Annotated in this window: 53 protein-coding genes, 1 tRNA gene and 1 pseudogene (1 of these 55 only partly in view); 27 read left to right on the forward strand and 28 right to left on the reverse strand. The window is 71.3% G+C overall.

The features are described 5' to 3' along the window. Window positions 1-124: 124 nt before the first annotated feature. The 5 genes from fabF to fasR all read right to left on the reverse strand — a co-directional run bounded on the left by fabF (window position 125) and on the right by fasR (window position 5,118). Window positions 125-1,387 carry a beta-ketoacyl-ACP synthase II gene (gene fabF, locus AB0N90_RS07245; protein ID WP_365193634.1) on the reverse strand — a complete coding sequence of 421 codons (1,263 nt, stop codon included), beginning with the start codon at window positions 1,385-1,387 and terminating at the stop codon, window positions 125-127. 113 nt (window positions 1,388-1,500) lie between these two features. After that, a complete protein-coding gene (locus AB0N90_RS07250) occupies window positions 1,501-1,749 on the reverse strand; it encodes an acyl carrier protein (protein WP_037661514.1) in 249 nt (82 codons plus the stop codon). Between the two features lie 81 nt (window positions 1,750-1,830). After that, window positions 1,831-2,862: a ketoacyl-ACP synthase III gene (locus AB0N90_RS07255; protein WP_037661516.1), complete on the reverse strand. Its 1,032-nt coding sequence runs from the start codon at window positions 2,860-2,862 to the stop codon at window positions 1,831-1,833. A gap of 34 nt (window positions 2,863-2,896) precedes the next feature. Beyond that, window positions 2,897-3,823, reverse strand: coding sequence for an ACP S-malonyltransferase (locus AB0N90_RS07260; RefSeq protein ID WP_365193636.1), 927 nt, complete (start codon window positions 3,821-3,823; stop codon window positions 2,897-2,899). 89 nt (window positions 3,824-3,912) lie between these two features. Next, window positions 3,913-5,118, reverse strand: coding sequence for a fatty acid biosynthesis transcriptional regulator FasR (fasR, locus tag AB0N90_RS07265; protein ID WP_145485145.1), 1,206 nt, complete (start codon window positions 5,116-5,118; stop codon window positions 3,913-3,915). A gap of 93 nt (window positions 5,119-5,211) precedes the next feature. On the opposite strand from fasR, the gene AB0N90_RS07270 reads away from it, so the two are divergent. Beyond that, window positions 5,212-5,868 carry a pirin family protein gene (locus AB0N90_RS07270; protein WP_361667696.1) on the forward strand — a complete coding sequence of 219 codons (657 nt, stop codon included), beginning with the start codon at window positions 5,212-5,214 and terminating at the stop codon, window positions 5,866-5,868. Window positions 5,869-6,080: 212 nt separating this feature from the next. Here the strand turns inward: AB0N90_RS07270 and AB0N90_RS07275 are convergent. The 3 genes and pseudogenes from AB0N90_RS07275 to AB0N90_RS07285 all read right to left on the reverse strand — a co-directional run. Continuing rightward, window positions 6,081-6,575, reverse strand: a pseudogene (locus AB0N90_RS07275) (serine/threonine protein kinase); the annotation flags it as partial. 62 nt (window positions 6,576-6,637) lie between these two features. After that, on the reverse strand, window positions 6,638-7,465 hold the full coding sequence (locus AB0N90_RS07280) for a serine hydrolase domain-containing protein (RefSeq protein ID WP_365193639.1): 828 nt from the start codon (window positions 7,463-7,465) through the stop codon (window positions 6,638-6,640). Between the two features lie 19 nt (window positions 7,466-7,484). Further along, window positions 7,485-7,967 carry an N-acetyltransferase gene (locus AB0N90_RS07285; RefSeq protein ID WP_365193641.1) on the reverse strand — a complete coding sequence of 161 codons (483 nt, stop codon included), beginning with the start codon at window positions 7,965-7,967 and terminating at the stop codon, window positions 7,485-7,487. Between the two features lie 96 nt (window positions 7,968-8,063). On the opposite strand from AB0N90_RS07285, the gene AB0N90_RS07290 reads away from it, so the two are divergent. Further along, window positions 8,064-8,528 carry a MerR family transcriptional regulator gene (locus AB0N90_RS07290; RefSeq protein ID WP_085564545.1) on the forward strand — a complete coding sequence of 155 codons (465 nt, stop codon included), beginning with the start codon at window positions 8,064-8,066 and terminating at the stop codon, window positions 8,526-8,528. Continuing rightward, window positions 8,525-9,541 (forward strand): aldo/keto reductase, encoded by a 1,017-nt coding sequence (locus AB0N90_RS07295; protein WP_365193645.1) that lies wholly within the window; start codon window positions 8,525-8,527, stop codon window positions 9,539-9,541. The genes AB0N90_RS07290 and AB0N90_RS07295 overlap by 4 nt, the downstream gene beginning before the upstream one ends. Here AB0N90_RS07295 and AB0N90_RS07300 read toward each other — a convergent pair whose 3' ends face one another. From AB0N90_RS07300 to AB0N90_RS07310, 3 genes are all read right to left on the reverse strand, one after another. Further along, a complete protein-coding gene (locus AB0N90_RS07300) occupies window positions 9,542-10,381 on the reverse strand; it encodes a DUF4429 domain-containing protein (RefSeq protein WP_365193647.1) in 840 nt (279 codons plus the stop codon). Between the two features lie 66 nt (window positions 10,382-10,447). Next, the gene (locus tag AB0N90_RS07305; protein WP_361667684.1) at window positions 10,448-11,668 is read right to left on the reverse strand and encodes an alpha/beta hydrolase; all 1,221 of its coding nucleotides are present in this window, start codon (window positions 11,666-11,668) and stop codon (window positions 10,448-10,450) included. Window positions 11,669-11,852: 184 nt separating this feature from the next. Then, on the reverse strand, window positions 11,853-12,479 hold the full coding sequence (locus tag AB0N90_RS07310; protein WP_361667681.1) for a TetR family transcriptional regulator: 627 nt from the start codon (window positions 12,477-12,479) through the stop codon (window positions 11,853-11,855). Between the two features lie 123 nt (window positions 12,480-12,602). On the opposite strand from AB0N90_RS07310, the gene AB0N90_RS07315 reads away from it, so the two are divergent. Beyond that, on the forward strand, window positions 12,603-14,222 hold the full coding sequence (locus tag AB0N90_RS07315; protein ID WP_365193650.1) for an MFS transporter: 1,620 nt from the start codon (window positions 12,603-12,605) through the stop codon (window positions 14,220-14,222). A 192-nt stretch (window positions 14,223-14,414) separates the two neighbouring features. Here AB0N90_RS07315 and aceE read toward each other — a convergent pair whose 3' ends face one another. Then, window positions 14,415-17,162 carry a pyruvate dehydrogenase (acetyl-transferring), homodimeric type gene (gene aceE, locus AB0N90_RS07320; RefSeq protein WP_365193653.1) on the reverse strand — a complete coding sequence of 916 codons (2,748 nt, stop codon included), beginning with the start codon at window positions 17,160-17,162 and terminating at the stop codon, window positions 14,415-14,417. A gap of 460 nt (window positions 17,163-17,622) precedes the next feature. Here aceE and AB0N90_RS07325 point away from each other — a divergent pair, with 460 nt between their 5' ends. The 6 genes from AB0N90_RS07325 (at window position 17,623) to AB0N90_RS07350 (ending at window position 22,048) form a co-directional block, all read left to right on the forward strand. Further along, window positions 17,623-18,060, forward strand: coding sequence for a DUF3052 domain-containing protein (locus tag AB0N90_RS07325; protein WP_037661542.1), 438 nt, complete (start codon window positions 17,623-17,625; stop codon window positions 18,058-18,060). A gap of 121 nt (window positions 18,061-18,181) precedes the next feature. Next, window positions 18,182-18,640 carry a peroxiredoxin gene (locus tag AB0N90_RS07330; protein WP_037661544.1) on the forward strand — a complete coding sequence of 153 codons (459 nt, stop codon included), beginning with the start codon at window positions 18,182-18,184 and terminating at the stop codon, window positions 18,638-18,640. A 138-nt stretch (window positions 18,641-18,778) separates the two neighbouring features. Further along, window positions 18,779-19,354: a calcium homeostasis/redox stress adaptation protein gene (locus AB0N90_RS07335; RefSeq protein WP_037661546.1), complete on the forward strand. Its 576-nt coding sequence runs from the start codon at window positions 18,779-18,781 to the stop codon at window positions 19,352-19,354. Between the two features lie 97 nt (window positions 19,355-19,451). Further along, a complete protein-coding gene (locus tag AB0N90_RS07340) occupies window positions 19,452-20,030 on the forward strand; it encodes a TerD family protein (RefSeq protein WP_361667674.1) in 579 nt (192 codons plus the stop codon). Window positions 20,031-20,093: 63 nt separating this feature from the next. Continuing rightward, window positions 20,094-21,233, forward strand: coding sequence for a DUF475 domain-containing protein (locus tag AB0N90_RS07345; protein ID WP_361667671.1), 1,140 nt, complete (start codon window positions 20,094-20,096; stop codon window positions 21,231-21,233). Window positions 21,234-21,322: 89 nt separating this feature from the next. Further along, window positions 21,323-22,048, forward strand: coding sequence for a Tellurium resistance (locus tag AB0N90_RS07350; RefSeq protein ID WP_037661551.1), 726 nt, complete (start codon window positions 21,323-21,325; stop codon window positions 22,046-22,048). 16 nt (window positions 22,049-22,064) lie between these two features. Here AB0N90_RS07350 and AB0N90_RS07355 read toward each other — a convergent pair whose 3' ends face one another. Continuing rightward, window positions 22,065-22,835, reverse strand: a complete 771-nt coding sequence (locus AB0N90_RS07355; RefSeq protein ID WP_365193658.1) for a TerD family protein — start codon at window positions 22,833-22,835, stop codon at window positions 22,065-22,067. A 179-nt stretch (window positions 22,836-23,014) separates the two neighbouring features. Here AB0N90_RS07355 and AB0N90_RS07360 point away from each other — a divergent pair, with 179 nt between their 5' ends. From AB0N90_RS07360 to AB0N90_RS07370, 3 genes are read left to right on the forward strand one after another with little or no spacing between them, the layout of a single operon-like run. Beyond that, the gene (locus tag AB0N90_RS07360; RefSeq protein ID WP_361667667.1) at window positions 23,015-24,181 is read left to right on the forward strand and encodes an HpcH/HpaI aldolase/citrate lyase family protein; all 1,167 of its coding nucleotides are present in this window, start codon (window positions 23,015-23,017) and stop codon (window positions 24,179-24,181) included. A gap of 35 nt (window positions 24,182-24,216) precedes the next feature. Then, the gene (locus AB0N90_RS07365; protein WP_365193661.1) at window positions 24,217-26,694 is read left to right on the forward strand and encodes a phosphoribosyltransferase; all 2,478 of its coding nucleotides are present in this window, start codon (window positions 24,217-24,219) and stop codon (window positions 26,692-26,694) included. Further along, window positions 26,694-27,500 carry an HAD family hydrolase gene (locus tag AB0N90_RS07370; protein WP_365193664.1) on the forward strand — a complete coding sequence of 269 codons (807 nt, stop codon included), beginning with the start codon at window positions 26,694-26,696 and terminating at the stop codon, window positions 27,498-27,500. The genes AB0N90_RS07365 and AB0N90_RS07370 overlap by 1 nt, the downstream gene beginning before the upstream one ends. A 61-nt stretch (window positions 27,501-27,561) precedes the next feature. On the opposite strand, the gene AB0N90_RS07375 is transcribed toward AB0N90_RS07370, so the two are convergent. Continuing rightward, complete coding sequence (locus tag AB0N90_RS07375) at window positions 27,562-27,768, reverse strand: zinc ribbon domain-containing protein (protein WP_361667658.1); 207 nt, start codon at window positions 27,766-27,768, stop codon at window positions 27,562-27,564. A gap of 281 nt (window positions 27,769-28,049) precedes the next feature. On the opposite strand from AB0N90_RS07375, the gene AB0N90_RS07380 reads away from it, so the two are divergent. The 3 genes from AB0N90_RS07380 to AB0N90_RS07390 all read left to right on the forward strand — a co-directional run bounded on the left by AB0N90_RS07380 (window position 28,050) and on the right by AB0N90_RS07390 (window position 32,849). After that, the gene (locus AB0N90_RS07380) at window positions 28,050-30,185 is read left to right on the forward strand and encodes a transglycosylase domain-containing protein (protein ID WP_365194716.1); all 2,136 of its coding nucleotides are present in this window, start codon (window positions 28,050-28,052) and stop codon (window positions 30,183-30,185) included. 45 nt (window positions 30,186-30,230) lie between these two features. Then, the gene (locus AB0N90_RS07385) at window positions 30,231-31,532 is read left to right on the forward strand and encodes a hypothetical protein (RefSeq protein ID WP_361667656.1); all 1,302 of its coding nucleotides are present in this window, start codon (window positions 30,231-30,233) and stop codon (window positions 31,530-31,532) included. Window positions 31,533-31,706: 174 nt separating this feature from the next. After that, window positions 31,707-32,849, forward strand: a complete 1,143-nt coding sequence (locus AB0N90_RS07390; protein WP_361668866.1) for an amidase domain-containing protein — start codon at window positions 31,707-31,709, stop codon at window positions 32,847-32,849. On the opposite strand, the gene AB0N90_RS07395 is transcribed toward AB0N90_RS07390, so the two are convergent. Beyond that, complete coding sequence (locus tag AB0N90_RS07395; protein ID WP_365193667.1) at window positions 32,837-33,433, reverse strand: DUF4383 domain-containing protein; 597 nt, start codon at window positions 33,431-33,433, stop codon at window positions 32,837-32,839. The two genes, AB0N90_RS07390 and AB0N90_RS07395, sit on opposite strands and share 13 nt — an antisense overlap. Window positions 33,434-33,536: 103 nt before the next feature. Then, window positions 33,537-34,940, reverse strand: coding sequence for a hypothetical protein (locus tag AB0N90_RS07400; protein ID WP_365193670.1), 1,404 nt, complete (start codon window positions 34,938-34,940; stop codon window positions 33,537-33,539). A gap of 361 nt (window positions 34,941-35,301) precedes the next feature. Between AB0N90_RS07400 and AB0N90_RS07405 the strand changes: the two genes are divergently transcribed. Beyond that, window positions 35,302-35,373: transfer RNA gene (locus tag AB0N90_RS07405), tRNA-Val, on the forward strand. A gap of 52 nt (window positions 35,374-35,425) precedes the next feature. Here the strand turns inward: AB0N90_RS07405 and AB0N90_RS07410 are convergent. From AB0N90_RS07410 to helR, 3 genes are read right to left on the reverse strand one after another with little or no spacing between them, the layout of a single operon-like run. Then, window positions 35,426-36,136, reverse strand: coding sequence for a lysoplasmalogenase family protein (locus AB0N90_RS07410; RefSeq protein WP_365193673.1), 711 nt, complete (start codon window positions 36,134-36,136; stop codon window positions 35,426-35,428). A 57-nt stretch (window positions 36,137-36,193) separates the two neighbouring features. Next, window positions 36,194-36,547 (reverse strand): hypothetical protein, encoded by a 354-nt coding sequence (locus AB0N90_RS07415; RefSeq protein WP_361667649.1) that lies wholly within the window; start codon window positions 36,545-36,547, stop codon window positions 36,194-36,196. Between the two features lie 51 nt (window positions 36,548-36,598). After that, on the reverse strand, window positions 36,599-38,785 hold the full coding sequence (gene helR / locus AB0N90_RS07420) for an RNA polymerase recycling motor ATPase HelR (RefSeq protein WP_365193676.1): 2,187 nt from the start codon (window positions 38,783-38,785) through the stop codon (window positions 36,599-36,601). 325 nt (window positions 38,786-39,110) lie between these two features. Between helR and AB0N90_RS07425 the strand changes: the two genes are divergently transcribed. From AB0N90_RS07425 to AB0N90_RS07435, 3 genes are all read left to right on the forward strand, one after another. Beyond that, window positions 39,111-39,359, forward strand: a complete 249-nt coding sequence (locus tag AB0N90_RS07425; RefSeq protein WP_365193677.1) for a DUF2277 domain-containing protein — start codon at window positions 39,111-39,113, stop codon at window positions 39,357-39,359. A gap of 282 nt (window positions 39,360-39,641) precedes the next feature. Continuing rightward, window positions 39,642-40,100 carry a DoxX family protein gene (locus AB0N90_RS07430; RefSeq protein ID WP_361667643.1) on the forward strand — a complete coding sequence of 153 codons (459 nt, stop codon included), beginning with the start codon at window positions 39,642-39,644 and terminating at the stop codon, window positions 40,098-40,100. A gap of 157 nt (window positions 40,101-40,257) precedes the next feature. Further along, window positions 40,258-40,881, forward strand: a complete 624-nt coding sequence (locus AB0N90_RS07435; protein ID WP_093677005.1) for a VTT domain-containing protein — start codon at window positions 40,258-40,260, stop codon at window positions 40,879-40,881. Window positions 40,882-41,003: 122 nt separating this feature from the next. On the opposite strand, the gene AB0N90_RS07440 is transcribed toward AB0N90_RS07435, so the two are convergent. Continuing rightward, window positions 41,004-41,648 (reverse strand): HNH endonuclease family protein, encoded by a 645-nt coding sequence (locus tag AB0N90_RS07440; protein WP_361667640.1) that lies wholly within the window; start codon window positions 41,646-41,648, stop codon window positions 41,004-41,006. Window positions 41,649-42,025: 377 nt separating this feature from the next. Here AB0N90_RS07440 and AB0N90_RS07445 point away from each other — a divergent pair, with 377 nt between their 5' ends. After that, window positions 42,026-42,607, forward strand: coding sequence for a TMEM165/GDT1 family protein (locus AB0N90_RS07445; RefSeq protein ID WP_361667638.1), 582 nt, complete (start codon window positions 42,026-42,028; stop codon window positions 42,605-42,607). A gap of 170 nt (window positions 42,608-42,777) precedes the next feature. Next, on the forward strand, window positions 42,778-43,458 hold the full coding sequence (locus tag AB0N90_RS07450; protein ID WP_365193682.1) for an HAD family hydrolase: 681 nt from the start codon (window positions 42,778-42,780) through the stop codon (window positions 43,456-43,458). A gap of 89 nt (window positions 43,459-43,547) precedes the next feature. On the opposite strand, the gene AB0N90_RS07455 is transcribed toward AB0N90_RS07450, so the two are convergent. Further along, complete coding sequence (locus AB0N90_RS07455; RefSeq protein ID WP_365193685.1) at window positions 43,548-44,495, reverse strand: peptidoglycan-binding domain-containing protein; 948 nt, start codon at window positions 44,493-44,495, stop codon at window positions 43,548-43,550. 142 nt (window positions 44,496-44,637) lie between these two features. Here AB0N90_RS07455 and AB0N90_RS07460 point away from each other — a divergent pair, with 142 nt between their 5' ends. After that, entirely contained in the window at window positions 44,638-46,698 is a 2,061-nt protein-coding gene (locus AB0N90_RS07460) for an MDR family MFS transporter (protein WP_365193687.1), read from the forward strand. Here the strand turns inward: AB0N90_RS07460 and AB0N90_RS07465 are convergent. Then, entirely contained in the window at window positions 46,691-47,203 is a 513-nt protein-coding gene (locus tag AB0N90_RS07465; protein WP_365193689.1) for a GNAT family N-acetyltransferase, read from the reverse strand. The two genes, AB0N90_RS07460 and AB0N90_RS07465, sit on opposite strands and share 8 nt — an antisense overlap. A 150-nt stretch (window positions 47,204-47,353) precedes the next feature. Between AB0N90_RS07465 and AB0N90_RS07470 the strand changes: the two genes are divergently transcribed. Next, window positions 47,354-47,947 (forward strand): hypothetical protein, encoded by a 594-nt coding sequence (locus tag AB0N90_RS07470; protein WP_361667625.1) that lies wholly within the window; start codon window positions 47,354-47,356, stop codon window positions 47,945-47,947. A 277-nt stretch (window positions 47,948-48,224) separates the two neighbouring features. On the opposite strand, the gene AB0N90_RS07475 is transcribed toward AB0N90_RS07470, so the two are convergent. Continuing rightward, window positions 48,225-48,593 carry a hypothetical protein gene (locus tag AB0N90_RS07475; protein WP_365193691.1) on the reverse strand — a complete coding sequence of 123 codons (369 nt, stop codon included), beginning with the start codon at window positions 48,591-48,593 and terminating at the stop codon, window positions 48,225-48,227. On the opposite strand from AB0N90_RS07475, the gene AB0N90_RS07480 reads away from it, so the two are divergent. Beyond that, window positions 48,541-49,023 carry a hypothetical protein gene (locus AB0N90_RS07480; protein WP_365193692.1) on the forward strand — a complete coding sequence of 161 codons (483 nt, stop codon included), beginning with the start codon at window positions 48,541-48,543 and terminating at the stop codon, window positions 49,021-49,023. The genes AB0N90_RS07475 and AB0N90_RS07480 overlap by 53 nt on opposite strands. A 135-nt stretch (window positions 49,024-49,158) precedes the next feature. Here the strand turns inward: AB0N90_RS07480 and AB0N90_RS07485 are convergent, their stop codons facing one another. Further along, window positions 49,159-50,202, reverse strand: coding sequence for a zinc-dependent alcohol dehydrogenase family protein (locus AB0N90_RS07485; protein WP_365193695.1), 1,044 nt, complete (start codon window positions 50,200-50,202; stop codon window positions 49,159-49,161). Window positions 50,203-50,329: 127 nt separating this feature from the next. On the opposite strand from AB0N90_RS07485, the gene AB0N90_RS07490 reads away from it, so the two are divergent. Next, the gene (locus AB0N90_RS07490) at window positions 50,330-51,250 is read left to right on the forward strand and encodes a LysR family transcriptional regulator (RefSeq protein ID WP_365193698.1); all 921 of its coding nucleotides are present in this window, start codon (window positions 50,330-50,332) and stop codon (window positions 51,248-51,250) included. A gap of 52 nt (window positions 51,251-51,302) precedes the next feature. Here AB0N90_RS07490 and AB0N90_RS07495 read toward each other — a convergent pair whose 3' ends face one another. Beyond that, window positions 51,303-51,713, reverse strand: a complete 411-nt coding sequence (locus AB0N90_RS07495; RefSeq protein ID WP_365193700.1) for a DUF1992 domain-containing protein — start codon at window positions 51,711-51,713, stop codon at window positions 51,303-51,305. A gap of 102 nt (window positions 51,714-51,815) precedes the next feature. On the opposite strand from AB0N90_RS07495, the gene AB0N90_RS07500 reads away from it, so the two are divergent. Further along, window positions 51,816-52,208, forward strand: a complete 393-nt coding sequence (locus AB0N90_RS07500) for a hypothetical protein (protein ID WP_365193703.1) — start codon at window positions 51,816-51,818, stop codon at window positions 52,206-52,208. Window positions 52,209-52,218: 10 nt separating this feature from the next. Here AB0N90_RS07500 and AB0N90_RS07505 read toward each other — a convergent pair whose 3' ends face one another. From AB0N90_RS07505 to proP, 3 genes are all read right to left on the reverse strand, one after another. Further along, window positions 52,219-52,890 carry an O-methyltransferase gene (locus AB0N90_RS07505; RefSeq protein ID WP_365193705.1) on the reverse strand — a complete coding sequence of 224 codons (672 nt, stop codon included), beginning with the start codon at window positions 52,888-52,890 and terminating at the stop codon, window positions 52,219-52,221. 115 nt (window positions 52,891-53,005) lie between these two features. Continuing rightward, window positions 53,006-54,118: a DUF2330 domain-containing protein gene (locus AB0N90_RS07510; RefSeq protein ID WP_365193708.1), complete on the reverse strand. Its 1,113-nt coding sequence runs from the start codon at window positions 54,116-54,118 to the stop codon at window positions 53,006-53,008. A gap of 156 nt (window positions 54,119-54,274) precedes the next feature. Next, a protein-coding gene (proP, locus tag AB0N90_RS07515) for a glycine betaine/L-proline transporter ProP (RefSeq protein WP_161219273.1) crosses the window boundary here: on the reverse strand, window positions 54,275-55,611 show its 3' portion. 43 nt of this gene lie beyond the right edge of the window; 1,337 of the gene's 1,380 nt are visible here — the last part of the coding sequence; its start codon lies off the right edge, out of view; it ends in the stop codon at window positions 54,275-54,277.

Raw genomic sequence — 55,611 nt, forward strand, 5'->3', positions numbered from 1 at the left:
AACCCACCCCTGAACACGACAACGGCCTGCACCACCCCAACGGGGTCGTACAGGCCGTAGTCACGAAGGCCCTTGCGGATTTACCAACAGCATCCAGCCGGTGGGGGCCCTTCTCACTGCGTACTCAGATCGTGCGGAACGCCAGCACCACGTTGTGGCCGCCGAAGCCGAACGAGTCGTTCAGCGCGGCGATCCGGCCCTCCGGCAGCTGCCGGGCCTCGCCGACCACGATGTCCGCGTTGACCTCGGCGTCGAGGTCCTTCACGTTGATCGTCGGGGGCGCCGTACGGTTCACCAGCGCCAGGATCGACGCCACCGTCTCGATGCCGCCGGCGCCACCGAGCAGATGACCGGTCATCGACTTGGTGCCGGAGATCGCCATGTGCTCGACATCGTCGCCGAACACCTTCCACAGCGCCTTGATCTCGGCGACATCACCCTGCGGGGTGGACGTGGCGTGCGCGTTGACGTGTACGACCTCGGCCGGCTTCAGATCCGTGCTGTCCAGCAGGTTCTGGAGCGCGTGCGCGATGCCGTTGCCCGAGGGCTCCGGCTGCGTGATGTGGTGGCTGTCGGCGGAGATGCCCTGGCCGACCGCCTCCACATAGATCCGGGCGCCGCGCGCCTTCGCGTGCTCCTCGGACTCCAGGATGATCACACCGGCGCCCTCGCCGAGCACGAAGCCGTCGCGGCCCGTGTCGAAGGGCCGGGACGCGCCCGAGGGGTCGTCGTTGTTCTTGGACATCGCCATCATGTTGCCGAACGCGGCGATGGGCAGCGGGTGGATCGCGGCCTCGGTGCCACCGGCGATGACCACGTCCGCACGCCCGGTGCGGATCATCTCGATCGCGTACCCGATGGCCTCGGCGCCGGAGGCGCAGGCCGACACGGGGGTGTGCACGCCGGCGCGGGCGCCCAGGTCGATACCGACGTTGGCCGCCGGGGAGTTGGGCATGAGCATCGGCACGGTGTGCGGGGAGACGCGGCGTACGCCCTTCTCCTTCAGCACGTCGTACTGGTCCAGAAGCGTCGTCACACCGCCGATGCCGGAGGCGATCACCGTGCCGAGACGGTCCGGGTTGACGGACGTGTCCTCACCGGCACGAGCGGTGAAGCCGGCGTCCTGCCAGGCCTCACGCGCGGCGATCAGCGCGAACTGCGCCGAGCGGTCGAGCTTGCGGGCCTGCGGCCGGGGGATGATCTCACCCGGCTCGACGGCGATACGGGCGGCGATGCGGACCGGCAGGTCCGCCGCCCACTCCTCTTCCAGAAGACGGACACCGGACTCGCCGGCGACCAGGGCCTCCCAGAACGAAGCTACGTCGCCACCCAGCGGTGTGGTTGCGCCGATACCGGTGACGACCACGGTGCGATTGGTCGGGCTCACGGGAATTCTTTCTCCAACGGATGCGGGAATCTACGGCGCCACCGCCGGGTGGCGGGGCCTTGCCGGCCCGGGGCCTCGCGGCCTGACGGGCCGTAAGGGCCTCAGCGAGTGGCTCAGGCCTGGTGCTTGAGGATGTAGTCGGTCGCGTCGCCGACCGTCTTGAGGTTCTTGACGTCCTCGTCCGGGATCTTCACGTCGAAGCGCTCCTCGGCGGCGACGACGACCTCGACCATGGACAGCGAGTCGACGTCCAGGTCGTCGGTGAAGGACTTGTCCACCTGGACGTCCTCAACCGGGATGCCGGCGATCTCGTTGACGATTTCGGCGAGACCTTCGACGATCTCTTCCTGAGTGGCGGCCATGTCAGGCGCTCCTTCTTCGATGTTCCAGACGGTTTGTGGCATTTGTCCCCCCACCGAATCGCATGATCCGGCACGGAGTGCCTAGGGGAGGGTAACGACCGTGGCGGCGTAGACGAGACCCGCCCCGAATCCGATGACGAGCGCGGTGTCACCGCTCTTCGCCTCCCCGGTCGCCAGGAGCCGCTCCATGGCGAGCGGGATCGAGGCGGCCGAGGTGTTGCCGGTGGTGCGGATGTCACGGGCGACCGTGACATGCTCCGGCAGCTTGAGAGTCTTCACCATCGAGTCGATGATCCGCACATTGGCCTGGTGCGGGATGAAGACGTCCAGGTCCTCCGAGGTGATCCCGGCCGCGTCCAGCGCCTGCTGGGCGACCTTCGCCATCTCGAACACGGCCCAGCGGAACACCGCCTGGCCCTCCTGCGTGATCGCGGGGAACTTGATGTTTCCCTCGCGGTCCAGCGGAAGCTCGTTGACGTCGCCGACGTGGAACCGGTCCCACGAGACGGTCTGCTTGATGATCGTGGACTTGTCGCCCTCCGAGCCCCACACGGTCGGGCCGATGGCCGGCTCCTTGGAGGGGCCGACGACGACCGCGCCCGCGCCGTCACCGAACAGGAAGGCCGTGGCCCGGTCCTCCAGGTCGGTCAGGTCGCTGAGCCGCTCCACGCCGATCACCACGACGTACTCGGCGGAGCCCTCCACGACCATGCCCTTGGCCAGGGTGAGGCCGTAGCCGAAGCCCGCGCAGCCGGCCGAGATGTCGAACGCGGCCGCCTTCTCGGTGCCGAGCTGGTCGGCGATCGAGGTGGCGATGGCCGGGGTCTGGGCGAAGTGCGACACCGTCGACACGACGACCGCGCCGACCTGCGAGGCGTCGATACCGGCATCGGCGATCGCCTTGCCGGCCGCCTCGACCGACATCGCGGCCACCGTCTCCTCGGGGCCCGCCCAGTGCCGGGTCTCGATGCCGGAGCGCGAGCGGATCCACTCGTCGGACGAGTCGATCTTCTCCAGGATCACCTCGTTGGGCACCACACGGGTCGGACGGTAGCCGCCGACACCGAGGATGCGCGCGTACGGGGCGCCCTTGCTGGGCTTGATCTTCGCCATCTACGGCTCCTTATGCGTCAGGCGTCGGCATGCGTCAGGCTTCGGCGTGCTCGGCGATGAGCGCACGGGCGGCGTCGAGGTCGTCAGGGGTCTTCAGGGCCAGCGTCTTGACGCCGGGCAGCGCACGCTTGGCCAGTCCGGTGAGCGTGCCGCCGGGGCACACCTCGATGAGCGCGGTGACGCCCAGCTCCTTGAACGTCTCCATGCACAGGTCCCAGCGCACCGGGTTGGCCACCTGGCCGACCAGGCGCTCCAGCACCTCGGCGCCGGACGTGACGGACCTGCCGTCCTTGTTGGAGACGTAGGGGACCTTGGGGTCGGCGGGCGCGAGCTCGGCGGCGGCCTTGGCCAGCGTCTCGACCGCGGGGGCCATGTGCCGGGTGTGGAAGGCGCCGGCCACCTTCAGCGGGACGACCTTGCGCACGCCCTCGGGCTTGTCCTCGCTCAGCGCGGCCAGCTGCTCCAGCGTGCCCGCCGCGACGATCTGCCCCGCGCCGTTGATGTTCGCCGGCGTCAGGCCCAGCTTCTCCAGGTGCGCGAGGGAGGTCTCCGGGTCGCCGCCGAGCAGCGCCGACATGCCGGTCTCGGTGATCGCGGCGGCGTCCGCCATGGCGAGGCCGCGGGTGCGGACCAGCTTGAGGGCCGCGGCGTCCGACAGCACGCCCGCGAAGGCGGCCGCGGTGATCTCGCCGACGCTGTGCCCGGCCACCGCGCCCGGCGCGATCTCCGACATGGCACCGAGTGCCGCGGCGGACAGGATCCCGGCGGCGACCAGCAGCGGCTGGGCCACGGCGGTGTCACGGATCGCGTCGGCGTCGGCCTGGGTTCCGTAGTGCACCAGATCGAGGCCGATGGCGTCCGACCACGCGGCGACACGGTCGGCGGCACCGGGGAGTTCGAGCCAGGGGGTCAGGAAGCCGGGCGTCTGGGCGCCCTGGCCGGGAGCGACGAGTACGAGCACTCTCACACTCTCTCTTGGGTACGGGCACGGCCGCCCGTGGGGACAGGGACGAAGAACACGAAGGGCTTTTGTTGACCTCCGACAAAACGCTATGCCTGGGGGTCACCGTCGGCCAGGCGCCCCAGGATGAGCGCGATCCGCAGCGTGAACGCGGATCGTACATCCGAAGGCGACCACCCGGTGACGTCTGTCACACGTCGGAGCCGGTAGCGCACGGTGTTCGGGTGAACGAAGAGCATCCGTGCCGCGCCCTCCAGGCTGCTCGCCTGCTCCAGGTAGACACTCAGGGTTTCCAGGAGTGCCGAGCCGGCCTCTCCCAGCGGTCTGTAGATCTCCTCCACCAACTGCTCACGGGCGCTCGGATCGCCCGCGATCGCGCGCTCCGGCAGCAGATCGTCCGCCAGCACGGGCCGCGGCGCGTCCTGCCACGCCGTGCACGCCTTCAGTCCGGCCGCGGCGGCCTGCGCGGACCGGGTGGCTGCCAGCAGGTCCGGTACGACGGGACCGGCGACCACCGGACCCGCCGCATAGGGCCCGATCAGCGACTTCGCCACCGCGAGCGGGTTGGGGCTGCCGCCCGCGATCACCACGAGGCGATTGCCCAGCACGCCGGTGAGCACCTGGAGCTTGGCGTGCCGCGCCGCCCGCCGGATCGCCTCCACGGTCAGTTCGCTGTCCCCGTCCGGGGCGGTGCCGAGGACGACACACACATGCTCGGGAGAGTTCCAGCCCAGTGCGGCGGCCCGGCTGACGGCGCCCTCGTCGGCCTCGCCGCTGAGCACGGCGTTGACCACCAGCGACTCCAGGCGCGCGTCCCAGGCACCGCGTGCCTCGGCGGCCTGGGCGTACACCTGGGCGGTCGCGAAGGCGATCTCCCGCGCGTACACCAGCAGCGCCTCGCGCAGCACGCGCTCGTCGCCCGGGGCGGCCACCTCGTCGATGGCGCTCTCCATGACCTCGATGGTGGTGCGCACCATCTCCACGGTCTGCCGCAGTGTGATCGCCCGGGTCAGCTCGCGCGGCGCGGTCCCGAAGACGTCCGTGGAGATCGCCTGGGGGGTGTCCGGGTGCCGGAACCACTCGGTGAACGCCGCGATGCCCGCCTGGGCGACTAGCCCGATCCAGGACCGGTTCTCCGGGGGCATCGCCCGGTACCACGGCAGGGTCTCGTCCATCCGCGCGATCGCCTGGGCGGCGAGACTCCCGGAGGACTTCTCCAGCCGTTTCAGGGTCGCGGCGTGCGTATGGACGAAGGATGCTGCGGGGTCACCAGGGTGGGATTCGGGTTCGGGCACGGGGACAAGAGTGCCTTATCCGGACGGGAACATGCGTCGCCGGGTCGGCAACCCGGGGCCCGCGCGCACCGGGGGCGGGACTACGGTGGGGACGTGATCGACGTACGGCGCGCCGCCGAGCGCTACCCGGGCGGGGACCCGGCGGCCGGGATCGAGACCCGCCACGCCTTCTCCTTCGGCCCGCACTACGACCCCGACAACCTGCGCTTCGGCCCGCTGATCGCCTGCAACGAGGAACGGCTCGCGCCCGGCGCCGGGTTCGACGAACACCCGCACAGCCACACCGAGATCGTCACCTGGGTGATCGAGGGCGAGCTGACCCACCGCGACTCCGCGGGCCATGAACGGACCGTGCGCGCGGGGGACGTCCAGCATCTGAGCGCGGCGGCGGGCGTCCGGCACGTCGAACGCAACGACGGCGCGGGCCCGTTGGCCTTCCTCCAGATGTGGCTGGCCCCGCTGGAGCCGGGCGGCGAACCGTCGTACGCCATCGTCCCGGGCATCGCCGACGCCACCCCCTACGCCGTCCCGGCCGCGGGCGCCATGCTGCATGTGCGCCGCCTGGGCGCGGGGGAGCGGACCGCCGTACCGGACGCGGCGTTCCTGTACGTCCATGTCGTACGCGGCGCGGTCCGGCTGGACGGCGCGGAGCTGGGCGCGGGGGACGCGGCCCGGATCACCGGCGCGCAGGGTGTGGAGGCGGTCGCGGTGGCCCCCGCCGAGCTGCTGGTCTGGGAGCTGTCCGGCTGACGGCTCACTGCTCGTCCACCGGCTTCGGCCTGCCGGCCGTACGGCTGGAGGTACGGGGGGTACGGCTGCGGCGGTGCCGGGTGCTGGTACCCGGGGGCGCGCGGCGGCCGGGCGGGTGTTGCCCCGGCCGGGCCCTGATGGGGCCCTCGCGCGGTCGGCGCGGGGGTGCCGGGTCCGGGCAGCGGCCTGGTGGGCGGCGGGGCGGCCGGTGCGACCGCCTCGGCGGGGGTGGGCCGTTCGGCCGGATCCTTCGCCAGGCACCTTGCCAGGAAGGCCAGTTCGGCGGGCATCCCCGCAAGGTCCGGTTCCTCGTGCACGATCCGGTACAGCACCGCGTGCGAGGGCCCTTCGCCGTACGCGCCCTGGCCGTGCGCCGCGAACACCGCGACCTGGCCGAGCGCGAACACGTCCGAGGCGGGCGTGACCGGCCGGCCCGCCGCCTGCTCGGGCGATACCGAAGTCGATCACCCGGGGCCCGTCGGCGGCCAGCAGCACATCGGACGGCTTCAGATCCCGGTGCACGATGCCCGCGCCATGGATCACCGACAGCGCCTCGGCCATCCCCGCGAGCCCTGCACCCGCTGCGCTGCCCGCACCTCCTGCCGGAACCGGCGCCGGAACTCCGGGTCCTCGCTCGGCTCCGGCCGGATCGTCCTCAGGGCGATCGGATGCCCGCCCGGCGTGTACGACAGATACACCGTGCCCATACCCGCTGCTGCCCGCCGCCGGTGAATCTCCTTGCGCACGGGGGAGGTTATCGGACCGCCGATCAGCGCAGGCCGCGCGTCTCGGCCAGCACCGCGTCGGTGAGGACCGGCCATGCCTCGATCGCCCAGGGGCCGAAGGCGCGGTCGGCGAGGGCGGCGCAGGCGAGGCCCGCGTCCGGGTCGATCCACAGGAAGGTGCCGGCCTGGCCGAAGTGGCCGAAGGTACGGGGCGAGGAGGAACTGCCGGTCCAGTGCGGGGACTTGCCGTCGCGGATCTCGAAGCCGAGGCCCCAGTCATTGGGATTCTGATGGCCGTAGCCCGGCAACACGCCCTTGGTGCCCGGGAATTGGACGGTCATCGCCGCCGCGACCGTGCGCGGGTCCAGCAGCCGGGGCGCCTGCACCTCCGCCGCGAACAGCAGCAGGTCCGCCACCGTCGAGACGCCGTCCTTCGCCGGGGAGCCGGTGAGCGAGGTGGACGTCATGCCCAGCGGCTCCAGCACCGCCTGGCGCGCGTAGTCCGCGAACGGGATGTCCGTCGCCTTGGCGATGTGGTCGCCGAGCTGCTCGAACCCGGCGTTGGAGTACAGCCGCCGCTCCCCGGGCGGCGCCATCACCCGGTGCTCGTCGAAGGCGAGGCCGGAGGTGTGCGCCAGCAGATGCCGCACCGTCGCCCCCGGCGGGCCGGCCGGCTCGTCCAGCTCGATCGCCCCCTCCTCGTACGCCACCAGTGCCGCGTAGGCGGCCAGCGGCTTGGTGACGGAGGCGAGAGGGAAGCGGTGGGCGAGGGGTCCGTGCGTCCCGAGGACGGTCCCGTCGGCTCGTACGACACCCGCGGCCGCGGTGGGCACGGGCCAGTTCTCGATCGACGCCAGGCTGTTCAACGACATGCCGTCGAGCCTATGCGGCTCACAGCATGAGCCGCATCGACGGGTCCGGATCCCGGGTGAAGCCCAGCGACTCGTACAGCGGCTGGGCGTCCGGGGAGGCGGTGAGCAGGACATGTCCGGCGCCCCGCGCCCGGAGCCAGGCCAGCAGCTCGTCCATGCACGCCCGCGCATAGCCCCGGCGCCGGGCGTCCGGGTCGGTGGCCACGCTGAAGACGTAGCCGACCCGGCCGAGCGGATTGTGGGGGGTGCCGACGCGGTAGTCCACGGTGCCCGCCGCCAGCGCGGCCAGCCCGCCGGGCCGCTCCGGGGACTCGACGACGAACGTCCCGAAGTCACTGTCGGCGTCGCGCTCCGCGAGCCGCTCGCGCAGCAGCGGCAGGGACTCGGCGTGCCAGCCCGTCTCCCCGGTGAATCCCGGCCTGCCCAGCGAATCGATCATGACCTGGCGCAGGCGCAGTACTTCGGCGGCGTCCTCGGGCGTGGCCCGGCGTGCGAGACTCATGCCCCGCACGCTATCCAGCCACCCGGCGCCCGGTCCTGCGGTTTTCTTACCGGCCCGGCTTGCTTGGAGTGCACTCTAAGGTCATAGCGTTGAGGCATGACGGTGATGCAGACCACGCCTGCGACCCTTGAGGACTCACACCCCGCCGACATCTGCTCCGCCCGGCCCCCGCGCCACCCGCGCCCGGACGGCCAGGACCGCTACACGATCAGCGAGGTCGTCGCCTGCACCGGCCTGACCGCGCACACGCTGCGCTGGTACGAACGGATCGGCCTGATGCCCCATGTCGACCGCTCGCACACGGGCCAGCGCCGGTACACCAACCGCGACCTGGACTGGCTGGACCTGGTGACCAAGCTGCGGCTGACCGGCATGCCGGTGGCGGACATGGTCAGGTACGCGGAACTGGTGCGCGAGGGCGCCGGGACCTACCGGGAGCGGCAGGAACTGCTGGAGCAGACCCGCCGGGACGTGCTCGGCCGGATCGCGGAGCTGCGGGACACGCTCGCCGTGCTCGACCGCAAGATCGATTTTTACGCTACTGAGGGGAACACGCGATGACCGACACCAGGATTCCGACGGCCCGCCTGGGAACGCAGGGGCCCGAGGTCGGTGTGCAGGGACTCGGCTGCATGGGCATGAGCTTCGGTTACGGCCCCACCGACACCGACCAGGCGCGCGCCGCCCTCGACCGGGCGCTGGAGCTCGGCGTGACCCTCTACGACACCGCCGACGCGTACGGCGCCGGGGAGAACGAGCGGTTCCTCGCCCCGTTCTTCCGGGCCCACCGCGACGAGGTGGTGATCGCCACCAAGTTCGCCCTGTCCATCCCGAAGGACGACCCGACCAGGCGGATCATCCGCAACGACTCCCCGTACATCCGCGAGGCCGTTGAGGGCAGCCTCCAGCGGCTCGGCGTGGAGGTGATCGACCTCTACTACATGCACCGCCGCGATGTGAACGTGCCCATCGAGGAGACCGTCGGCACGATGGCGGAGCTGGTGCGCGAGGGCAAGGTCAAGCACCTGGGCCTCAGCGAGGTCACCGCCGAGGAGCTGCGCGCCGCGCACGCCGTGCACCCGATCGCGGCCGTGCAGTCGGAGTGGTCCCTGTTCAGCCGGGACATCGAGGCGCATGTCGTGCCCGCCGCACGGGAGCTGGGCGTCGCCCTGGTGCCGTACTCGCCGCTCGGCCGGGGCTTCCTCACGGGCGCGTTCGCCAACGCGGACAAGGACCTCTCCGCCGACGACTTCCGCCGTCAGCAGCCCCGCTTCACCGGTGACAACGCCGCCGCCAACGCGGCCCTCCTGAAGCCCCTGCACACCATCGCCGCCGCCCATGACGCGAGCGCCGCCCAGATCGCCCTGGCCTGGGTCCAGCAGCGCGCGACGGTCGACTCCCTGTCGGTGATCCCGATCCCGGGCACCCGCAAGGCGAGCCGGGTGGAGGAGAACGTGGGCGCGACCCGGATCACGCTGACCGAGGACGAGCTGGCACAGCTGGAGCCGATCGCGGACAAGGTGGCGGGCGAGCGGTACGCGGACATGGCGTTCACCTCGGCGGGCCGGGAGTGATCACAGTTCCGCGAGCAGTTCCGCCTTCTTGCCGGTGAACTCCTCGTCGGTCACCAGACCGGCCCGGTGCAGCTCACCGAGGTGCCTGATCCGCTCGGCGATGTCCGCGGGGTCGCGGCGGCACTGCGACACCGCGGGCACCGGCCGGCGCGAACGCACGGCCGCGAGCACCGCGGCGGCGAACGGCAGCGACTCGTGCACAGGGCCGTAGCCCAGCCCGAACACCACCGCCGCCGGGTCCTGGTCGGGTTCCGGTACCGCCGCCGCACCCGGGGCGCGCAGCCGCAGGAACCCCTCCAGGGCCTCCGGTGAGCGCCATTCCACCCCGCTGAGGTCGGCGACCGCGTAACTCTGGTCGCCGGCCTTCCACTTGGCCGTGGAAGCGCCCGTCCAGGACCAGCGGAACTGCACCGACGTCCCGTCGAACGTCGCCTTCCCGTCGTACGCCTTGAACTGGAGCGGCGCCGTGGGCGCGGCCACCAGATACCGGTCCGCGGGGCCCGACTCCGTCAGCCGCGCCGCCAACTCCTCCGCGCAGGACGCCGCCTGGGTCTCCCGCTCGGCCGGCAGCACCAGCCGGTAGGGGTCGGAACCCTCCTTCAGCTGCCCGTCCGCCGCCTCCATGAGCGGATCCGCGCCCGCCCGGGGCACCAGCCGCAGAACGAGGGTGCCACGCCGGCCCGGAGCGAGCGTGACCTCTTCCAGCGCGGACAGCGGGATCCGCCGCTCCCCGAGCGCCTGGAACAACTTCGGTGTTCGAATGCCCCGTTCGTAGCGGATGAGCACGGAGTCGGACTCGAACTCCCAGACGGCATGAAAACCCGCCAGTACGTCACCCATGCGGCTCATCGTATGCGGCACGTCCTTCTCCGTCGCCACCTTCGCGGACCGCACTTCCTGCTGTTTCTACGCGCGTTGGGCCGTCGTCGTCGCGCCCAGACCGGCCCGGCACGCGTCACTTTCACCGGCGCATGTCACCGAGTCGTACGCGCCCGTGCCGATGTCGGCGAGGTTGCGCAGGCTGTCCGTGCCCGGCGTGAAGTACCCGGCGTGGCCCTGTGCGTCCCGCGCGGACAGCACCCGGGCGCCGAAGCCCGAGGCGACCGGATCGGCGCCGTGCCCGAGCCCGCCCAGCTCCAGATACGGGACGTCCTGGATCCAGTCGGTGGCGTCCCGCATGGCCCACACCCGGGCGGTGGTGTCCAGGTCGGCGGCCCTGGAGACCCGCATCCCGGGGCTGGCGGCCACCGCTATGTCGGCGACCCGGCCGGGCATGCCGGGTGCGGCGACCCCGCACAGCACGGAGCCGTAGCTGTGGCAGAACATCGACACCGGGGCCCGGCCGGGCAGGGCCCGCAGCAGCGCGTTCAGCCGCAGGGAGCCCTCCGCCGCGCGCGCCCCGGTGGCCGCGTCCACGCCGAGGCCGTCGGGGGAGGTGTAGTCGGCCCAGGCGATCACGGCCGTACGCGTCTTCGGGGCGGCGGCGCGCTCCGCCGCGTACAGCGCCTTGGCCATGCCGACCGGGGCGGTGTAGGGGCGGTTGGTCTTCTGGAAGGTGAGCAGGTCGGTGTCGACGCCGGGGACGACGACCGAGATCCGCTGCGCCTTCGCCAGATTCCCGAACACCTCGGAGATGCGGCCGGTGCCCGCCGGGTCGAAGGAGAGGATCTGACGGCCGGGGGTCAGCAGCGACTCGTAGCGGTGCATACGACGGCCCGCGTCCTGCTGGCCGGCCGCGCTGAGCCGGCTGTCGTGCATGCGCTCGCGCTCGACCGCGCGCTGCTGCTCCAGGGCGATGTGGTTGGCCTGGTAGCGCAGGGAGACCGGCGCGCCGTTCATGTTGCCCACCGCGAGCGGATAGCGGTGGGCGAGACGGGAGCGGTCCTGCGCGGAGAGCGAGACGAAGAAGCGGGTGAGCCGCGCCGGGTCGGCCTCCGGATCCGGCAGCCGCAGTCCGTGCAGGCTGCCGTGCGTCCACTTGTCGCGGGACGCCTGGAGTTCGCCGGACTCCCGGTGGGTGCGCAGGGCGGTCCAACCGGTGGTGGCGAGCATCACGAACACGACGGCCAGCGCCAGCATCGCGCGCCAGACGTTGAGTTGCGGGGAGGAGGTATCGAAGGAAGTCACTGGGAGGACACACTAGGAGAACGAGACGGTCTCGCGGTAACCAGGTGACCGGGATCACGTTTCGGCGGAGATCGAACACACGGTGAACGATCTTTCGAAGCTGTCTCAGTCGATCTGCTGAACACCACATCGGCGGTCCCCCGGTCGCACTTCCGTCGATCTTTCCGACGTCGTGCCAACGGCCTCAGTTCGTGCGCCAGTTCCCCCGGAGGGCCGAACTCACCTGATCGAGGTAGGAGACGGTGAGCGATCTGACGGCCTCCAGGCTGAAGTCCCGCCCCAGACACCACTGCCGTTCCGTGACCCGGATCACCCCGCCGAACACCGCCACCGCGAGCCTCGGCCGGGGGTCCGTGTCCACGTCCACGCCCTCCCGCTCGGCCAGCAGCCGCGCGAGGCTCTCCTCGACGGCGGTCGAGCGGCGCAGATGGGCGGCGAGCAGCGCGGGCGTCGACTCGATCGTCCGGTACATGCGCAGATACAGCTCCATCGGCACGGCCGACTCGACGGTCTCGCGGATCGAGTCCCAGTCCTGGAGGACGGCCTGCCGCAGCGCCTCCATCGGCGCCTCGTGCGGCGGCCGGGCGCGCAGGGCGGCCAGGAAGTGGGCCTCGGTCATCTCCTGGACCGCGAAGGCGGCGTCCTCCTTGCCCGCGAAGTAGCGGAAGAAGGTGCGCTGCGAGACCTCGCAGGCCGCGGCGATCTCGTCCACCGTCGTGCGCTCGTACCCCTGGGTGGTGAACAGTTCGAGAGCGGCCCGCAGGAGCGACTCCCGGGTACGCCGCTTCTTGCGCTCACGCAGCGTCTCCATGGCCCCTCGACTGCCCCTTCCCGAACGTTCGACCAGCTCAGCCTATGTGGAAGTCTTCCCTGTCAGTTACCGACTTATGAAAATGTTTGTCAACTGTCAGTGGCTGTCACTAGTCTCGAACGCATGACTGGTCAGACCACCATCGACACGACGGGCCCGGGCGACGGAGCCCCGCCGGCCCCGGCGGAGCACGCGCCGGCCACAGGGATGCGCGGCCACCCGTGGCTCACCCTGATCACCGTCGCCGTAGGGGTCATGATGGTGGCCCTGGACGGCACCATCGTGGCCATCGCCAACCCGGCCATCCGCGACCATCTGCACGCGACCTTCGCCGATGTGCAGTGGATCACCAACGCCTACTTCCTCGCCCTCGCGGTCACCCTGATCACCGCGGGCAAGCTCGGTGACCGCTTCGGGCACCGGCAGACCTTCCTCATCGGCGTGACCGGCTTCGCCGTCGCCTCCGGCGCGATCGGGCTGTCGGACAGCATCGCCGCCGTCGTCACCTTCCGCGTCTTCCAGGGCCTGTTCGGCGCGCTGCTGATGCCCGCCGCGCTCGGCCTGCTGCGGGCCACGTTCCCGGCCGAGAAGCTCAACATGGCCATCGGCATCTGGGGCATGGTGATCGGCGCGTCCACCGCGGGCGGCCCGATCCTCGGCGGCGTGCTCGTGCAGCACGTCAACTGGCAGTCGGTGTTCTTCATCAATGTGCCGGTCGGCGCGATCGCCCTGGTCCTGGGCCTGCTGATCCTGCTCGACCACCGCGCGGGCAACGCGCCGCGCTCCTTCGACGTGCTCGGCATCGCCCTGCTGTCCGGCGCGATGTTCTGCCTCGTCTGGGCCCTCATCAAGGCGCCGAGCTGGGGCTGGGGTTCCGGCGAGACCTGGGGCTTCATCGTCGCCTCGGTCCTGCTCTTCGCGTTCTTCGCGTTCTGGGAGACCAGGGTCGCCGAACCGCTCATCCCGCTCGGCCTGTTCCGCTCCGTGCCGCTGTCGGCCGGTGTGGTCCTGATGGTCCTGATGGCCATCGCCTTCATGGGCGGCCTGTTCTTCGTGACCTTCTACCTCCAGAACGTGCACGGGATGTCGCCGGTGAACGCGGGCCTGCACCTGCTGCCGCTCACCGGCATGATGATCGTCGCCTCGCCGCTCGCCGGCGCAGCGATCACCAAGCTCGGCCCGCGGGTCCCGCTGGCCGGCGGCATGGCCGCGACCGCGATCGCCATGTACGGCATGTCCACCCTCAAGGCCGGCACGGGCAGCGGCGTGATGTCCGTCTGGTTCGCCCTCCTCGGCCTCGGCCTCGCACCGGTCATGGTCGGCGCGACGGAGGTCATCGTCGGCAACGCGCCGATGGAGCTGTCCGGCGTGGCCGGTGGTCTCCAGCAGGCCGCCATGCAGATCGGCGGCAGCCTCGGTACGGCGGTGCTGGGCGCGGTGATGGCCTCCAAGGTCGACAGCGCGCTGCCCGGTAACTGGTCCCACGCGGGGCTGCCGCCGCTGACGCCCGCCCAGCTGGACCAGGCGTCGGAGGCCGTGCAGGCGGGGGTGGCGCCGGTGCAGAAGGGGATACCGGCCGAGATCGCCGCCAAGATCACGACCGTGGCGCACGACACGTTCATCTCCGGGATGAGCCTCGCGTGCCTGGTCGCCGCGGGTGTCGCCGTGGTCGCGGTGCTGGTCGCCTTCCTGACCAAGCGGGGCGGGAACGCGGAGGCGGGAGCGGGCGTGGGGCATATCTGACCCCGGTCGCCCGGCCGGGTGATGTGCGGGGCGTTCGCTGGCGCGGCGCGGCCGGTGCGGGACAGAGTCTTGCACCGGCAGCCGGGTTTGCAGACGCGCACGGCAGGAGGGGGGCGGTGCGCGTCTGCGGCTGCGTCGTCACCTGTCGCGCAGTTCCCCGCGCCCCTTACGGGGCTACTCGGCAGACCTGGACTACGCGTCGCCCCCCGCCGCCCCCGGATGCGCCGCCGTCACGTCCAGCACCTGATACCGGTCGATCGCCTGCTTCAGCACCGAGCGGTCCACCCGGCCCGCCCGTGCCAGCTCCGTGAGCACCGCCACCACGATCGACTGCGCGTCGATGTGGAAGAAGCGCCGCGCCGCCCCCCGCGTGTCGGCGAAGCCGAAGCCGTCCGCGCCGAGGGACTGGTAGGGGCCGGGGATCCAGCGCGCGATCTGGTCCGGCACCGAGCGCATCCAGTCGGACACCGCCACGAACGGCCCCTCCGAACCGCTCAGCTTGCGCGTCACGTACGGCACCAGCTGCTCCTCCTCCGGGTGCAGGAGGTTGTGCTGCTCGCAGGCCACCGCCTCGCGCCGCAGCTCGTTCCAGGACGTCGCGGACCACACCGAGGCCCGTACGTTCCAGTCCTCCGCGAGGATCCGCTGCGCCTCCAGCGCCCACGGCACCGCGACGCCCGACGCCATGATCTGCGCCGGGACCGCCCCGCCGGGACCGTCGGAGAGCTTGTGGACGCCCTTGACGATGCCCTCGACGTCCACCCCGGCCGGCTCCGCGGGATGCTGGATGGGCTCGTTGTAGACGGTGAGGTAGTAGAAGACGTCCTCGCCGTGCGGGTGCTCCGCCGAGCTGCCGTACATGCGGCGCAGCCCGTCCTGCACGATGTGCGCGATCTCGTAGGCGTACGCCGGGTCGTACGCGACGCACGCCGGGTTCGTGGAGGCCAGCAACTGCGAGTGCCCGTCGGCGTGTTGCAGACCCTCGCCGGTGAGTGTCGTACGGCCCGCCGTCGCCCCGAGGACGAAGCCGCGCGCCAGCTGGTCGGCCATCTGCCAGAACTGGTCGCCGGTGCGCTGGAACCCGAACATCGAGTAGAAGACGTACACCGGGATCAGCGGCTCGCCGTGCGTCGCGTACGCGGACCCCGCCGCGATCAGCGAGGCCGTGCAGCCCGCCTCGGAGATGCCGTCGTGCAGCATCTGGCCGGTCGGCGACTCCTTGTAGGCGAGGAGCAGTTCCCGGTCCACCGACTCGTACTGCTGACCGAGCGGGTTGTAGATCTTCGCGCTCGGGAAGAAGGAGTCCATGCCGAACGTGCGGTACTCGTCCGGCGCGATCAGTACGAAGCGCCGCCCGATCTCCTTGTCCCGCATGAGGTCCTTGAGCAGCCGTACGAAGGCCATCGTGGTCGCGATGGACTGCTGACCGGTGCCCTTCTTCACGGTCGCGTACGCCTTGTCGTCCGGCAGCGCGAGCGCCTTGGAGCGCACCACGCGCGTGGGGACGTACCCGCCGAGGCCCTTGCGGCGGTCGTGCATGTACTGGATCTCCTCCGAGTTCCGCCCCGGGTGGTAGTACGGCGGCAGGCCGGACTCCAGCTCCCGGTCGGAGATCGGCAGGTGCAGCCGGTCCCGGAAGCGCTTCAGGTCGTCGACCGTCAGCTTCTTCATCTGGTGCGTGGCGTTGCGGCCCTCGAAGTTCGGGCCCAGCGTCCAGCCCTTGATCGTCTTGGCCAGGATGACCGTCGGCTGGCCCTTGTGCTCATCGGCCGCCTTGAACGCCGCGAAGATCTTGCGGTGGTCGTGGCCGCCACGGCCCAGGTGCAGGATCTGGTCGTCGCTCAGGTTCTCGACCATCGCGCGCAGCCGGTGGTCGTCGCCGAAGAAGTGCTGCCGGATGTACGCGCCCGACTCGGTGGCGTACGTCTGGAACTGCCCGTCCGGCGTCATGTTCATCTTGTTGACCAGGACGCCGTCCCGGTCCTGCGCGAGCAGCGGGTCCCAGGAGCGGTCCCAGATCAGCTTGATCACATTCCAGCCGGCGCCCCGGAAGACCGACTCCAGCTCCTGGATGACCTTTCCGTTGCCGCGCACCGGGCCGTCCAGGCGCTGGAGGTTGCAGTTGACCACGAAGGTCAGGTTGTCCAGGCCCTCCCGGGCCGCGAGGGTGAGCTGGCCGAGCGACTCCGGCTCGTCCATCTCGCCGTCGCCGAGGAACGCCCACACATGCGACTTGGAGGTGTCCGCGATGCCGCGCGCCTCCATGTAGCGGTTCATCCGCGCCTGGTAGATCGCGCCCAGCGGGCCGAGGCCCATGGAGACCGTCGGGAACTCCCAGAAGTCCGGCATGGAGCGCGGGTGCGGATAGCTGGACAGCCCGTTCGGGTACGCCGACTTCTCCTGGCGGAAGCCGTCCAGCTGGTTCTCGGTGAGCCGGTCCAGCAGATAGGCGCGGGCGTAGATGCCGGGGGAGGCGTGGCCCTGGAAGAAGACCTGGTCGCCGCCGTCGCCCTCGTCCTTGCCGCGGAAGAAGTGGTTGAAGCCCACGTCGTACAGGGACGCCGAGGAGGCGAAGGTGGCGATGTGGCCGCCCACGCCGATGCCGGGGCGCTGGGCGCGCGAGACCATCACGGCCGCGTTCCAGCGCGTCGCGTTCAGGATCCTGCGCTCGATCTCCTCGTTGCCCGGGAAGAACGGCTCGCTCTTGGTCGGGATCGTGTTGACGTAGTCCGTGCTGCGCATCTCGGGCACGGCCACGCGCTTCTCGCGGGCCCGCTCGATCAGCCGCAGCATGAGATAGCGCGCCCGCTCCCGGCCGCGCTCGTCCACGACGGCGTCCAGGGAGTCGAGCCACTCCTGGGTCTCTTCGGGATCGAAGTCAGGAACCTGACTCGGAAGGCCGCCAATGATGATCGGGGTGCGATCGGATCCGGAAGCCACGCTGTTCCTTACCTGTCGGAGGGCCGGTTGTCGCTGCTCGTGCCTACTGCTCGTAGACACTGCCGCTCATGCCTACTGCCAGTGCCCGCGCCGTTCCCCATCGTGTACCTCGGGGGGACGTCCGTCATCTCCACCTGCGCCACCCCGCGTACCGCCGGAGCACACCGCCGGTCAAAACGCAACGATACGCCCGGGGTGTGACGCGCTTGGCAAAGTTGTTCGATGGTTCCGTCCGCGGATGATTCCGCTGAACGCAAACCGGGCACATGCGGGTGATGTGGGTGGCGAGGAATCGAGATACGGTGCCAGGAGTTGCCACGACACGGCCGGTATCGTCACCGTTTCGGCGGTCGGGACGGCCGGGTACTTGCGCTATCCGCCCCGCCCGTGTGGACTACGGCCAATGCTTCGCGCACGCGCGTGGCTGAGATATTCACCAGACATGATCAGGAGGCAACCCGTGAGCGCGACCGCGGACCACGCGGAGGAGCGGACGAACCCTGCCGCCAGGCTGGGGTTCCAGCCCGGACAGGTGGTCCAGGAGATCGGCTACGACGACGACGTCGACCAGGAACTCCGCCAGGCCATCGAGGAAGCCGTCGAGGGCGACCTGATGGACGAGGAATACGACGACGTGGCCGATGCCGTCGTGCTCTGGTTCCGGGACGACGACGGCGACCTGACGGATGCGCTGGTGGACGCCACCACGTACATCGAAGAGGGCGGCGCGATTCTGCTCCTCACGCCGAAGACCGGCCGTTCGGGATACGTCGAGCCGAGCGACATCTCGGAAGCCGCGACGACGGCCGGCCTGACCGCCGCGAAGAGCGTCAGCGTCGGCAAGGACTGGAGCGGCAGCCGGCTGGCCACGCCGAAGGCGGCCAAGTCGAAGCGGTGACCGCTACCGGACGGGCCGGATCTCGCCCCGGCCCGTCCGGAACCCAGGTGATCGCTGCGTAGGGTGGACCAGAGCGTTTGCTGTGCTCTCACCCGAACAGCCCACCGAAGGGAAGCACGACATGGCGATCCAGGTCGGAGACAAGGCGCCCGACTTCGAGCTCAAGGACAACCACGGCCGCACCGTGCGGCTCGCCGACTTCCGCGGCGAGAAGAACGTGGTCCTGCTCTTCTACCCCTTCGCCTTCACCGGCGTGTGCACCGGCGAGCTGTGCGAGCTGCGCGACAACCTGCCGAAGTTCGCCGACCGCGACACCCAGCTGCTCGCCGTCTCGAACGACTCCATCCACAGCCTGCGCGTCTTCGCCGAGCAGGAGGGTCTGGAGTACCCGCTGCTCAGCGACTTCTGGCCGCATGGCAACGTCTCGCGCGACTACGGCGTCTTCGACGAGGACAAGGGCTGCGCGGTGCGGGGCACCTTCATCATCGACAAGGACGGCGTCGTGCGCTGGACCGTGGTCAACGGGCTGCCGGACGCGCGCGACCTGAACGAGTACGTGAAGGCGCTCGACACCCTCTAGTCGGCCGGTCGGCCGAACCTGGGAACCTTCGGGTCCAGGGTCTGCGGGGGGCGGGAACTCGTCACTAGGATCGGCTCGTTGATCCCATATCCGAAGCACGACGGGGCTCCCCGCCCCTCGACACCACATGGAGGACTCGTGGGAGTCAGCCTCAGCAAGGGCGGCAACGTCTCGCTGACCAAGGAGGCCCCGGGCCTGACCGCCGTCATCGTCGGACTGGGCTGGGACGTGCGCACCACGACCGGCACCGACTTCGACCTCGACGCGAGCGCGCTGCTGCTGAACAACTCCGGCAAGGTCATCAGCGACCAGCACTTCGTCTTCTTCAACAACCTGAAGAGCCCCGACGGCTCCGTGGAGCACACCGGCGACAACATCACCGGTGAGGGCGAGGGCGACGACGAACAGATCAAGATCAACCTCGCCGGCGTGCCCGCCGACGTGGACAAGATCGTCTTCCCGGTGTCGATCTACGACGCCGAGAACCGCCAGCAGTCCTTCGGCCAGGTGCGCAACGCGTTCATCCGCGTCGTCAACCAGGCCGGCGAGGCCGAGATCGCCCGCTACGACCTCAGCGAGGACGCCTCCACCGAGACCGCCATGGTCTTCGGCGAGCTGTACCGCAACGGCGCGGAGTGGAAGTTCCGCGCCATCGGCCAGGGCTACGCGTCCGGACTGCGCGGCATCGCCCAGGACTTCGGCGTCAACGTCTGACGTCCGGGAGCTGGGACACCGTCCGGCGCCGCGCCGTTTACGGCCGGCGCCGGACGCGCAGGAAACAGAAAGCACTGTCAGGGGAGGACCAGCAATCATGGGCGTGACGCTCGCCAAGGGAGGCAATGTCTCCCTCTCCAAGGCCGCACCGAACCTCACCAACGTCCTGATCGGGCTCGGCTGGGACGCGCGCTCCACCACCGGCGCCCCCTTCGACCTGGACGCCAGCGCGCTGCTGTGCGGCGCCAACAACCGGGTGATGGGCGACGAGTGGTTCGTCTTCTACAACCAGCTCAAGAGCCCGGACGGTTCGGTCGAGCACACCGGTGACAACCTCACGGGTGAGGGCGAGGGCGACGACGAGTCGATCCTGGTGGACCTCGGCAAGGTCCCGCCCCAGTGCGAGAAGATCATCTTCCCGGTCTCCATCCATATGGCCGACGAGCGCGGACAGACCTTCGGACAGGTCTCGAACGCGTTCATCCGGGTGGTCAACCAGTCGGACGGTCAAGAACTCGCCCGGTACGACCTCAGCGAGGACGCCTCCACCGAAACCGCCATGATCTTCGGCGAGCTGTACCGCTACCAGGGCGAATGGAAATTCCGGGCGGTTGGCCAGGGGTACGCGTCGGGACTGCGCGGCATCGCTCTAGACTTTGGGGTCAACGTTTCGTAAAGCCGTGCTCGGCGCGGGGGAGACCCTCAGGGGAGGCGCCCCCACAACACGATGGGGTAACCAGTGCTACTGAAAACCTTCGGCTGGTCGTTCGCGGTCACCGCGCTCGGCTTGGTCGCCGCCGTCTTCTACGGGGGGTGGGAGGCCTTCGGGGTGGTGGCGATCCTCGCCGTCCTGGAGATCTCGCTGTCCTTCGACAACGCGGTGGTCAACGCCGGAATCCTGAAGAAGATGAACGCCTTCTGGCAGAAGATCTTCCTCACGGTGGGCGTCCTCATCGCCGTCTTCGGCATGCGGCTGGTCTTCCCCGTCGTCATCGTGGCCATCACCGCCAAGCTCAACCCGATCGACGCGGTGCACCTCGCCTTCGCCGACAAGGACCGCTACCAGCAGCTGGTCACCGACGCCCACCCGGCGATTGCGGCCTTCGGCGGCATGTTCCTGCTGATGATCTTCCTGGACTTCATCTTCGAGGACCGGGACATAAAGTGGCTGCAGTGGATCGAGCGGCCGCTGGCCAAGCTCGGCAAGGTCGACATGCTGTCGGTCTGCATCGCCCTGATCATCCTGCTGGTCACCTCCTTCACCTTCGCCACCCACGCCCACCAGCACGGCGGCGCGCACATCGACAAGGCGCAGACGGTCCTGATCTCCGGCATCGCCGGACTGATCACCTACATGATCGTCGGCGGTCTCTCCGGCTTCTTCGAGGAACGCCTGGAGGAAGAGGAGGAGCGTGAGCACGAGGAGGAGGAAGAGGCCGCCCGCACCGGCAAGAAGAAGTCGGCCGTCCTGCTGGCCGGCCAGGCCGCGTTCTTCATGTTCCTCTACCTGGAGGTCCTGGACGCGTCCTTCTCCTTCGACGGTGTGATCGGCGCCTTCGCCATCACCAACGACATCGTGATGATGGCCCTCGGCCTCGGCATCGGCGCGATGTACGTCCGTTCGCTCACCGTCTACCTGGTCCGCCAGGGCACCCTCGACGACTACGTCTACCTGGAGCACGGCGCCCACTACGCGATCGGCGCCCTGGCCATCATCCTGATGGTCACCATCCAGTACGAGATCAACGAGGTCATCACCGGCCTCGTCGGCGTCGTCCTGATCGCCCTGTCCTTCTGGTCCTCCGTACGCCGCAACCGGGCCCTCGAAGCGGCCGGGGGCGGCGGCGGGGAGAAGGCCGAGGTCTCCTCCGGGGTGTGACACCCTGATCCATGAGGAACGCTCTGTTCGGGGCGGCGGGCACGGCCGGCCGCCCCGAACGCATGCGGACGACGACCTGGGGGCGGGACATGGGCTTCTTCGACGGACTGCTGGGCGCACGCGCGGTCGACTTCGACTCCGGCAACGCCACCAACGCCATCGAGCTCACCAAGCGGCGCCAGTCGGCGTCCCTCACCAAGCAGGGCGCGGCCACCGGGCATCTGCGCGTCAACCTCACCTGGCGGATGCGCACCTCCGACTTCGGCGCACAGCGCCCCAGCCTGCTGCGGCACCCCCTCAAGGCCCTGAAACCGCCGGAGATCCAGGGCCATGGCCAGAGCATGGTCGACGTCGACCTCGACCTGGGCTGCCTGTACGAACTGACCGACGGCACCAAGGGCGTCGTACAGCCGCTGGGCGACTACCTGGGCGACATCAACGCGGTGCCGTACATCAAGATCAGCGGTGACGACCGGTTCGGCTCGGGCTCCGGCGAGACGATGTACATCAACCTCGACCACCGCGAGTCCATCAAACGGATCCTGGTCTTCGTCTACATCTACGACCAGACCCCGGCGTTCGACCGCACCCACGCCATCGTCACCCTGTACCCCAGCAGCGGCCCCCGCCTGGAGATCAGCCTGGACGAACGGCACCCCCAGGCCCGCTCCTGCGCCGTCCTGCTCATCGAGAACGTCAAGGGCGAGCTGATGGTCCGCCGCGAGGTCAAGTTCGTCTACGGCTTCCAGGCCGAACTGGACCGGCTGTACGGATGGGGGCTCCAGTGGGGCCGGGGCTACAAGACGAAGGTCTAGTTCCCGCCACCGGCCGCTACCGCCCGATGAACTGCGGTCCCTGCGGCGGCAGCCGGAAGTTCGGGTCCGGGGCGAAGGGCGCGGGTACGGGCCCCGGATAGCCGTACGACGGTGCCGGGGCCGGCGGGGGGAACGCGTATCCCGGCTGCGGCGGCACCGCCGACGTCGGCTGCTCCGGGGGCAGCGGCTGGGAGACCGTGACGCCCTCGTCCACCGCGGGCTCCGCGGGCGGCGCCTGCTCCTCCGACTCGTCCACCGAGATGCCGAAATCCGTGGCCAGGCCCTTGAGGCCGTTGGAATAGCCCTCGCCCAGCGCCCGGAACTTCCAGCTCTCCCCGCGGCGGTACAGCTCGCCGCAGATCATCGCCGTCTCCGCGCCGGTCTCCGGCTTGATCTCGAACACCGCCCACGGCTCGGCGTCGGCGACGGCGGCGTCGTACAAGGTGATGCTCAGGTTCGGGACCCGGTCGAAGGTGACCCCGTCCGCGGACGCGACCAGCAGGATCCGCCCGATCTCCGGCTCGACCCCCGTCAGCTCCGCCTGGATGGTGTCGGTCAGCCCCTCGGCGACCCGCTTCTTGCCCAGCCGCCACACCTTCCCCGAGGGATGCCGGGGCTGGTTGTAGAAGACGAAGTCCTCGTCCGAGCGCACACGGCCGCCGGGACCCAGCAGCAGCGCCGAGGCGTCCACGTCCGGGACCGACGTCCCCGGCGTCCAGCGCAGCACGGCGCGCACCGTGGTGGCCTCCAGCGGGACGTTCGACCCCTTCAGCATCGCGTGCGTCATGCCGTCATCCTGCCCTCTCGGTCCTGGCCACGACAATGCGGGGGGTGCCGGTGACCGACACAGTGGAGTTACCGGAAATTCACGCCAGGAGGGAACCTCGGACAGGTCACCCTACGTACTATTACCGGCCACCCTTTACCGAATCCTCAATCCCGGGTTGCGACTCTTGGGGGAGTCCTATGCGTCATTTCGGGCACATCGCCCCCGAGGCCCGGCAGCGCCTCTTCCACCGGGAGCCGTGCGAGTTCACCGCCGACTCCCCGGCCCGGCTGCTCGCCGCCGCCCTCGGCGCCACGCTGTACAGCCCGGCCACCCGGCCGCGGCTCGCCGACGACATCCTCCGGCAGGCGGGCAACGGTGTGGTCTCCATGGTGCTGTGCCTGGAGGACTCCATCGGCGACGCGGAGGTGCCGGCCGGTGAGGAGAACCTGGTCCGGCAGTTCGCCGACCTCGACTCCCGGGCGGGCGCCGAGCCGCCGCTGCTGTTCATCCGGGTGCGCACCCCCGAGCAGATCCCCGGCCTCGTACGCCGGCTCGGCCCGTCCGTGCGGCTGCTGTCCGGATTCGTGCTGCCCAAGTTCACCGGGGAGCGCGGCCTGCCCTTCCTGGAGGCCCTGACCGCCACCGAGGCCGAGGCCGGACACCGGCTCTTCGCCATGCCGGTCCTGGAATCCCCGGAGCTGCTCTACCGCGAGTCGCGGGTGGAGACCCTGGAAGGCATCTTCCGCGCCGTCGACAAGTACCGCGACCGTGTCCTCGCGCTGCGCCTCGGCGTCACCGACTTCTGCTCCTCCTACGGCCTGCGCCGCGCCCCCGACATGACCGCGTACGACGTCCAGGTCGTCGCCTCCGTCATCGCCGACGTGGTGAACATGCTGGGCCGCGCCGACGGCACCGGGTTCACGGTCACCGGGCCGGTGTGGGAGTACTTCCGCCTCTCCGAGCGCATGTTCAAGCCCCAGCTGAGGCAGAGCCCCTTCCTTGAGATGCAGGCCGTCGAGCTGCGCGCGAAGCTGCTGGAGCACGCCATGGACGGGCTGCTGCGCGAGATCTCCCTCGACCAGGCCAACGGCCTGCTCGGCAAGACCTGCATCCACCCCTCCCACGTCCTGCCCGTGCACACGCTGTCCGTGGTCAGCCATGAGGAGTACAGCGACGCCCAGGACATCCTGCGGCCGGAACGCGACGGCGGGGGTGTCCTCAGGTCCGCCTACACGAACAAGATGAACGAGGTGAAACCCCACCGCGCCTGGGCCGAGCGGACCCTGCTGCGCGCGGAGGTGTTCGGCGTCGCGCACGAGGACGTCAACTTCGTGGAACTGCTCGCCGCCGGAATACCCGACTGATCTCTCCCGCACCGGGAAACGCATCCAAGGAACGCATGAACAACGCAGTGAACGACGGGGTCTGGTCCGGCAGCTGGGTCGCCGAGCGACTCGGGGTCGGACTCCAGGGCGACGACGGCCGGGGCGGCGAGGAGCTGCGGGCCATGCTGGGCCTCGCCCTGCGCCGCAACCCCAAGCGGGCCCATCTGCTGGTCTCCCAGGTGCTCGGCAAGCACGTACCGCAGACACCTTCGGTGGTGTACGGCCACGGGGTGCGGCTCGGCCACAGGGTGCACGCGCTGCTCGGCCCCGAGGAGACGGCCCGCGCGGTCGTCCTCGGGTACGCGGAGACCGCGACGGGACTCGGGCACGCGGTGGCCGACGGGCTCGGCACCGCGCCGTATCTGCACTCCACGCGCCGGCCGGTCGCCGGGGTGGCCCCCGCGGGCGGGTTCGAGGAGTCGCACTCCCACGCCACCTCGCATCTGCTGCTGCCCGGGGACCCCGCGCTGCTGGCCGGTCGCGGGCCGCTGGTGCTGGTGGACGACGAGTTCTCCACCGGGAACACGGTGCTGAACACGATCCGCGATCTGCACGCCCGCTATCCGCGGGAGCGTTACGTGGTGGTCGCGCTGGTGGACATGCGCTCGGCGGCGGACGTCCGGCGGCTGGAGGAGTTCGCGGCGGAGATCGGGGCGCGGGTGGATCTCGTCGCCGCGGTCTCGGGCACGGTGGTTCTCCCGGCGGACGTGCTGGAGAAGGGGCAGGAGCTGGTGGGCCGCCATGAGGCGGCCGGTCGCGCCCGTGCGGCAAAGCCGCGGCAGGCCGCGCCCCGCGCCCCGGGGACCGTGCACCTCGGCTGGCCCGCCGGCCTCCCCGACGGCGGCCGGCACGGCTTCACCCCCGGCCACCGCGCCCGCCTCGAAGCCGCCCTCCCCGCGATGGCCGGCCGCATATCCGACGCCCTGCCCGCCGACGCCCGCAGCGTCCTGGTCCTCGGCTTCGAGGAGCTGATGTACGCCCCCCTGCGGCTCGCCGGGGAGCTGGAGCGGACGCTGGACGGCGAGGTGCGGTTCTCCACCACCACGCGCTCGCCCGTGCTCGCGGTGGACGACCCGGGGTACGCGATCCGCAGCCGTATCGTCTTCCCGGCGCACGACGACCCGGCCGACGGGCCCGGGGAGCGGTACGCCTACAACGTGGCGGGCGGCGGATTCGACGCCGTCGTCGCCGTGGTCGACTCGGCCGGTGACACCCCCGCGCTGCACGCGCCGGACGGCCTGCTCGCGCGGCTCGCCGAGCAGGTGCCGCACGTACTGCTCGCGGTCGTCCCCTCCTACGTCCCCGCGCCCCCGGGCGCTCCCGAAAGGCCGGCCATGCTGCCCGAGCCCCTCCGCGGCCCCGCATTCTCCTCGTACCCGCCCGAGGAGGTCGGCTGGCTGCTCCAGGACCTCTCCGACGTCACCCTGGAGGCGCCGACCGAGGAGCGGGAGGAGGCCATCCAGAGCGGCGGGGCGCACTACGCCGAGTCGCTGCCCGTGGAGTACCAGCCCAGCGCGCAGTACCAGGAGCTGTTCCACGCGGCCCTCGACACCTCGGCCGCGCGGATCGCCCGCGCCGTCGGCGTGGTCACCGAGACGGTCCTCGCCGAACGGTCGCCGCGCCCGGTGCTGGTCTCACTGGCCCGCGCCGGGACCCCGGTCGGGGTGCTGATGCGCCGCTGGGCGCGCTTCCGGCACGGCCTCGAACTGCCGCACTACGCCGTGTCGATCGTGCGCGGCCGGGGCATCGACGCCAACGCGCTGCGCTGGCTCGCCGCCCATCACGACCCCAGGGACGTCGTGTTCGTGGACGGCTGGACGGGCAAGGGCGCCATCACCCGTGAACTCGCCCGAGCCGTCGAGGAGTTCGAGAAGGCGGAGGGCGTCAGCGGCTTCGACCCGGAGATCGCCGTACTCGCCGACCCGGGCTCCTGCGTGCGCACCTACGGCACCCGCGAGGACTTCCTGATCCCCTCCGCCTGCCTCAACTCGACCGTCTCCGGGCTGATCTCCCGTACGGTCCTGCGCGCCGACCTGGTCGGTCCGGACGACTTCCACGGCGCGAAGTTCTACCGCGAACTCGCCGGCGCCGATGTCTCCGTGGCCTTCCTCGACGCCGTCGAGGCACGCTTTTCCGAGGTCACCGAGGGCGTGGCGGAGTCGGTCAAGGAACTGCTGGCCGAGGACCGCACACCGACCTGGGCGGGCTGGCGGGCCGTCGAGCGGATCAGCGAGGAGTACGGCATCCACGACGTCAACCTCGTCAAGCCGGGCGTCGGCGAGACCACCCGGGTGCTGCTGCGCCGGGTGCCCTGGAAGATCCTCGCGCACAGGGACGCGGGCGCCGACCTGGACCATGTCCGGCTGCTCGCCAGGCAGCGCGGGGTGCCGGTCGAGGAGGTGGACGAACTGCCGTACACCTGCGTCGGATTGATCCACCCCCAGTACACGCGCGGGGCGACCGGCGCCGACGGAAAGGCCGTGAACGTCTGATGCCGGTGCTGGTGGCGAGCGATCTCGACCGTACGCTGATCTACTCCTCGGCGGCCCTCGCGCTGACCATGCCGGACGCCCGCGCGCCCCGGCTGCTGTGCGTGGAGGTGCACGAGAGCAGACCGCTGTCGTACATGACCGAGACGGCGGCGCGGTTGCTGACCGATCTCGGGGACGCGGCCGTGTTCGTGCCGACCACGACCCGGACCCGCAAGCAGTACCAGCGCATCAATCTGCCGGGCCCGCAGCCCGCGTTCGCGATCTGCGCCAACGGCGGCCAGCTGCTGGTCGACGGCGTCACCGACGCCGACTGGCATGCCCGGGTGCTGGCCCGGCTCGCCGACGAGTGCGCGCCGCTGGCCGAGGTGCGGGAGCATCTGACGCGGACGGCCGACCCGGTGTGGCTGCGCAAGCAGCGGGTCGCCGAGGACCTGTTCGCCTATCTCGTGGTCGAGCGCGAGCTGCTGCCCGAGGACTGGGTGAAGGAGCTGACCGCCTGGGCCGAGGGCCGCGGCTGGACCGTCTCCCTCCAGGGCCGCAAGCTCTACGCCGTACCGAAGCCGCTCACCAAGAGCGCCGCCGTCCAGGAGGTGGCCCGGCGCACCGGCGCGGAGCTGACCCTGGCCGCCGGTGACTCGCTGCTGGACGCCGACCTCCTGCTGGCCGCGGACCGGGGCTGGCGGCCGGGCCACGGCGAACTGGCGGACACGGGGTGGCTGGCGCCGGGGATCAGCGCCCTGCCGGAGCGGGGGGTCCTGGCGGGGGAGCGGATCTTGCGGGAGTTCCTGCGAGGGGCCAAGCAGTAGTGCCCCGGAAAGGGGCACGGGGAACCGCGCGATCAGCCACCACGGCGCAGCACCTGGGGGACTACCCGCAGCAGCCTCCGCCGCAGCACCCTCCACCACTACTGGGTGCCGGAGCCGATGAGCTGCCGCCCACCGCGACCGTGGACAGCAGCTTCACCGTGTCCGCGTGCCCGGCGGGACACTGCGCCGGTGCCGCCGACTCCGACATCGGCCGGCTCAGTTCGAACGTGTCGCCGCAGCTCCGGCAGCGGTACTCATAGCGAGGCATGAGCACAGCGTAACCGTGGGGGCAAACGTGGCGTCTCAATGTTTGATGAGTGTTGGGATACACCCGGTACGCGTGCGGAGGAATCGAAAACTTCGCTGATAACTTGTGAACGCCGTTGCGAGGACGCTCAGCTCACCGCGCGAGCAAGAGCGAGTGCGGAGGGGAGACGCATAGTGACCGATGCGTCGCAAGGGGAGGGCCGTTCCGGCCGGGGCGAGCAGCCGCTCGACGCCGACCGGACCCTGCATCTGAGAGTGGACGCTCTCAGGGCCGACGAGACGATGGAGCTGCGCGTGCCCGCGCCGCCCGAGCCGCCGCCCAGCGGCGGACGGGCCGAGCGCAGGCGCAGCGCGCGCCCCTCCACACGGGAGCGTGCGGGGAGCGTGACGGCCCGAATACTGGGCCTGTCGGCGCCACTGACGCGCCGGCTCGCGCCGTATCTGCGCCCGCTCGCGCCCTACGTACGGCGCCTCAAGCCCGCCTATCCCCGCCCCGGCCGCAGCGGCTGGCGGCGCTGGATGCCCTCCTGGCGGCAGTGGCTCGGCGGCACCCTGGCCTCCTTCGGCCTGCTCAGCGCCTTCCTGGTGACCGCCTACGCGCTCACCGACATACCGAGCGACCTGAACTCGTACGCCACCCAGCAGGACAACGTCTACTTCTGGTCCGACGGCACCCCGATGGCCCGTACGGGCTGGGTGCAGCGCCAGGCGATGCCCCTGAAGGACATCCCGCCGGACGTCCGCTGGGCGGTGCTCGCCGCGGAGAACGAGACCTTCTACTCCGACCCCGGAATTTCCGTGAAGGGCATCAGCCGCGCCCTGTTCCGCACCGTGGGAGAGGGGGACACCCAGGGCGGTTCCACTATTACTCAGCAGTATGTGAAGAACGTCTATCTGAACCAGAACCAGACCGTCAGCCGTAAGTTCACCGAGGCGATGATCTCGCTCAAGCTCGACAACAAGATGAGCAAGGACAAGATCCTGGAGGGTTATCTCAACACCAGCTGGTTCGGCCGCGGCACCTACGGCATCCAGCGCGCCTCCCAGGCCTACTACGGCAAGGACGTCAGCAAGCTCAACGTGTCCGAGGCGGCCATGCTCGCCGGACTGCTCAAGGGCGCGGGCCTGTACGACCCCACCCTGAGCAAGGCCAACCACCAGCGGGCCGTGGAACGCTGGTCCTGGATCCTCGACCGCATGGTCAAGATCCACAAGCTGACGCCGGCCCAGCGCGCCCAGTACAAGACGTTTCCCGAGCCGCTGAAGGCCAACCCGCTCTACAACACCGGCGAGCAGAGCGACTACCTGGTGGAGCTGGCCTCCCAGTACGCCAAGAAGTCCGCGCACCTGACCGACCAGCAGTTCGACCTCGGCGGCTACCAGATCTACACCACCTTCGACCGCAAGCGGGAGAAGGCGCTCACCGACGCCGTCACCAAGGCCCGCAAAAAGGCCAAGCAGGACAACCCCGACGCCGCGAAGAACGGCCACTACGGGGCCGCCTCCGTCGCCACCGACGGCCGGATCCTCGCCGTCTACGGCGGCCCCGACCACCGCACCCAGGGCTACAACGAGTCCAACGCGACCACCGTCCCGGCCGGCACCGCCTTCCTGCCCTTCGTCTACGCCGCCGGACTCGAACACGGCGTCCACAAGACCCGCGGCGGGCCCGCCACCCCCGTCACCCCGGACAGCGTCTACGACGGCGACGACGCCGTGCCCGTCACCACCCCCGAGGGCCCCTACTGGGACCGCAGCGGCAAGAAGGTCTCCGCACACAACGACGGCAACAAGTCGTACGGCAAGATCACCCTGCGCGAGGCCCTCGCCAAATCGGTCAACACCCCGTTCATGCAGCTCGGCATGGACACCGGCCTCGGCCAGGTCCGCCAGACCGCCCAGGCCTCCGGACTGCTGTCCACCAGCATCGGCCCCCAGGTGCCCACCCTCTCGCTGGGCAGCTCCACGCCCAGCGCCATCCGGATGGCCAGCGGATACGCCACCTTCGCGGCCGACGGCACCCACACGGAGCCGTACTCGGTGCGCCGTATCACCCGCAACGGCGCCCCCGTCGCCCTCGCCACCCCGCGCCCCACCCGCGCGGTCGGCGCCGACGTCGCGAAGGACGTCGACCAGGCGCTCACCGACTCCTTCCGCGCCGCCCACCCGGGCGTCACCGCCCCGGACGCGGCGGGCAAGGCCGGGACCGCCGACCAGGGCACCACCGACGAGGACGACACGGGCCGCAACACCGCCGCCTGGTACGCCGGCACGGCCGACTCCGTGTCCACGGCGGTCGTCGTCTACCGCATGGACCTGGCCAAGTCCCTGGAACCGCTACCCCTGAAGGGCCTCGCGGGCACCTCGCCGGACACCGTGCCCTACGCCCTCTGGTCGGCCGCCATGGGCCTGGACTGACCGCCCGGGCCCCGAACCCTCGACCACACGGAGATTGAGCCGCGCATGTCTCGCAAGAAGCCACAGACGGGCCGGGGCCGGCGTCGCGCCCCCGGCCGCCGCCGCGTCCCCGCCGCCACCCGCCCGCAGATCTTCACGCTCGCCGCCTTCCTCGTCGTGGCCTCCCTGGTGGCCGGCTACCTCGCCCTGAGCCGCCCCGACGACACCACGCCCACCGCCGCCTCCGGCAAGGGCGGCAAAGCGGGCGGCCCCGCGCCCTCCCCGACCGCCACCTGGGACGGCAAGACCCATGTCCTCGGCGACGGCTCCACCTCCGACACCGGACCGCAGAAGGGCACCCTGAAGCCCGTACCGCTCAAGCCCGGTGAGAAGCCGCCCCAGTTCGTCGTCTTCTCCTGGGACGGCGCCCTGGAGGGCGACGACCATCTCTTCTCGCACTACCGGGAGATGGCCAAGGAGTACAACGCCCATATGACCTTCTTCCTCACCGGCATCTACCTGCTGCCCAAGAGCAAGAAGGACCTCTACCACGGCCCGATGCACGAGGCCGGCGACGCCGCCATCGACTACCCCACCGACGAGCACATCCGCACCACCCTGGAACAGCTCCGCCTCGCCTACGAGCAGGGCAACGACATCGGCACCCACTTCAACGGCCACTTCTGCGGCGCCAAGGGCGGCGGCGACTGGAGCGTCCAGCAGTGGAAGAGCGAGATCGACCAGTTCTACTCCTTCGTGGAGAACTGGAAGACAAACACCGGATACACCGACATCCCGCCCCTGCCCTTCGACTTCAAGCAGGAGGTCACCGGCGGCCGCGCGCCCTGCCTGGAGGGCCAGCCCAACCTGCTGAAGGCCATCAAGAGCTACGGCTGGCGCTACGACGCCAGCTCCCCGGGCGACTTCCAGATATGGCCCGCCAAGAAGGACGGCGTCTGGGACTTCCCGCTCCAGATGCTCCCGTACGAGAACGGCAAGTTCCAGGGCCTGTCCATGGACTTCAACTTCCTCTACAACCAGTCCAACGGCGAGACGGACGGCGACCCGGCCAAGTACGCCCAGTGGGAACAGCAGACGGTCGACTCCTACATGGCCGGCTTCAACCGCGTCTACTACGGCAGCCGCGCACCGCTGTTCATCGGCAACCACTTCGAGCACTGGAACGGCAGCATCTACATGAAGTCCATCGACCAGATCATCCCGAAGATCTGCACCAAGAAGGGCGTCAAGTGCGTGTCCTTCAAGGAACTCGCCGACTGGATGGACGTCCAGAAGCCCTCGACACTGGCCGCGCTGCGCAGCCTCGACCCCGCCCAGTCCCCGGACTGGTCCACCGTCGTCAAATGACGTAAACGCAGGCCAGGTTCCACTTGTGCAACCCCCTTCACACGCGCCCCGGAAGCCATGCGAAGATGCCCCCTCCCGGTAGGTGTACCGGCATAGAGGGGAACATCATTGAAGTCAAGAAGACTCAGCCGTAAGGGGCGTCGCACCACCATCGTCGGGGCCTCCGCCGCCGCCGTGGTCGCCGGCGTGGCGCTCATACCCAACTGGAGCGCGGGCGCGGCGGTCACCAACGACCCGACCGTGGACGCGTCCACCAAGGCGACCTTCCAGAAGCTCGCCGACGCGGTCTTCACCGACCGCACCCAGGCGCTGGTGGACGGCTCCACCAGCGCCCGCACCCAGCACACCAAGGGCTTCCACGGCTCCGTCCGCCTCTCCGGCGGCCAGAGCCACCAGCAGTCCTCCGCCCTCGGCCAGCTGCGCGCCCGCAAGGACCGCCTCGCCAAGCTGGGCGAGAAGTACAGCGCCGGCACCACCTCGGTGACGCTCGACGCCACCGAGGTGCACGGACACAGCGCCAAGGTCGCCGTCACCGAGACCACGTCGCTGACCTACAAGCCGGGCACCACCTCGGCCAAGGGCCCGAAGACCACGGGATTCCAGGCCCACCACGAGCTGACCTTCCAGGCCGGCCGGCACGGCGACTGGCAGCTCACGGGCATCAAGGACACCGACGACGGCTACCTCGCCGTCAACCAGGTCGAAACGCCCTCCGCGCCCAAGGACAACACCTCGGCGTCGCCCTCGCCCTCGTCCTCCTCCGACGACGGCCCGCCGACCGCGCCCCGCGCGGCCATCAGCTACCCGGCACCGGCGAACCCCAAGAAGCTCACCGGGGGTACGTACGACTACAAGGCGATGGTCACGTACGCGCAGAAGTACTGGAACCACTACAACACCGCGTACCCGGACTACAACGGCGAAGGCGCCGGCGGCGACTGCACCAACTTCGTCAGCCAGGTGCTGAAGGCGGGCGGCTGGAAGCACGTCCCCGGCTACACCGACGACTACACCAAGTGGTTCGGCACCGCCGACATCCAGTCCGACTCCTTCGTCGGCGTCAACGAGTTCTCCTGGTTCGCGCTGTCCTCCAAGCGCGTCACCCCGCTCGCCAACGTGTACCAGGCGGACCTCGGTGACGTGATCCAGATGGACTTCAACCGGGACGGGTCCAAGGACCACTCCATGGTCGTCACCTACCGGGACGCCTCCGGCGTGCCCTACGTGACGTACCACTCCACCAACACCTACAACAGGTCGGTGGCCAGCCTGGTCGCGTCCTACCCGACGGCGTACTACTACGCCTACAGGACCTGACCGCGCCGGTCCTGCCGCCCCGGGCCCTCCCGCACCTCACGCGTGCCGTGCGCTTCCCGCGCCCCGGCCGCGTCGTGCGGGGCGGCCTCGGGGTGGCGGGCCCGCCAGTACGGATTGTCGTGCGGCAGCGCGTGACCGACCCGGCCGTACATCCCGAAGGTCATCAGCAGCAGCCCCACCACAAAGCTGAACAGCACGTTCTGGATCCTGAACGCCAGGAAGTTGTTCGGGGTGTCCAGCAGGGCCAGGAACAGGAATCCGTTCAGCAGGAACAGGATGCCCAGCACCATGTTCAGCGTGGACGCGACGTTCCCCCCGATCACCATGCCGACCAGCAGCAGCGCGCCGATACAGATCGACAGCACACTGAGCGTGCCGTTCGTGTTCAGACCGGCGACCGTCGCACCGCCGATGTCGAAGAACCCGATGTGGTTGATCAGGCCCAGGATGCCGAAGACGACGAGGAACGCGCCGATCAGCCCCGCACCCACCCGGTACACCAGATTCAGCCGGTGATCGACGGGGAGATGCTGATCGAACCGGATCCGCTGCTTGTCGTGCGTATGCGCTGCGTGTGTGGCCATCTCGGCCTCCCTCGGGCGCTGGCGGCGGCCATCCATCCCAGAACGTGGCTCTCATAAATATCCGCCCGAACCGGGGCACCCGGCAACATGACGACCCGCCGCCTCAGCGCGCGACGCCCCCGCGCTCCTCCCGGATCCGCGCCACCACCTGCGCCGCCGCCTGCCGCACCGCGTCCGTCTCGGTCAGAAAGTGCCAGTAGTCCGGATGCCGGCCGCCCTCAAGACCCGCGACCGCCCGGTCCAGCCGCGCCACCGCCTCGTCCAGCGGCCGGGCATGACGCGGATCCGGCGTCGCCCGCCCCGTCATCGCCAGCCGCTGCGCGTCCCGGATCGCGAACCGCGTCCGCTCGATCTCCGCCTGCGGATCCTTCTGCACCGCGTTCAGCCGCGCCAGCCGGTCACCGGCCGCCGAGACCGCGTCATCCGTCGCGTTCAGCAGCGCCCGCACCGTCGACAGCAGCGAGGTCGCCTCCGCCCAGCGCTGCGCGTCCCGCGCCGCCTTCGCCTCGGCCAGCTTGCGCTCGGCCTGCCGCACGTTCTCCACCGCCTGGGCCGGCACCTGCTGGAGGTCCTGCCAGCACGCCGCCGCGAACCGCCGCCGCAACTCGCTGAGCACCGGATCCACCTGCCCCGCCCGCGTGGTCAGCGCCTGCGCACGGGTCCGCAGCGAGACCAGCCGGTGGTCGATCTCGGCCGCCTTCTCCGGCAGCCCCTCGGCCTCCGCCAGGAGCGCCCCGGCCTCCCGCTGCACCCGCTCGGCCCGCTCCAGCGTCTGCTGCACCCCGTGCTGCCCCGCGCCCTGGTTCAGCTTCGTCAGCTCGGGCGCCAGCGCGGCCAGCCGGCCCGCGAGGTCATCGGCGCGCAGCCCATGCTCCCGAACGCCGTCCAGCGCGTTGCTCGCGGCCAGCAGCGCCTGACGGGCCCGCTCCACGGCGGGCGCCACCCGGGCGAGCAGCGTCTCGGCCGAACCCAGCAGCGGACCGAGCGAGCCGCCGAAGCGCTCCAGGTCCTGCTTGACCCGCACCAGCTCGTCCCGCGCCGCCGTCAGCTCGGCGCGCGCCCGCGTCGCCGCCGAAGCCTCCAGGTCGGCCCGGTCCAGGTCATGGGCGTCGACCGCCTGGATGTACCGCTGACTGACCTCGTCGATCCGCCGGCCGAGGCCCTCGAAGTCCGAGGCGGCACGCCGGGCGGCGGGGGAGTCGTCGACCGCCGTGATGGTCTCGATCGAGATCCGCAGATCCCGTTGCGCGGTGTCCAGTTCGTAGAACGCGGCCGCCGCCGCGTCCTTCGCCTCCTGGGCCTGCGCCCGCTGGCTCTCCGCCCGGCCGCCGAACCAGCGCCGGGTGCCACCGCCCGCGAAGGCTGCGGGCAGCGCGAGCGCGACCAGCGCCGGCAGGCTCATCAGGGTGAGGGTGTCGCGGAGCGCGGCGCTGGCCCCATGCCGGGTCCTCGCGGTGGACGACGGTGGGTACGGCTGTGTCGCTGGCGTGCCCGGTCTCGCCGTCACATCCCTCTCCCGTGCTGTGGTCCGCCCTGGGTGGTGCCATTCTCCCACCCCGTACAGACGAACACACGGGCCCGTCAGTTCACCGTACGCACTGTGACCTTTCCGTCGGCGGAGTCGGCGGAGTCGGCGATCACGCGGTGCGCGCTGCGCGAATCCGCCCGTAGTTGGGCATGCGGCTCGCGCCCCGGCGCACCGAGCCGTCCGAATCAAGGGTGAGCGTCGGCCTGTACGCCACGAAGGCCTGTCGGAGGTGGCGTGGTGATACCCCCGGCCCGCTCCCGCTGCCCCGTCGTTCGGGTTTGCCGTGCACCGGCACGGGCAAGGTAGGCTGTCGACTCGACCTGGGCAGCGCCCGGGACACGGGTGCGTAGCTCAGTGGTAGAGCGCCTGCCTTACAAGCAGGATGTCGGCGGTTCGAAACCGTCCGCGCCCACCGATGGGGAGAGCCCCCGGCCGAATGTGGCCGGGGGCTCTTTGCGTTGCGGCTAGGCCGTGGCCCGGGTGGGGTGGGGCTGGGTGGTGAAGGCGGTGACCAGGAGGGCCAGGGCGGCGATGTAGGTGGTCATGCAGAGGGTGGAGCGGCCGGGGAAGTCGAGGCCCGCGGCGCCGAGGCCGATCAGGGAGTCGGAGGCGACGAAGATCAGGCCGCCCCAGAGGGCCTTGGGGCCGAGGATGCGGGCGGTCAGGGCCATGGTGAGCAGGGCGAGGGCGTAGACGGCCACGGCGGAGCCCAGGGCGGGGCCGAGGGTGGGGGCGAGGGCGGCGACGGCGACGGCCCAGACCGCGAGGTAGGCGGCGCAGACGGCGCGGCGGGTGCGCAGATGGCCGAGGGCGCCCGCGCGCAGGAAGGCCGTGATCCAGCAGAGCTGGGCGCCCAGGAAGAGGGCGAGGCCGATGCCGAAGGCCGGGGTGCCGGGGATCAGCAGCGCGATGTCCCCGGCGGCGGCGAGCAGCAGTCCGGTCAGGACGTAGGCGTGCCGGGTGCCGGTCAGGCGCCACAGGTGGGCGGCCAGGAGCGGGGCCAGGAGGGGTTTGGCGACCCACTCCACGGCATGCTTCCCGGTCGCCACCCCGATGAGTTCGACGACGCACAACGCCGCGAAGACCACGATCAGCGGCGGCGTCCCGGCCGTCCGCGCCGGACGCTGGAGAGCCGGTCGTGGGCCGCCTCGCTCCGGTATATGTCCCTCAGCCATGGCGATCAGAGTGGAGGCACCGGGGGTGGTGGTCAACTGGTTGGACCAGATTGATCGTTACGAGTTTTCGGGGGCCCCGGGTGCCCGCTCCTCGTGGACGTGCTTCAGGCGGCTGCGGGCCTGCATGCGCTGTTCGGCCGCGACCTCCGCCCAGAAGCGGTGGGTGCTGATGAACACCGCGAGTTCGTGTTCGCGGCGGCGGAGCTTCTCCACCTCGGCCTGTTCGTCCGCCGTCCAGCCCGGGGAGGCGGGGCGCTCCGCCTTGCGCCAGCCGTGGTCGTCGCTGAAGCCGTCGACCGGCTCGACCGACCAGGGCAGCCGCCTGAGCAGGGCCGACAGCTCGGCCCTGACCTGGTGCAGCTCCTCCTGGCCGGCGAGGAGGTCACTGGGGAATTCATAGGTCGTAGCCACGCCGCAATGCTACGCCTGTTCGATTTATGGTTGCGAGGTCGACCGAGAGGTTCATCCGAACGGGTGTTCATCGGCAGGGGCGGGTCCTGCGGCAGGGCTCGTGAGGATGATCAGCTGCCGGGTGGCCCTGGTCATCGCCACATAGCGGTCCACGGCGCCCGCCACGCCCTCCCCGAAGCGCTCGGGATCCACCAGGACGACCAGATCGAACTCCAGGCCCTTCGACAGGCCGGGGGACAGCGAGCGGACCCGGGGGCTCGACGGGCGGAAGGCCGGGTCGCCGATGACGCAGACGGTGCCCTCGGGGTGGGCGGCGAGCCACTCGTCGAGGACCGCGGTCAGATCGGCCGCCGAGCCGCGGCGCACCGGCAGGCCGTTGCCGCGGATCGAGGTCGGCACATTGGCGTCCGGCAGCGCGGCCCGTACGACCGGCTCGGCCTCCGCCATGATCTCCTTCGGCGTACGGTAGTTGACGGTCAGACCGGCCAACTCGACCCGGCCGAAGCCGATTCGGGCGAGCCGCTCCTGCCAGGACTCGGTGAAGCCGTGCCGGGCCTGCGCGCGGTCGCCGACGATGGTGAAGCTGCGCGACGGGCACCGCGACAGCAGCATCTGCCATTCCGCGTCGGTGAGTTCCTGCGCCTCGTCCACCACGATGTGCGCGAACGGCCCCGCGAGCGCGTCTGGTTCGGCGGTGGGCAGCACCGTCTCGTCGATCAGGGCGTCCCGCAGATCCTGTCCGTGCAGCATTGTCACCGCGCCCTCGCCGTCGTGGTCGGCCTGGAGCATGTTGTCGATGACCCCGGCCATCCGCGCGTGTTCCGCGGCGACCGCGGCCTTGCGCCGGCGTTCGCGCACCGCCGCCTTCGGATCGCCGAGCCGCTGCCGTGCCGCGTCCAGGAACGGCAGGTCGGACACCGTCCACTCCTGCGCGTCCGCGCGCCGCAGCAGTCGTACCTCCGCAGGGCTGAGCCAGGGGGCGCACAGCCGCAGATACGCCGGTACCGACCAGAGGTCGCCGACGAGGTCGGCCGCCTCCAGCAGGGGCCAGGCGCGGTCGAAGGCCGTGCGCAGCTCCCGGTCGCCCGCCAGTGATCTGCACAGGAGTTCGGTGGGGGCGCCTTCGTGCTGATCGGCCAGGATGGTGAGGAGCTCGTCCCAGACCTGGGCCCGCGCCTCGTTGTGCGGGGTGCCGGGCTCGGCCGAGTCGAACGCCGACTCCCAGTCGGAGACGGTCAGCTGGAGCTCGCCCCAGGGAGTGGTGACCGTCAGCGGCTCGGTGGGCGGCTCCTCGTAGAACCGTACGGCCCGCTCGATCGCCCCCACCAGCCGCGCGGACGACTTCAGCCGGGCCACCTCGGCGTCGGGCTCGGTGCGCGCGGTGGCGCCCTCGGCGACGAGGTCCCGCAGGACGCAGGTCTGCACCCCCTCCTCGCCGAGGCTCGGCAGCACATCGGAGACGTACGCCAGATACGGCCGGTGCGGCCCGACGAACAGCACTCCGCCGCGCCGGTGGCCGAGCCGCGGGTCGGAGTGGAGAAGGTAGGCGGAGCGGTGCAGGGCGACGACCGTCTTGCCGGTGCCGGGGCCGCCGTCCACGACGAGGGCGCCGCGCGAGCCGGCCCGGATGATGGCGTCCTGGTCGGCCTGGATGGTGCCGAGCACATCGCGCATCCGCGGCGAGCGATTGCCGCCCAGGCTCGCGATGAACGCCGACTGGTCGTCCAGCGCGGCATGCCCGTCCAGCGCGTCCTGGGCGAACACCTCGTCCCAGTAGTCGCGGACACGGCCGTCCGCCCAGCGGTATCGGCGGCGGCTCGCCAGGCCCGTCGGATTGCCGTGGGTGGCGCCGAAGAAGGGCTCCGCGGCCGGGGAGCGCCAGTCCAGCAGCAGCCGGCGGCCGGTGTGGTCGGTCAGGCCGAGCCGGCCGACGTAGACGGGCTCGTCGGGGTTCTCGGCGCTCACCATGCGGCCGAGGCAGAGGTCGAGGCCGAAGCGGCGCAGGGCGCGCAGGCGGGTGGTCAGCCGGTGCACCTCGGCGTCCCGGTCCAGCGCCTGCCGGCCCAGTCCGCCGGGGGCCCGGCGCTCCTGGTCGAGCTGGTCGGAGACCTCGGCGATGGTCCGCTCCAGGCAGCGCGCGATCGCCGCGAAGTGCGCTTCGTCGGTGGCGATCAGCTCCGGGGCGGCCTTGGCGGACAGGCGGTCGGGGAGGTCGAAGGCGCTGGTGGGGGTGGACACGGGGAGGCTCCGGTTCGAGAGGGGGAAGGGAGGCGAGAGGAGGGGAGGGGCGCTCTCGGCTCCCCGATTCGGCGGCTTTCGGGTCAGACGGGCGATTCTGCGGCATCAGGGGGGCCTTGCCGCAAGGCCCCCCATGCGCTATACGTTGAGAGTGGCAAGGAGTCCGGTGACGGCGTCCTTGCCTTTATTTTTTCTCGCGCCTCCCGGGCCGCTCGCGCCTCACTCTTCTGTCTCTCCCGCGCCCCTCTTCTTTTGTCGCTCCCGCTCTTCTTCTGTCGCTCGCGCGCCCCTCTCGCCGCTCCGGTCGCGGCGCGAGACTGAAGGCATGTGCCGGAGTATCAAGACGCTGCGTCCGCCCGTGCTGCCCACCGAGGCCACGGAGGAGGGCATCCACGCCGCCGCGCTGCAATACGTGCGCAAGGTCTCGGGCTTTCGCGCCCCCGCCGCCCACAACCGCGAGGTCTTCGACGCCGCCGTGGCCGCCGTCGCCCGTGCCACGGCCGAACTGCTCGGCGGCCTGGAGGTGCGCGGGCATGTGCCACGCGCTGTTACGGAAGCGGAAGAACGCCCGTAACACCACGCCCGTAGCGTCCCTCGTGGCGCCTTTCATGCGATCGATCCGGTCGCCAGGGCCAGTTTCGGTCATATTTTCGGGCGCCCGCAAGAAGGCGCCTGCGACCCTACATGCTGTCGGGTCAGGGGCGGGGCTCTTACCTGAAGTGGAACGGTGGCCAGAACTTGAACTTGCAAGCAATGGTTAGGTACGCCTAACCTATACCCCTCATTCGGTACCGCCACCCCCACCGATCCGCCTGTCCCCGGCGGACTCGTCCGACACCGAGAGGGTCAACCTCCCATGCCTTCCGCTCGCCTCAACTCCGCGCAGCCCTATGCCCTCGGGCTGTTCCGCATCGTCGTCGGCCTGCTCTTCACCGCGCACGGCGCCGCCTCGCTCTTCGGCGTCCTCGGCGGGGCCGTGGGCACCCACGGCGGCACCGTGGCCACCGGCACCTGGCCCGGCTGGTACGCGGCCGTGATCCAGCTGGTCGCCGGCGTCCTGGTGCTCATCGGCCTCGGTACCCGCGGTGCCGCGCTGATCGCCTCCGGCTCGATGGCGTTCGCGTACTTCGACATCCACCAGCAGCACGCGCTGCTGCCCATCCAGAACGGCGGTGAGCCCGCGGCCATGTTCTGCTGGGCCTTCCTCCTGCTGGTCTTCACCGGCTCCGGCGCCTTCGGCCTCGACCGGCTCTTCGCCCGGCGGGCGGCGGCGCAGGGCGAGCGCGTTCCGGAGCAGGCCCCGATAGCCGCGTGACGGGACGCTCCCGCGTCGTCCCCGCGGCGCCCCGCACCGGCCCGGCCGGAGCGGGGCGCCGTACCGTTCGACCGGTTCCGTAGCCCCCCGCGCACCTCCTGTCACACCCTCGGCGTACGCTGTACGGCTGTCATCGGGGGAAGTAACAGGAGAAGACGTGTTCGAGAGTGTGGGGTCGCTGGCGGCCGGGCCGTGGATCTATGCCGTGGTGTCCCTGTCCGTGCTGCTGGACGTGTTCCTGCCGGTGCTGCCGAGCGGTGTGCTCGTCATCACGGCGGGCACGGCGGCGGCCGCGGGCTCGGGCGCGGCGAGCGCGGCGACCGGCCGGGTCCCGCACGGGGTGCCGGACCTGCTGGCCCTGGTCCTGCTGGCCGCGGCGGCCTCGGTCCTCGGCGATCTGGTGGCCTACCGGCTGGCCTGGCGGGGCGGGGAGCGGCTGGACCGCGCGATAGCCCGCTCCCGGCGGCTGACCACCGCGCAGGAACGTCTCGGTGGCGCGCTGGCCCGGGGTGGCGGCGCGCTCGTCGTCCTCGCCCGCTTCGCGCCCGCGGGGCGCTCGGTCGTCTCCTTCTGTGCCGGCGCCGCCCACCGCAGGGCCCGCGACTTCCTGCCCTGGTCCGCCCTCGCCGGTCTGTCCTGGGCCGCCTACAGCGTCGCCCTCGGCTACTTCGGCGCGCGCTGGCTCGGCGCCACCTGGCTGGCGACCGGGGTGTCCCTGGCCGCGCTGTTCGGGGCGGGCGCGGCGGCGGGCTTCCTGATGCGCAGGCAGCCCGCTTCCTGAGACTCCTTACGGCTGTGACGGCTGTGACGGCTGTGACGGCTGTGACGGACGGCTGTACGGCTGTGGTGGCGAAGAGCCCGGCCGGAGTCGATCCGGCCGGGCTCTCTCGCGTGGGGCTTCGGTCAGCAGCCCGAGAGGTCGTTCTGGAGCGCGGTCTTCTCCGCCGGGTCGACGGACAGGTTGTAGTAGTACTTCACCTGCACCCAGGCGCGGACGTACGTGCAGTCGTACGCGGTGCGGGACGGGATCCAGGTGGCCGGGTCCTGGTCGCCCTTGGACTGGTTGACGTTGTCCGTGACGGCGAGGAGCTGGGGGCGGGTGACGTCGTTGGCGAACGCCTGGCGCTGGGCGGTGGTCCACTTGCTCGCGCCGGAGTCCCAGGCCTCGGCCAGCGGCACCAGGTGGTCGATGTCCACGTCGGAGGCGGAGGTCCAGGTAGCGCCGTCGTACGGCGAGTACCAGCTGCCGCTGGTGGCGGTGCAGGCGGAGTTGGTGACGACGTTCGTGCCGTCCCGCTTGATGATGTACTCACGGGTGTTGCAGTTGCCCTCGATGGTGATCCACGTCGGGAACTTGTCGCGGCTGTAGCCGGTGCGGTCCTCGGCGGCGACGGTGAGCTGGGAGAGGTAGCTGCGGGCGGTGGACCCGGCGATCGGCGTCGGCAGGGCCGCGGAGGCGGCGGGGGAGTTGAACAGCGCGGCGGTGGCGACCAGGCCGGTGAGGCCGGCGAGTACGCTGAGACGTCGACGCGCGTAGAACTTGGGCATTGCTGAACTCCCTTGTGGGGGTGGGGTTTTGGGCCACGAGTCAGGGAATGCTCGCGACGAGGAGTGACCGGAGGGTGAGCGCCCGGTAAGAAGCTAGTGACATGCGCATGTCAATGCAAGGTTGAGGGGTGGACTTTGCCGTCCCGTATCATGGGGAGCGCAGAAGGGGAGTAGCTCTTCGCCGGACCGTCGACATACTGCTCAGCGAGCCTGAGCCGGCGCCCGGAGGCGGACCCTCGGTACCGCCAGCGAGACCTTCGGCAAAGCAGTGCACGTCCGCGCGAGAAGGTGCGGGCGCCGAGTGTGCTGCCGTGCCGAGGTGTCGTCGGAAGATGTATCGCACTCTCGGTGGGGTGGCCCCGACCGATTGAGGACCCTTGATCAGCATCACCGTGACGGCGCTCGTCTTCGGCGTCATCTTCCTCGCCGAACTGCCGGACAAGACCGCGCTCGCCGGTCTTGTGCTCGGCACCCGCTACCGCGCCAGTTATGTCTTCGCGGGCGTCGCCGCGGCCTTCCTGGTGCATGTCGTGCTCGCGGTGGCCGCGGGCAGCGTGCTCACCCTGCTGCCCCAGCGGCTCGTGCACGCCATCACCGGCCTGCTCTTCCTCGGTGGCGCCGCGATGCTGCTGCTGCACAAGGAGGAGGGCGAGGAGGAGATCAAGAAGCCCGCCGACCAGTCCTTCTGGAAGGTCGCGGGTACGGGCTTCATGCTCATCCTGGTCGCCGAGTTCGGCGATCTCACCCAGATCATGACCGCCAACCTCGCCGCCCGCTACGACGACCCGATCTCCGTCGGCCTCGGCGCGGTGCTCGGTCTGTGGGCCGTCGCCGGGCTCGGCATCGTGGGCGGAAAGGCCCTGATGAAGAAGGTTCCGCTGCGGCTGATCACGCAGATCGCGGCGCTGCTCATGGTGGGTCTCGGCGCCTGGAGCCTGTACGAGGCGGTCGCGGGCTGAGCTGAACGTCAGGTGAATCATCGCGGGGGCGGTGGCGGGAATGCCGCCGGGTTTTGTACCGTAGGAAAACAAAGTGGCTCCCGCCCGTTTTCCCTGACCGGCGGGCGGGGCCGCCTTGTCCCTCCCCGCCGCGTCCGTGCGGGGGCCTCTCGTTCCTGGAGCAACTGCCGATGACGGCCACCCCCACGCCCGCCCCCACCGTCCTCGACGCCGGTGCCCTGCTGCTCGACATGGACGGCACCCTCGTCAACTCGGATGCCGTGGTCGAACGCGTCTGGCGGCGCTGGGCGGGGCGGCACGGGCTGGACGGCGACGCCGTGATGAAGGTCGTCCACGGCCGCCAGGGGCACGCCACGATGGCCGCGCTGCTGCCCCGGCGGCCCGTGGAGCAGAACCTCGCGGAGAACGCGCGGATGCTCGCCGAGGAGACCGCGGACATGGACGGCGTGATCGAGATCGCCGGGGCCGCCGTCTTCCTCGCCGCGCTGCGTGATCTGCCGCATGCCCTGGTGACCTCGGCGGACGTCGGCCTGTCCACCGCCCGGATGAACGCGGCGGGGCTCCCGCTGCCCGAGGTCCGGGTCACCGCCGAATCGGTCGGCGCGAGCAAGCCGGACCCCGAGGGCTTCCTCAAGGGCGCCGCCGAACTGGGCGTCGCCCCGGCCGAGTGCGTCGTCTTCGAGGACTCCGGCGCGGGGATCGAGGCGGGCCGTGCGGCGGGGATGGTCGTGGTGGGGGTGGGGCCCCGGGCGGCCGCCCATGGCCCCGACGTCGTGGTGCCCGATCTGACCCGGGTACGGGTGGAGGCCCTGCCGGGCGCCGGGATCAGGCTGCACATCGACATCGGCTGACGGCTACGGGTTCCGGGCCGTGCGGGGGCCGACGGCAACGCCTGTCGGCCCTTGCGGGTCCCTACGGCCCCTACGGGTCCCTACGGCCCCTACGGGTCCGACGTCTCCGACTCCAGGCTCGCCCGGGTCTGCGGCCCGTACACCCCGAGGGGGTCGCCCTGGATGCCGCGGGCGAGTTGATACGTGCTGACGGCGTTCTCCACGGGGTGCGTGTAGACGCCGTTCGCTTCACCGTCGTACAGGTTCAACTCCCACAGCCGGTACTCCAGTTCGACGACCTGCGGTCCGGAGTCGCCGCGTTCCAGGACCGCCGTGCTCGCCGGGGCGCCCGGCGCGGAGGCGGTGGGGGAGGGGGCCCGGGACGGCGCCCGGCTCGGGGTCGGTTTCGGGGACGGGGGCGGCGACGATGACCGTGTCGGAGTGGGCGAGGGGCTCGGCGGGGGCGCGGGTACCGAGCGTGCCGTCGAGCGGGACGGGGCGGAGGTGTCGTGCGCCGAGGGGGTCGCGGTGGCCGGCGGCGGCACGTCCGGGACGCTCTCCCTGACCTCCGGGGCCGCGTCGTCGCGGGACGGCGTGTGGTACGAGAACAGCGCGACACCGGCCGCCGCGAGGACCGCCGCACCCGCGCCCGCCGCGGCGAGCAAGGCGGTACGGCGGAACCGCCGGCGCCGGACCGGCTCCCCGGGTGTCCCGGCGGACGCGGACGGCGGGCCGGGCTCGCCGGGGGGCTGTGCGAAGAGCCGTACAGCGGCAGGCCCGGCCACCGGGCGCAGCGGCATCGTGGTCTCTATGGCCTCGACGGCCTCGGTGGCCTCGGCGGGTGGGAGAGCGGGTGGCGGATCCTCGTCGTCCCCGGGGCCCACATCCACGTAGGGCCGTATCCGCAGTGGGTCGAAGTCCTCCGCCGCTGCCGCCTGTGCCGTACGGGTCCGGCGCAGTGCCTCGGCCGTGCGCTCGGCGCAGTCGCAGGACGGGGCGCCCGCCGCGTCCCTCGGTATGCCGCACTCCGGGCAGGCCGTGCCCTTCTCCCCGGTCACGTTCGTCCCCTCCCCTGGAACCCCCGAAGCCACACAGGGTATGCCCATTCCCTCCACAACCGCAGGACTCGACAGGCCATAAACCGTGACACCGCCCAGGATGGAAGGGGCGCATCCCAGCCCCCAGCCCCGGGAGGTCTCCATGGCCCTGGACACGCACGGTGCGGCGAAGGACGTGAGCGGGGAGGAACCCGTGGCGCGCGGCGTGTTCGTCTCGATCGGGGCGCTGCTCCTCGGGCTGCTGCTCGCCGCGCTCGACCAGACCATCGTGTCGACCGCGCTGCCCACCATCGTCAGCGACCTCGGCGGCCTCGAACACCTGTCCTGGGTGGTCACCGCCTATCTGCTGGCCTCGACCGCCGCCACCCCGCTGTGGGGCAAGCTCGGCGACCAGTACGGGCGCAAGAAGCTGTTCCAGACCGCCATCGTGATCTTCCTGATCGGCTCGGCGCTGTGCGGCATGGCGCAGAACATGCCCCAGCTGATCGGCTTCCGGGCGCTCCAGGGCCTGGGCGGCGGCGGCCTGATGGTGCTGTCGATGGCGATCGTCGGCGACATCGTGCCGCCCCGCGACCGGGGCCGCTACCAGGGCCTGTTCGGCGCCGTGTTCGGCGCGACCAGCGTGCTCGGACCGCTGCTGGGCGGGCTGTTCACCGAGCATCTGAGCTGGCGCTGGGTGTTCTACGTCAATCTGCCCATCGGCGTCGTGGCGCTCGCCGTGATCGCCGCCGCCCTGCACATACCGGTGCGCAGCGCCCGCCATGTCATCGACTACCTCGGCACCTTCCTGATCGCCTGCGTCGCCACCTGCCTGGTCCTGGTGGCCTCACTCGGCGGCACCACCTGGGCCTGGGGCTCGCCGCAGATCATCTCGCTCGCGGTGGTCGGCGTGCTGCTCGCGGTCGCGTTCGTGGCCGTGGAGCGCCGGGCCGCCGAACCGGTGCTCCCGCTGGGGCTGTTCCGCATCCGCACCTTCACCCTCGCCGCCGTCATCAGCTTCATCGTCGGCTTCGCCATGTTCGGCGCGATGACCTACCTGCCGACCTTCCTCCAGGTCGTGCACGGCGTCTCCCCGACCATGTCCGGGGTGTACATGCTGCCGATGGTCTTCGGGCTGCTGCTGTCCTCCACCGTCTCCGGGCAGATCGTCAGCCGCACCGGCCGCTGGAAGGTCTTCCCGGTCACCGGCACCGCCGTCACCGCCATCGGACTGCTCCTGCTGCACCGCCTGGACGAGACCAGCTCCACCGCCGAGATGAGCACCTACTTCTTCGTCTTCGGCCTCGGTCTCGGCCTGGTCATGCAGGTCCTGGTGCTGATCGTGCAGAACGCCGTCTCGTACGAGGATCTGGGCGTCGCCACCTCCGGGGCCACCTTCTTCCGCTCCATCGGGGCCTCCTTCGGCGTCGCCATCTTCGGCACCGTCTTCGCGAGCCGCCTCGCCGACAAGCTCACCGCCGCCTTCGCGGGCGTCCATCTGCCGCCCGGCGTGAACCCGGACACCCTCAAGGCCGATCCGCGCGGCATCGCGACCCTGCCGCCCGCCCTGCGCCCCGCCGCCCTGCACGCCTACGCGTCGTCCATCACCGATGTCTTCCTCTACGCCGCTCCCGTCGCCCTCCTCGGCTTCCTGCTGGCCTGGCTGCTCAAGGAGGACCCGCTGCGCGGCTCGGTCACCGCGCCGGACGCCTCCGAGACCCTCGCGCCCAACCCGGTCGAGCGCTCCTCCTACGACGAGGTGTGCCGCGCCCTGTCGGTGCTCGGCACCCGCGAGGGGCGCCGCGAGATCTACCGGGACATCACCGAGCGGGCCGGGTACGACCTGCTGCCCGCGGCCAGTTGGCTGCTGCTGCGGATCCGCCGCAACGGCTCCGTGGAGCCCGGGGTGCTCGCCGAGCGCAGCCCCGTCCCGCTGGAGGCCGTCATGGCCGCCGCCCGCCAGGTCGAGGAGCGGCGGCTGGCCGAACGCCGGGGCCTGGACCTGTACTTGACCGCGACCGGGCGGGAGGCCGCCGAACGGCTCGCCGTGGCCCGCGAGGAGTCGCTGGCCGAACTGCTCGGCGACTGGTGGCAGCCCGGCCGCTCCACCGACCTGGTGAAACTGGTCAAGGAACTGTCCGCGGAACTGTGCGGCGCCGAACGGGAACGCCCGCACACCGTGACCGAGCACCCGCACAACGCCCCTGAGACCAGGCTCAGTTGACCGGCGCCAGCTCCTTGCGGAACCAGTGCTCGGCGTACCGGTCGGCGTTGTGGGGTCCGGTCTCGGTGTAGCCGAGGCGGGCGTACAGGGCGCGGGCCTCGACCAGGTCGCCGCGGGTGTCGAGGACGAGCCGGCGGGCGCCGAGCGCGCGGGCGGCGTCCTCGGCGGCGGCCACCAGCAGTGCCGCCCCGCCCTTGCCGCGCCTGCCCTCCGCCACGAACACCCGGGTCAGCTCGGCGGTTTCGGGATCGAGCAGCCGTACGCCCGCGCTGCCGGCCGGTGTCCCGTCGTACCGTCCCACCAGCAACCGCCCGCTCGGCGGGGCGAGTTCGGCGCCCGTGGCGGCCGCGATCTCCTGTTCCAGCTCCGCCGGATCGGTGCGGTGGCCTTCGTACCGCAGGTACCAGCGGTCGCTGACCTCGGTGTAGTACGCCCGCCACAGCGCGGCGGCGACCGGGGAGCCGGGCGCCTCGGCGGTGATCGTCCACATCGTCATGCGGGCCATTGTGGGACGCGGGCCCGGACCGGTCCGAGCGGTTTTCCGGGCCCGGCGGCCCGGTGTGTGCCCGCGCGCCGTTTGTGCGCGGCGTTCCGGGTGACCCGCAAGGAAGGACCGGTCCGCCGGACCGGTCCGCGATCCGAGCGGAAGGCAGCCATGTCCACAGGCTTGATCATCTTGTTGGCCGTGATCGTGGCGCTCGTGGTCGTCGCCGCGCTGGTGACGGTGCTGATCGGCCACCGCAGCGGCGCCGGACCCGGTCTGAAGCGGCGGTTCGGTCCCGAGTACGAGCGGACCCTGGCCGCCCACGACGGGGACACCCGGGCCACCGAACGCGAGCTGAACGAGCGCGTCGAACGCCACGGCGATCTGCGCGAGCGGCCCCTCGCCCGTGCCGAGCGGGACCGGTACACGGCCCGCTGGACGAGCGTCCAGGAACATTTCGTGGAGTCCCCGCGGCAGGCGGTGGCCGAGGCGGACCGGCTGCTCGGGGAGGTCGCCACGGTACGCGGCTACCCCGACGGCGGACGGTACGACGAGCAGCTGGCCGCGCTGTCCGTGCACCACGCCGACCACGTCGACGGCTACCGCCGGGTCCACCGGATGGCCCATGCCGCCGGGACGAGTGCCGCACCGGGCGCCGGGACCGAGGAGATGCGGTCGGCCCTGGTCGGGGCGCACGAACTGTTCGACGACCTGACCGGCGCCGGCAGCGGTGCGTCGGCGACCGGCCGGCATCGCGCGGCCTGACCGGGGCCGCCCCGGCGACGCCTCAGCGATGTCTCGGCGATGCCTCAGTGATGCCTCAGCGAAGCTTCTGCGGAGAAGGGACGAACACCATGCCGGACAGGAGAAACGGACCCGGTGACGAGCGGTACCCCAGCAGCCGCTACGCCCGCCCGCCGGACGAGGAGTGGGCACCGGAGACCGAGCAGCGGGAAGAACACGGTACGGAGGGGCTGCGGCCCGGTACCGAGGGAATGGGCACGCCGGGACGCGATCCGGGCACGATCGGGCGTGAGCCGGGTCAGACGGGCCGCAACCCGGGAGCGGCCGGACGCGATCCGGCAACGGCCCGACGTGATCTCGGTACGGCCCGACGCGATCTCGGTACGACCGGACGCGACCCGGAGATGGCCCGACGTGAGCCGGATATGGCGGGGCGTGATCCAGATATGGCCCGACGTGATCTCGGTACGACCGGACGTGACCCGGGGATGGCTCGACGTGAGCCGGATATGGCGGGGCGTGAGCCGGATATGGCGGGGCGTGATCCGGAGATGGGCGGACGGGATTCGGGGGTGGCCGGGCGGGATCCGAGTGTGGCCGGGCGGGATCGGTCCATGACCGCGCGCGGTGAGTCCGACCTCGGGACGTCCGAGCCCGCTCCGGGCATGGCGCGGATGCCGGACGACGGGCTCGGCGCGCCCGCGCCCGGGGACCTCAGCGGGCGCGAGGCGCGCACCACGGAGGGCACCGCGCCGGACGCCTGGCCGGGGTCGGAGGGCGCCGGGGCCGCGGGCGCGTCCTCGGAAGCCGTCGCCCCGCTGCTCCCGCACGAGGAGACCGAGCGGTGGGAGGAGCGGATGCGGCAGGTGGCGGCCGGGTTCGTGGACCGGCCCAGGGCGGCCGTGGAGGAGGCCGACCGGGCGCTGGAGGAGATCGCCGCGCGGTTCGGCGAGGCCGTGACCCGGCGCCGCCGCAGCCTGCGGATGTCCTGGGAGGACGACGAGGAGCGCGGCCCGGCGAACGAGACCGACACCGAGCAGCTGCGGCTGGCGATGCGGGACTACCGCGACCTGGCGGAACGGCTGCTGCACGGCTAGGGGTGCGCCGGTGACACGGCCCCGTGCCGCCCGTACGTATGGCGGGCGGCGCGGGGCATCGCGTCGAAGCAGACGGCCGTCGGCAGGCGGCCGTCGGCAGGCGGCCGTCGGCAGGCGGCCGTCAGAAGGCGGCCATCAGAAGGCGATGCGGACCTTCAGCGCCGACCGCTCGTCCATGGCGCGGTAGCCGTCCGGTACACCGTCGAGGCCGACGGTGCGGTCGAAGACCGGGGCGGGGTCGATGACGCCCGCCAGGACGTCGGTGAGCAGCTCGGGTATGTAGGCGCGGGCCGGGGCGACGCCGCCGGCCAGCGCGATGTTGCGGTTGAACATCTGGCTGATGTCCACTCCCGCGCTGCCGCCGTGGGGCACGCCGACATAGCCCACGGCGCCGCCGTCGCGGGCGATGGAGAGGGCGGTGCGCATCGATTCCTCGGTGCCGACGGCTTCCAGCACGGCGTGGGCGCCCTGGCCGCCGGTCAGTTCGCGGATCGCCTCGATCGCCGCCTCGCCCCGTTCCGCGACGACGTCGGTGGCGCCGAAGGAGCGGGCGATGTCGGTGCGGGCGCGGTGGCGGCCGAGCGTGATGATCCGGTCGGCGCCGAGGCGGCGGGCGGCCAGCACCCCGCACAGGCCGACGGCGCCGTCCCCGACGACCGCGACGGTGGCGCCGGGCCGGACCCGCGCCGAGACGGCGGCGTGATGCCCGGTGCTCAGCACGTCGGACAGCGCCAGCAGGGCGGGGATCAGCGCCTCGTCGGTGGCTGCGTCCCGGGGCAGCCGTACGAGGGTCCCGTCGGCGTACGGCACCCGGACGGCCTCGCCCTGGCCGCCGTCGGAGCCGACCTCGCCCCAGAACCCGCCGTGCGGGCAGGAGGTCTGCAGCCCCTCCCGGCAGTGCTCGCAGGTGCCGTCGGACCAGACGAAGGGCGCGACCACGAAATCGCCGGGCGCGAAGCCGGTGACCGCGGAGCCGGTCTCCTCGACGACACCGAGGAACTCGTGCCCGATGCGCTGCCCCGGCACCCGCGCGGCCACTCCGCGGTAGGCCCAGAGGTCACTGCCGCAGATGCAGGCGCTCACCACCCGCACCACCGCGTCGGAGGGCTGCTGGATCCGGGGATCCGGTACCTCCTCGATCCGGATGTCGTTCGGGCCATGGATCACGGTGGCGCGCATTGCGGGAACTCCTGATGCTGCGGGACATGCCGCGGAACGGAACTGGAAGGGGTGGACCCTCAGCGTCGCCGCCCGGCGCTCCTTCTGTCCAGCTACATCATCTACAGCATTCACTTAAGCTCATCTGATGCTCGATGTCCGACGGCTCGTCCTCCTGCGCGATCTGGCCGCCCACGGCACCGTGACCGCCGTGGCCGAACTGCACCGTGTCACCCCCTCCGCCGTCTCCCAGCAGCTCCGGCTCCTGGAAGAGGAGACCCGGACCCGGCTGCTGGAACGCACGGGGCGCTCCATCCACCTCACCGCGGCCGGGCGCCGGCTGGCCGAGGACACCGAGCGCGTGCTCGACGCCCTGGACCAGGCACGGAGCCACCTCCACAGCGAGCCCGCGGAACCGGCCGGGCCGCTCCACCTCGCCTGTTTTCCGAGCGCCCTCGTCCCGCTGGCCGCTCCGCTCGGCCGGGCGCTCCAGGACGCTCATCCGGGTCTGCGCCTGCACATCACCGAGGCCGAGCCCGAGCCGGCGGCGCGCCTGCTGCTCCAGCGGCGCGTCGACCTCGCGCTGACCTACCGCTACACCAATCTGGCCGACCCCACGCCCTCCGGCGTCGAGTCCCTCGTCCTGGGCGTCGACCCGCTGGTCGCCGTACTGCGGGACGATCACCCGGCGGCGCGGGCGGGGGACTCTCCCGTCGAGCTGCGGGAGCTGGCGGACAGCGAATGGATCACCGCCCCCGCGCACACCGCGTGCGGCACGGCCGTCCTGCACGCCTGCCGGTCCGCGGGATTCACCCCGCGGGTACGGCACACCTGCACCGACTTCACCGCCATGATCGCCCTGGCCGCGAGCGGCGGCCTGCCCGTCGTCCTCCCGCGGATGGCCGCGGACCGGCTCCCGCCGGGGCTCGTCGTACGTCCGGTGGCCGACCCCGCGCTCGCCCGCACCATCGAGATCGCCGTACGGCGCGGAGCGACCCATGAACCCCCGGTCGCGGCCTGCCTGGAGGCGGTACAGGCCCTCCTCTCGGGCGGTGCGCCGCACACCTGATCACGCGGCAGGCGTTCTCGCGCGGGCCGGACTTCCCGGTGACGGGACGCGATCAGGGCCGCTGCCCCCGCAGCCGCCGCCACTCCCGTACGACGTCCTCCACGTCGTACGGCTTCTTCCCCAGCGGGGGACCCGGCGGCGGCTTGGACATCATGTCGCGGATCTTTGCGTTGACGTCCTCGATGATCTTCCGGGCCATCCGCTCCGAGGGCGCCGCGTACGCCGCCGTCAGCGCGTCCTCGGCCTCCTTGCGCAGGGCCAGGGCGGGCGGCAGCACCGCGAGGCCCTCGCGCGCCATCTTCCGCTTGACCCACCACAGCTCGTCGTAGGTGGAGTCGACCTCGGCGGGCAGCGGCTCGCCCGCCCCGGGCAGCCGCTCGAACTCGCCGCGTGCCTGCGCGTCCTGGATCTGCTTGTCGACCCAGCTCTCGAACGGCACGCCAGGTGGCTTTCGCTCGGTCATGACCCCATGGTGCCGGACGGCGCCCGGTCGCGCGTTCTATCATGCGGCGGCGGCGCGCGGGGCAACGGCCCGTCGCGCAACGACGTTTCAGGGGGAACGCAGGTGCTCGAACTCACCATGGCCACCGTCTCCGCGGCCGACGCGGGGGCCACGGCCGGTATGACGATGGCCCAGGCGCCGAGCGAGCCGGGCGCGGTGCTGCGGATCGGCCGGGACGCCGCCGGATGCCGGCTGGTCACCCCCGAGGACTGGCTGTTCGTCTCCCGCGTCCATCTGGAGTTCCGCTGCGGACCCGACGGCGTCTGGCAGCTGACCTGGCTGCGCGGCTCCCAGCCCGACCCGGCGTCCGAGGTGCGGCTGACAGCCGGGGGGAGCGTCCGGCCGCTGGCCCCCGGTACGACCGTGCCGCTGCCGCGCGGCGGCTCGGGCGAGATAGTCGTCCAGGACCGCAGCGGGCCGTGCAGCGTCAACGTCGGCTTCTACCAAGAGGTTTGAGAGCGGGTCGTCAGCCCAGCACCCGGGCGAGCGCGAAGCCGTCGTACCCCTTGGTGCCGACCGTCTGGATGGCCGTACCGCTGAGCCTCGGATGGGAGGCGATCAGCTCGATCGCGGTACGGGTGCCGACCACGTCCGGATCGGTGGCGCCCGGATCGGCGACCCGGCCGCCGCGCACCACGTTGTCCAGCACGATCAGGCTGCCCGCGCGGGTCAGACGCAGCGCCCACTCCACGTAGTGGGCGTTGTTGGCCTTGTCCGCGTCGATGAAGACCAGGTCGAAGGGGGCCGGGTTCTCGTCGGCCAGCTTGGGCAGCGACTCCAGGGCCGGGCCCACCCGCACCTGGGCGACCCGGTCCAGGCCCGCGCGCGCGATGTTGCGGGTGGCCACCTCGGCGTGCCGGGCGCTGTACTCCAGGGTGACCAGCCTGCCGTCCTCGGGCAGGGCGCGGGCCAGCCAGATGGTGCTGTAGCCGCCGAGCGTGCCGATCTCCAGGATGGTCCGCGCGCCCTGCACCTGGGCGAGCAGGTGGAGCAGCTTGCCCTGGGCCGCGGTGACCCCGATGGGCGGCAGCCCGGCGGCGTCGTTCTCCCGCAGGGCCGCCCGCAGCGCCTCGTCGTCGGGCGAGAGGGTGTTGATGAAGTAGTCGTCGACGTCGTCCCAGAGCTGCTGCCCGCTCATGCGCCTGCTGCCTTTCCCGAATGCCTGCCGAGGCCGCCTTGCTGCCGTCTTTCGATCATCTCAGTTGGGCGGTGGCGAGGGGCCGAGAATCGGCCGGGGCGCGCGATCGCCGGATTCAGACCAGCGGCGGGGGCGGGGCGACGGGCGGCGGGGGCGGCACGGGACGCCGTGCGCGTCGTACGGCGAGGACGGCGAGCGCGGCCACCAGGAGCACGGCGAGGCCGCCGACCGTGAGCAGCCAGGCCGGGACCCCGGCGACCCGGTCCAGCTCGTCGTCATGGATCACCTGCTGGACGGGGGTGTCCGAGGCGGCCCGGCGCAGTTCGTGGTCACCGGAGATACGGGCGGGCTGCGGGAACTGCTGGGTGAGCGCGGTCAGGTACGGCGTCCCGTGGGCGAGGGCCCCGAGGGCGCCGCCGGGGTCGGTGAGGCGGCCGGCGTAGACGGTGCGCGGCGGCGGTCCGCCGATCGCCGTGGCCGGTTCCATGCGGTGCGCGGCGAGGACGTACAGGCCCAGCGACTGGGGGGTGGTGGCCAGCCGGGACAGGCGCATCGGGTAGACGGCGCGGTCGGCGGCGAAGGTGAGGTGCAGCGGGTCGAGGGCGCCGCGCAGGGCCGTGTCCGCGGTGTCGGGGGCGAGCCGGATCGCGACGTACTCCCAGTGCTCGGCCACGTACGGCGCGAGGGCCGTCTTCAGCCGGGCGGGGAGGGTGAAGCCGTTGGCGCGCAGCCAGGTGTCCAGGGCGGCCGGGTCGGTGGCGGTCAGCCGGGCCACGTCGAACGGGCCGAGGCGCTGGCGCCCGACGACGCCCACGGCGGCGCCGGGCCGCGGGGCGGCGGCCGCGGCGCCGTCCGCGGGGGTGTCGAAGGGCCAGTCGCCGTTCCGCGGCCAGAAGTGGTGCCGGGTGCGGTGCACCGGGGCGATGGTCCGGGCCAGCTGGTCGAAGACGGCGGGGTCCCCGAGGCGGACGGTGGCGCGGTGCGGGACGGGCATGATCCAGGCGGCGTTCCGCGCGTCGCCGGTGACGGTCAGGCGCATCACGATCTGCTCCTGGCGGCCGTCCCAGCGCAGCACGGACTGCTCGTCCGACACGGCGATCCGCTGGGCCGGATCCACGACCATCGCGCCGCAGCCGCAGGCCCAGGCGGGCGAGATCAGCCAGGTGAGCTGGATGCCGAGGAGTGCGAGGACGACCGAGAGTATGCGTGCGGTCCTTGGTGTGCGCAATGTCCGTCCCCCTGTTGTGCGGCTACGCACGGTACGGACGAGGGGAGTGGGATCGCGGTTCCCTCAGCCGGGGCAGCGCCCCGAAGGGGCGCGGGGAACCGCGCGATCGGCCACGACGGACCCGCGGCCGGCGATGCACCCGCACTCCTACGGCGCCTACCGACTCTCCACTGCCGGGGCGGAACCCGGCAGCGGGCGGCCCGCCGTCTCCGACATCCGCCACACCGCGAACCCGCCGATCACGGCCGCGGCCATCATGTAGTACGCGGGCATCATCATGTTGCCCGTCGCCCCGATCAGCGCCGTCACCACCAGCGGCGTCGTCCCGCCGAACAGCGACACGGACACGTTGAACCCGATGGACAGCGACCCGTACCGCACCCGCGTCGGGAAGAGCGCGGGCAGCGCGGCCGGCATGGCCGCCGTGAAGCAGACCAGCAGCAGACCCAGCGCGCCCATGCCGAGGGCCACCGCGAGCAGGCTGCCCTGGCGGATCAGCAGCAGCGCGGGGACGGAGAGGAACAGGAAGCCCGCACACCCCGCCGCGATCACGGGGCGGCGGCCGATCCGGTCGGTCAGCGCACCGGCGAACGGCTGGACGATCATCATCAGCGCCATCACGCCGAGCACCACGAGCAGGCCGTGCGTCTCGTCGTACTTCAGCTCACTGGTGAGGTAGCTCGGCATGTACGACAGCAGCATGTAGTCCGTGACGTTGAAGACCAGCACCAGGCCCACGCACAGCAGCAGCGCCCGCCACTGGCCCGCCACCATCTCCCGCAGCGGCACCTTCGGGCGCTCCGCCTCCGCCTTCTCGACCTCCGCCGCGAACGCCGGGGTCTCCTCCAGGCGCATTCGCAGATACAGGCCGATGATGCCCATCGGACCGGCGATCAGGAACGGGATGCGCCAGCCCCAGGAGAGCAGGTCCGCGGAGGACAGCAGCGCCGTCATCAGCGTCACCAGACCCGCGCCGCCGATGTATCCCGCGAGCGTGCCGAACTCCAGCCAGCTGCCGAAGAAGCCGCGCCTCTTGTCGGGGGCGTACTCGGCGATGAAGGTCGAGGCGCCGGCGTACTCGCCACCGGTGGAGAAGCCCTGCACCAGCCGGGCCGCGAGCAGCAGCAGCGGCGCGCCCACGCCGATCGAGGCGTAGGAGGGGATCAGACCGATCGCGAAGGTGCCCGCCGCCATCATGATCATGGTGAGCGCGAGGACCTTCTGGCGGCCCACCCGGTCGCCGAGCGGGCCGAAGACCATGCCGCCGAGCGGGCGCACCAGGAACGCCGCCGCGAAGGCGCCGAACGTCGACAGCAGCTGGGCCGTCGGGTTGCCGGACGGGAAGAAGACCTTGCCGAGGGTGACCGCGATGTAGCTGTAGACACCGAAGTCGAACCATTCCATGGCGTTGCCGAGCGCGGCCGCCTTCACGGCGCGCTTGACCAGCGCGGGATCGGTGACGGTGACGTCGCGGGCGGCCGCCGGAGCGGCCC

The organism is Streptomyces sp. NPDC093018, assembly GCF_040684035.1.
Classification (GTDB): domain Bacteria; phylum Actinomycetota; class Actinomycetes; order Streptomycetales; family Streptomycetaceae; genus Streptomyces; species Streptomyces murinus.

Coding starts and splice junctions, on each gene's coding strand:
- AB0N90_RS07460 (WP_365193687.1), top strand. CDS start 44,638: ATGGCCCTGGACACGCACGGTGCGGCGAAGGACGTGAGCGGGGAGGAA.
- AB0N90_RS07375 (WP_361667658.1), bottom strand. CDS start 27,768: ATGCCTCGCTATGAGTACCGCTGCCGGAGCTGCGGCGACACGTTCGAA.
- AB0N90_RS07470 (WP_361667625.1), top strand. CDS start 47,354: ATGTCCACAGGCTTGATCATCTTGTTGGCCGTGATCGTGGCGCTCGTG.
- AB0N90_RS07485 (WP_365193695.1), bottom strand. CDS start 50,202: ATGCGCGCCACCGTGATCCATGGCCCGAACGACATCCGGATCGAGGAG.
- AB0N90_RS07430 (WP_361667643.1), top strand. CDS start 39,642: ATGCCTTCCGCTCGCCTCAACTCCGCGCAGCCCTATGCCCTCGGGCTG.
- AB0N90_RS07475 (WP_365193691.1), bottom strand. CDS start 48,593: ATGCCCGGAGCGGGCTCGGACGTCCCGAGGTCGGACTCACCGCGCGCG.
- AB0N90_RS07410 (WP_365193673.1), bottom strand. CDS start 36,136: ATGGCTGAGGGACATATACCGGAGCGAGGCGGCCCACGACCGGCTCTC.
- AB0N90_RS07360 (WP_361667667.1), top strand. CDS start 23,015: ATGCGTCATTTCGGGCACATCGCCCCCGAGGCCCGGCAGCGCCTCTTC.
- AB0N90_RS07280 (WP_365193639.1), bottom strand. CDS start 7,465: ATGTCGTTGAACAGCCTGGCGTCGATCGAGAACTGGCCCGTGCCCACC.
- AB0N90_RS07350 (WP_037661551.1), top strand. CDS start 21,323: ATGGGCTTCTTCGACGGACTGCTGGGCGCACGCGCGGTCGACTTCGAC.
- AB0N90_RS07300 (WP_365193647.1), bottom strand. CDS start 10,381: ATGGGTGACGTACTGGCGGGTTTTCATGCCGTCTGGGAGTTCGAGTCC.
- AB0N90_RS07490 (WP_365193698.1), top strand. CDS start 50,330: ATGCTCGATGTCCGACGGCTCGTCCTCCTGCGCGATCTGGCCGCCCAC.
- AB0N90_RS07505 (WP_365193705.1), bottom strand. CDS start 52,890: ATGAGCGGGCAGCAGCTCTGGGACGACGTCGACGACTACTTCATCAAC.
- AB0N90_RS07255 (WP_037661516.1), bottom strand. CDS start 2,862: ATGGCGAAGATCAAGCCCAGCAAGGGCGCCCCGTACGCGCGCATCCTC.
- AB0N90_RS07330 (WP_037661544.1), top strand. CDS start 18,182: ATGGCGATCCAGGTCGGAGACAAGGCGCCCGACTTCGAGCTCAAGGAC.
- AB0N90_RS07380 (WP_365194716.1), top strand. CDS start 28,050: ATGGAGCTGCGCGTGCCCGCGCCGCCCGAGCCGCCGCCCAGCGGCGGA.
- AB0N90_RS07480 (WP_365193692.1), top strand. CDS start 48,541: ATGACCGCGCGCGGTGAGTCCGACCTCGGGACGTCCGAGCCCGCTCCG.
- AB0N90_RS07355 (WP_365193658.1), bottom strand. CDS start 22,835: ATGACGCACGCGATGCTGAAGGGGTCGAACGTCCCGCTGGAGGCCACC.
- AB0N90_RS07425 (WP_365193677.1), top strand. CDS start 39,111: ATGTGCCGGAGTATCAAGACGCTGCGTCCGCCCGTGCTGCCCACCGAG.
- AB0N90_RS07495 (WP_365193700.1), bottom strand. CDS start 51,713: ATGACCGAGCGAAAGCCACCTGGCGTGCCGTTCGAGAGCTGGGTCGAC.
- AB0N90_RS07365 (WP_365193661.1), top strand. CDS start 24,217: ATGAACAACGCAGTGAACGACGGGGTCTGGTCCGGCAGCTGGGTCGCC.
- AB0N90_RS07290 (WP_085564545.1), top strand. CDS start 8,064: ATGACGGTGATGCAGACCACGCCTGCGACCCTTGAGGACTCACACCCC.
- AB0N90_RS07340 (WP_361667674.1), top strand. CDS start 19,452: ATGGGCGTGACGCTCGCCAAGGGAGGCAATGTCTCCCTCTCCAAGGCC.
- AB0N90_RS07450 (WP_365193682.1), top strand. CDS start 42,778: ATGACGGCCACCCCCACGCCCGCCCCCACCGTCCTCGACGCCGGTGCC.
- AB0N90_RS07385 (WP_361667656.1), top strand. CDS start 30,231: ATGTCTCGCAAGAAGCCACAGACGGGCCGGGGCCGGCGTCGCGCCCCC.
- AB0N90_RS07370 (WP_365193664.1), top strand. CDS start 26,694: ATGCCGGTGCTGGTGGCGAGCGATCTCGACCGTACGCTGATCTACTCC.
- AB0N90_RS07395 (WP_365193667.1), bottom strand. CDS start 33,433: ATGGCCACACACGCAGCGCATACGCACGACAAGCAGCGGATCCGGTTC.
- AB0N90_RS07315 (WP_365193650.1), top strand. CDS start 12,603: ATGACTGGTCAGACCACCATCGACACGACGGGCCCGGGCGACGGAGCC.
- AB0N90_RS07295 (WP_365193645.1), top strand. CDS start 8,525: ATGACCGACACCAGGATTCCGACGGCCCGCCTGGGAACGCAGGGGCCC.
- AB0N90_RS07465 (WP_365193689.1), bottom strand. CDS start 47,203: ATGGCCCGCATGACGATGTGGACGATCACCGCCGAGGCGCCCGGCTCC.
- AB0N90_RS07440 (WP_361667640.1), bottom strand. CDS start 41,648: ATGCCCAAGTTCTACGCGCGTCGACGTCTCAGCGTACTCGCCGGCCTC.
- AB0N90_RS07250 (WP_037661514.1), bottom strand. CDS start 1,749: ATGGCCGCCACTCAGGAAGAGATCGTCGAAGGTCTCGCCGAAATCGTC.
- AB0N90_RS07285 (WP_365193641.1), bottom strand. CDS start 7,967: ATGAGTCTCGCACGCCGGGCCACGCCCGAGGACGCCGCCGAAGTACTG.
- AB0N90_RS07310 (WP_361667681.1), bottom strand. CDS start 12,479: ATGGAGACGCTGCGTGAGCGCAAGAAGCGGCGTACCCGGGAGTCGCTC.